Annotated in this window: 30 protein-coding genes and 2 pseudogenes; all 32 read right to left on the bottom strand. The window is 43.6% G+C overall.

Features of this window, described 5'->3' with window-relative positions:
- Positions 1-1,469: pseudogene (locus tag QZ076_RS12585) on the bottom strand (hypothetical protein); the annotation flags it as partial.
- Positions 1,470-1,480: 11 nt separating this feature from the next.
- Positions 1,481-3,745, bottom strand: a complete 2,265-nt coding sequence (locus QZ076_RS12580; protein ID WP_293713660.1) for a hypothetical protein — start codon at positions 3,743-3,745, stop codon at positions 1,481-1,483.
- A 189-nt stretch (positions 3,746-3,934) separates the two neighbouring features.
- Positions 3,935-5,515 (bottom strand): RagB/SusD family nutrient uptake outer membrane protein, encoded by a 1,581-nt coding sequence (locus tag QZ076_RS12575; protein ID WP_293713659.1) that lies wholly within the window; start codon positions 5,513-5,515, stop codon positions 3,935-3,937.
- 18 nt (positions 5,516-5,533) lie between these two features.
- Positions 5,534-8,833 carry a TonB-dependent receptor gene (locus QZ076_RS12570; protein WP_293713658.1) on the bottom strand — a complete coding sequence of 1,100 codons (3,300 nt, stop codon included), beginning with the start codon at positions 8,831-8,833 and terminating at the stop codon, positions 5,534-5,536.
- 178 nt (positions 8,834-9,011) lie between these two features.
- On the bottom strand, positions 9,012-10,022 hold the full coding sequence (locus tag QZ076_RS12565) for a FecR domain-containing protein (RefSeq protein ID WP_293713657.1): 1,011 nt from the start codon (positions 10,020-10,022) through the stop codon (positions 9,012-9,014).
- A gap of 94 nt (positions 10,023-10,116) precedes the next feature.
- Positions 10,117-10,248 (bottom strand): hypothetical protein, encoded by a 132-nt coding sequence (locus QZ076_RS12560; RefSeq protein ID WP_293713656.1) that lies wholly within the window; start codon positions 10,246-10,248, stop codon positions 10,117-10,119.
- Positions 10,249-10,267: 19 nt separating this feature from the next.
- Positions 10,268-11,341 carry a uroporphyrinogen decarboxylase family protein gene (locus QZ076_RS12555; RefSeq protein ID WP_293713655.1) on the bottom strand — a complete coding sequence of 358 codons (1,074 nt, stop codon included), beginning with the start codon at positions 11,339-11,341 and terminating at the stop codon, positions 10,268-10,270.
- 1 nt (position 11,342) lies between these two features.
- Positions 11,343-12,014, bottom strand: coding sequence for a corrinoid protein (locus QZ076_RS12550; RefSeq protein ID WP_293713654.1), 672 nt, complete (start codon positions 12,012-12,014; stop codon positions 11,343-11,345).
- Positions 12,015-12,022: 8 nt separating this feature from the next.
- The gene (locus QZ076_RS12545; RefSeq protein WP_293713653.1) at positions 12,023-13,087 is read right to left on the bottom strand and encodes a uroporphyrinogen decarboxylase family protein; all 1,065 of its coding nucleotides are present in this window, start codon (positions 13,085-13,087) and stop codon (positions 12,023-12,025) included.
- Between the two features lie 9 nt (positions 13,088-13,096).
- A complete protein-coding gene (locus QZ076_RS12540) occupies positions 13,097-15,793 on the bottom strand; it encodes a glycoside hydrolase family 38 C-terminal domain-containing protein (RefSeq protein ID WP_293713652.1) in 2,697 nt (898 codons plus the stop codon).
- A gap of 234 nt (positions 15,794-16,027) precedes the next feature.
- Positions 16,028-17,020: a LacI family DNA-binding transcriptional regulator gene (locus tag QZ076_RS12535; protein ID WP_293713651.1), complete on the bottom strand. Its 993-nt coding sequence runs from the start codon at positions 17,018-17,020 to the stop codon at positions 16,028-16,030.
- Between the two features lie 109 nt (positions 17,021-17,129).
- Entirely contained in the window at positions 17,130-17,678 is a 549-nt protein-coding gene (locus QZ076_RS12530; protein WP_293713650.1) for an RNA polymerase sigma-70 factor, read from the bottom strand.
- A 219-nt stretch (positions 17,679-17,897) separates the two neighbouring features.
- Positions 17,898-20,114, bottom strand: a complete 2,217-nt coding sequence (locus tag QZ076_RS12525) for a glycoside hydrolase family 3 C-terminal domain-containing protein (protein ID WP_293713649.1) — start codon at positions 20,112-20,114, stop codon at positions 17,898-17,900.
- Positions 20,115-20,127: 13 nt separating this feature from the next.
- On the bottom strand, positions 20,128-22,572 hold the full coding sequence (gene galA, locus QZ076_RS12520) for a beta-galactosidase GalA (protein ID WP_293713648.1): 2,445 nt from the start codon (positions 22,570-22,572) through the stop codon (positions 20,128-20,130).
- A gap of 30 nt (positions 22,573-22,602) precedes the next feature.
- Positions 22,603-24,339, bottom strand: a complete 1,737-nt coding sequence (locus tag QZ076_RS12515) for a discoidin domain-containing protein (RefSeq protein ID WP_293713647.1) — start codon at positions 24,337-24,339, stop codon at positions 22,603-22,605.
- Between the two features lie 226 nt (positions 24,340-24,565).
- Positions 24,566-26,848 (bottom strand): hypothetical protein, encoded by a 2,283-nt coding sequence (locus QZ076_RS12510; protein WP_293713646.1) that lies wholly within the window; start codon positions 26,846-26,848, stop codon positions 24,566-24,568.
- A gap of 4 nt (positions 26,849-26,852) precedes the next feature.
- On the bottom strand, positions 26,853-29,102 hold the full coding sequence (locus tag QZ076_RS12505) for a hypothetical protein (RefSeq protein WP_293713645.1): 2,250 nt from the start codon (positions 29,100-29,102) through the stop codon (positions 26,853-26,855).
- A gap of 61 nt (positions 29,103-29,163) precedes the next feature.
- Complete coding sequence (locus tag QZ076_RS12500) at positions 29,164-31,851, bottom strand: glycoside hydrolase family 38 C-terminal domain-containing protein (RefSeq protein WP_293713644.1); 2,688 nt, start codon at positions 31,849-31,851, stop codon at positions 29,164-29,166.
- Between the two features lie 113 nt (positions 31,852-31,964).
- Positions 31,965-34,493 (bottom strand): beta-galactosidase GalB, encoded by a 2,529-nt coding sequence (gene galB, locus QZ076_RS12495; RefSeq protein WP_293713643.1) that lies wholly within the window; start codon positions 34,491-34,493, stop codon positions 31,965-31,967.
- A gap of 37 nt (positions 34,494-34,530) precedes the next feature.
- On the bottom strand, positions 34,531-35,952 hold the full coding sequence (locus tag QZ076_RS12490; protein WP_293713642.1) for a family 43 glycosylhydrolase: 1,422 nt from the start codon (positions 35,950-35,952) through the stop codon (positions 34,531-34,533).
- Between the two features lie 6 nt (positions 35,953-35,958).
- Entirely contained in the window at positions 35,959-37,854 is a 1,896-nt protein-coding gene (locus tag QZ076_RS12485; protein WP_293713641.1) for a right-handed parallel beta-helix repeat-containing protein, read from the bottom strand.
- 99 nt (positions 37,855-37,953) lie between these two features.
- Entirely contained in the window at positions 37,954-40,221 is a 2,268-nt protein-coding gene (locus QZ076_RS12480) for a hypothetical protein (RefSeq protein ID WP_293713640.1), read from the bottom strand.
- A gap of 27 nt (positions 40,222-40,248) precedes the next feature.
- Positions 40,249-42,618, bottom strand: a complete 2,370-nt coding sequence (locus QZ076_RS12475; protein WP_293713639.1) for a GH92 family glycosyl hydrolase — start codon at positions 42,616-42,618, stop codon at positions 40,249-40,251.
- A gap of 400 nt (positions 42,619-43,018) precedes the next feature.
- Positions 43,019-43,679: pseudogene (locus QZ076_RS12470) on the bottom strand (family 43 glycosylhydrolase); the annotation flags it as partial.
- A 79-nt stretch (positions 43,680-43,758) separates the two neighbouring features.
- Positions 43,759-46,008, bottom strand: coding sequence for a glycoside hydrolase family 76 protein (locus tag QZ076_RS12465; protein WP_293713638.1), 2,250 nt, complete (start codon positions 46,006-46,008; stop codon positions 43,759-43,761).
- A gap of 12 nt (positions 46,009-46,020) precedes the next feature.
- Positions 46,021-48,321: a carbohydrate-binding protein gene (locus QZ076_RS12460; protein ID WP_293713637.1), complete on the bottom strand. Its 2,301-nt coding sequence runs from the start codon at positions 48,319-48,321 to the stop codon at positions 46,021-46,023.
- A gap of 210 nt (positions 48,322-48,531) precedes the next feature.
- Positions 48,532-48,795: a DUF4469 domain-containing protein gene (locus QZ076_RS12455; RefSeq protein ID WP_293713636.1), complete on the bottom strand. Its 264-nt coding sequence runs from the start codon at positions 48,793-48,795 to the stop codon at positions 48,532-48,534.
- Between the two features lie 41 nt (positions 48,796-48,836).
- Complete coding sequence (locus tag QZ076_RS12450; RefSeq protein WP_293713635.1) at positions 48,837-49,238, bottom strand: DNA-binding domain-containing protein; 402 nt, start codon at positions 49,236-49,238, stop codon at positions 48,837-48,839.
- A 117-nt stretch (positions 49,239-49,355) separates the two neighbouring features.
- Positions 49,356-51,140, bottom strand: coding sequence for a RagB/SusD family nutrient uptake outer membrane protein (locus QZ076_RS12445; RefSeq protein ID WP_293713634.1), 1,785 nt, complete (start codon positions 51,138-51,140; stop codon positions 49,356-49,358).
- A 14-nt stretch (positions 51,141-51,154) separates the two neighbouring features.
- On the bottom strand, positions 51,155-54,586 hold the full coding sequence (locus QZ076_RS12440) for a TonB-dependent receptor (RefSeq protein WP_293713633.1): 3,432 nt from the start codon (positions 54,584-54,586) through the stop codon (positions 51,155-51,157).
- A gap of 153 nt (positions 54,587-54,739) precedes the next feature.
- Entirely contained in the window at positions 54,740-55,735 is a 996-nt protein-coding gene (locus tag QZ076_RS12435; protein ID WP_293713632.1) for a FecR family protein, read from the bottom strand.
- Positions 55,736-55,816: 81 nt separating this feature from the next.
- Positions 55,817-56,395 (bottom strand): RNA polymerase sigma-70 factor, encoded by a 579-nt coding sequence (locus QZ076_RS12430; RefSeq protein ID WP_293713631.1) that lies wholly within the window; start codon positions 56,393-56,395, stop codon positions 55,817-55,819.
- Positions 56,396-56,483: the final 88 nt, after the last annotated feature.

The following is a 56,483-nucleotide window of genomic DNA, read 5'->3' as shown; positions in this document are numbered from 1 at the left end:
TCTATGGAAGCTGATTTACTTTCATGCATACTCTCATCCGGATTGTCCATTGGGATAGTCCGATAGCCACAGGAAGGAATATCCTTCACAAACATCACCCGATTACCAACCTTCACCAATCCGGAACGAACCCAGGGTAAAGGATTATATACGACATAAGAGGTACTGTTCCGTTTCACATTTTTAGCCAGACAAGCCAGATCGTACGTTGCTATAGCCTGCGTAATTTCAGACGCATCACGGATATAATCGGTCTTATCTTCCCAGGATGCTTCCAAATCTTTATATTCTTCAGCCGGCAACTTACAGAATGCTTCGCCATAAGCACTTATCGCTTTGGACCCTCCCCAGGTATGTTCCCCGTACAAAGCAATTTTTTCATACGCATTTGCTACCTCTTTGGAAACAGACGGCATTTCAACACCCCAGCATTTAAGCTGTGTATTCAATGCCTCTGCTGAAGAAATAAGCGAACGGACTTCACGTGACAAACGAACACCTCCGGGGTCACACATCACTCCATGTACCCAGGTATCCGGCATAGCCGATTTTACAACGGGTAATACAGGATTCTCCTGCATCATTGCATCATAAAAATCATCCATCGTACCCATGTGTACATTGACACCGAGCATCTTTGCCTTTATTTCTTCAAACATGGCTTTTATTTGTTCGCCGGTAGGAGGTCCGGAGTTATCACCCGTAACTAATATGGCGGGCCAGACCTTATAAGGCCAGTCTTTTGCCGGTATCAGGTTTTTCCCGATCATCGGATCGTCAGGGCTTGTCCATGCTTCAGGATACAGGCCGTAACTAGTTCCATAGATAGGAGAATATAGGGTTAGAACACGCGATCCATCAGGACCTTCCCACCAAAACAGCCCTGGAGTTTTAACAAATCCACTGGGCCAGTTACAGCCAATATGTAAAAACTTAACACCTGCATTAGCCAGAACCGTAGCCAAAGCCCCCGTATGCGATGGTTCATCCGTCAGTTTACCGGAACGGGAAAGCGGTAGGTCATACTTACGGCTTAACGCAGAAGAAAAGCCCAATCCTCTCACCATCTCTTCCAATCCACAGATATCAGATGTGATAGTAAACGGCAATGCATGAGAGATGATCTGTCCTGATCTGTACTTTTCCTCCAGCTTCTTTTTCCGTTCAGGATTCTGCCCGTCCCAATCCTCCATCGTCTTCGACAGAACCCATCCGGGAAGTGTCCAGGCAAATTGCTGCTCTTTCGGAAGATCTCCGGAAGCATCCATTGCCTTAAACGCATTATCTATCATATCTGTCTGATAGTAATTAACGATATCTTTTACACGATGTGTAAAACCTATGTCAAAATGAGTTTTACAGATGACTATTATTTCTTTTACATGGGGATTATATTCCTCCGGAGCCTGACCTCTCACAAGAAAAGGAAGTATGCACAAAATAGCTATGCTTATATTTCGTATTTTCATAGGACTTAATTTTATTCGGCCATTGTAAACAAGTACGTCTGACCGGCCTCTGTCTTCATTTTTATAAAATCACCGTCCACGGTTCTCTTACCGGCAACCGGGTCTGTAATCTCGACTTTCTTACCTTTCCACGGATTCTGTAAAGTTAAATCGCGACCTTTCTCACTAACAAGAGTCAAAGAAGTGACTGCTCCGCCTTTCAGTTCACTAGAAACCAAAAAGGCACCTTCTACCCGAATCTGATGGAACGACGCGTCCTTATCGCGAGGCCATACAGGAAAGACACGGACAATATCCTGATGTCCCATACAGAGCATTTCGTTGATCGTATTGGGTACCGTGCTCCAGTTTTCGATACCATGCGGGTTATTTAGCTGAAAGCCATTCGGGTAAGTATGTTTTGAATAAGTGTTCAAACGAGCCAGGATACTATCCGGCTTATAACCGATCCGCACGGCTGCCGGGAAAAAGCTGTTACTTCCATTAGAATCCAGCCAACGTTGCATTTCATCGACTGTGTTATAAGCAACCTCCAGCAACTTGGGATCACTATTCAGACCGATCTGGCCTGCGGGATAAATATGCTGGATTCCCAGAGTGTTTCCGTCCCACCAGTCGCAACCTTTTTCCGTATACCGGAAGACTGTCTTACCGTTTCGCTCCTGCAACGGATAATCGGGAAGATGTTCTTTGATAAACTGCCACTGCGTTCTCTTTTCTTCATCGACTCCCAAAAGAGCGCTCATGTCAGAAACGGTCTGCATCACCATCCGCACCAGTCCCAATGAAAGAATCGGATTCATCGTCCCGACCGTACCTTCATGGATCGCATCATTATAAATGACATAGCGGTCACCTTCACGCGTCAGGTAATTCTCCCAAAAGGTGGCAACCCCTTTTACGAAAGGATACACTTTCCGGGTATAGGCTTCATCCCAGGTATGATAAAACTGCATAGACATATTAACAACCGCATAAGCTGAATTGCTTTTTTGTCCCCAAAACATACCTTCGTCTTCTATATTTCCACTTTTAATCCAGTCATAATAATAGGTATCCATGAACGGAGTCCTGCGGGTCGTCTCAACACCTAATGGTCCCGCACCTACAGGCAGCAAAATGCCCCCCGGAATGCCAGTGACTTTCTCCGAATAATAATTACCCCGTTCTATGGAAGCTAATAAAGGCATATAATAGGGATCTGCCTGCTCGATTCTGTTAGCTGAATAAAGCGCATAATAAGGGGCCATATGGTTATAGTTCAGATGATAGTCTCCATTCCAGTAAGGGCGTTCCTTCGTGATCCAGGTACCAAAAATAGAGGGTGGAAAATCAATATCCCGGCTACAGGCGCCCATACCGTAAAGAGATAGATAATATTGTTTTTCTATTACACTATCCGGTATGCTGACATACGATTTTTCCCAATAATTCCGCCACCATTCCCGATGGCTTTTCTCTATTTCAGCCTGTCGTGCCGGAGTAAAATCTTCTACTTTTTTTATGACGGTAGCCACGCAATCGTCACTCTTGAAATTACTGGAGAAGGCACACACCAAACGAACCGTTTTTCCCGGTTCCAGGGTGAATTTGCCATCCGTAGATCCGCTCACCCGTAACGCCATAGCTCCTTTAGTCGGTATATCGACAGAGTCTACAAAGGCACGGGACAGATACTCGATACCATTCGGTTTCGTCTCATGCTCCCTGACATCGGGGAATATCCGTTCACGAGGCGGATTATAAATCTGTTCTTCTTTCCCCAAGAAAGATATTCCGGCAGAACCTTCCACAGAACCATCCCCTTCCATATTCAAATCCACAATCAGCATATCTTCCGTAGCAGGAACAAAGGCTTTATAGGAAACGGAAATATCTCCTTGGGTAAAACGGGCGGTCGATACGGCATCATATAGCTGTTGTTCCACCAAATAGGAGGCATCTTTCAATTGAGGGATATCCAGTTCTATCTTACCCAGGACAAGTGGAAATGATTCGTCCAAAGCAGACTTCAGTCTCCAGAAATCATTCCTGGCAACATAAAAGACCTGCGACTCCGGCGTTCCCGACAAGGCAACCCCGGTAAAACCATTCCCCAACAAAGGAGCATCGACCGAATGCGGTGCGGGTATCCGCTTCGGAGGTGCCGTAAAACGGATAGTGTGTTTTCCTATGATATTTTCTGCCTGACTTTCCGGCAATCCATCCCCATTGCTACAAGCAGAAAACGACAACATACTGCATGCAGCCAAACAGATTACTAATTTATTATTCATATTGTTTAAAGATTAAGACTCAAATAAGACTGTTTCAAATATAACAGCATTTACCATTCACAAGAATAGCAAATAATTGCCTATTCTGTGGATTATTATTGCGATTTCATGTCTATGAGATTTCCTCACGGATTTTTAAAAGAAGAGTGTGCCTCTCTCCTAAATGATAACAGACACACTCTATTTATTCTATTGATAATCGGGATTTTGTTTCAAAATGCCATTACTCTTATTTATCTCAGTCTGAGGAATAGGCCAATGATAATTACGTTTCTCAAATTTCCGGGCTACAACAGCCTGCTCTGCCGTCATATTCAGACGTTCTTCTGCAATTTTCCATCGTTTCAAGTCATTGAAACGGAAACCTTCGAAGCATAATTCGATGCGGCGTTCCTTACGGATTTTCTCACGCATCTGATCTTTTGTCAGACCGGCCGGAATAGCGGGCATCTTTACATCCGCTCTATCCCTTACCTGGTTTATTGCATTTCGCACAGCATCCGTAGGACCATCTACTTCATTGGCTGCTTCTGCATACATCAACAGCACTTCAGCGTATCGCATCAACGGCCAGTTTGAAGACCAATTGTTACCTCGTGGATTGCGGGCATCATCTTCAGATATGATTTTCCAGAAATAGTAATCTGTGAAAGTAGCCCCGGAAGGTTTATGAGTAAAACCATTTTCAAAAGCACATGTACCGGAAAACATTGTTTTAGCCATACGTGGATCTCTGTTCTCATAGACATTATCCGGATTATATAGAGAATTACTTTCAGAGAAAGATGTACCATCTTTAAAATCATATTCATTCACCAGATTTTTTAGAGGATTAATACCACCACCAGCATCAGCCGTACCAATATAATTAACAAATACACCCCAATCATGAAAACTGGTTGCATTGTTATTAGGACCTAAATAATTTACCGCAAATATATATTCCGGATTATTTTTTTGTTCCCCCTGATCTTCACAGAATAAAGCCCTATATGTCAAAGCAATTTGATAATATCCAGTATTAATAATATCACTGGTAATTTGTTTCACTTCAGACATGATATCCTGTTTAGCCACACCATTATCATCATAAGCTTCAAAAAGCAAAGCTCGTGCTTTTATAACCTGTGCTGCATTTTTCACAAGATGTCCTTTTCCATCATTATAAGAATGATCTGATAGATTCGCTATTGCAAAATCAACATCAGTAATAACCTGATTATATATCTCTGTAGATTCTGCACGTGGTTGATCCTGAGTCTCATAAGTTAATGGTTCAAGAACCAATGGTACAGAACCATAATAACAATATAAATCCAAATAAGAAATAGCTCTCATCAATCTGACTTCTGCTTCCATCTGATTTTGTTCACTTTCAGTAATATCACTACCTACATATTCATCTAGGTTTTTCAAAAAGATGTTGTAACGAACTATATTCTTATATTGAGCATTATAAATTCTATCAATTCCTCCAGATGTCGAGTTGACAGGCCCTTGCGAAATAGTAGTACTTGATAAATAATTTTGATAAGTATACCCATTATCCGTCATGCATTCCATATAAGGAACAGACCATGTGTATAATTCATGGTTTTGCAATGTACCGTAGCAAGCTGTTAAAGCCATATCAAAATCACCTTTACTTTTATAAAAAGTCTCACTAGAGAGTTGATCAGAAGGTTGTTTATTCATAAAATCTTCAGAACAACCTACTAATAACAGGGAACACAACGCTACAATTCCGACTTGTATATTTAGTTTTTTCATTGTTTATTCTTTATTGTGTTAATAGATAATGTTACAACCAAAGGATATTACTTTGTTTTGCGGATAAGCCAGGAAAGTTCCACTTCCTGATCTTTCCGGATCAAGTCCTTCATAGTTGGTAAATGTTAATAAGTTGTCGCCAGAGAAATAAAAACGAATTTTATTCAACCCAACCTTAGACGTCCAATTTTGTGGCAATGTATAACCAACTTGAAGTGTTTTCAATCTTAAATAGGAATTATCCTGCAACAAATAAGTGGAAGGATGATTATAAGAAAGAGGATCTCCCAACATCACATGAGTATTCGAATGGTTTTCAGGAGTCCATGCTTTAGCCAACTGATCTTTGGTAGGAGCAGTTCCTTGCTGGAACGGTTGAATTCCCCAACCTGTTACATACACTTTCGATCCGGCAACCCCCTGGAAGAAAGCATATAAATCGATTCCTTTCCATTCTGCGTTCAGGTTGAATCCATACGTGCAAGAAGGGAATACACCTTTTTCCATAGGAACACGGTCGTCATTATCAATCACCCCGTTGTTATCTATATCTTTATAACGTAACATACCAGGTTGTGTATTTTCACCGAATTGCTTGGGAGCTGCTGCAATTTCTTCTTCTGATTGGAAGATTCCGTCTGCTTGCAATAAATAAAATGTATTCCACGGACGTCCTTCTTCTTTCATGACATTATTTCCATCTTCCCATGTACCGAACTTAACTAGCTTATTTTTAAAGCTTCCCAGTACTAAGCCTGCCCCGTAAGAAAGTCCTTTGAAGATTCCTTCATTAATTCGATCCTGCCATTTGATATCCAAGTCAAAACCGATATTCTGCATCGAACCGCTATTAATAATCGGTGCATCTAAACCAACCAACGCATTAACCTGTGCTTCACGAAGTATATTTTCCGTTAATTTCTTATACACTTCAAATGTTACAGACAATTTGTTGAATGCCATCATATCTACCCCGATATTGGTAGTTGTTGTAGTCTCCCATTTGATATTATAATTATTCAATTTTTTTTGTGCTACTCCCTGAGACAGATTAGCATCATCAAACGGATATGCTCCGGTAAAATCCAACATAGCCTGATAAGGATATATACCAATATTCTGATTACCAAGTTTACCCCATGACCCACGAAGTTTCAGGTTATTCAACCATGATCTAGCCGGCTCCATAAAACTTTCTTCTGAGATACGCCACCCAGCAGAGAAAGAAGGGAATACTCCCCAACGATTTCCGGAAGCCATACGAGAAGTTCCATCATAACGCAAGTTAGCCTCAAACAAATAACGATCATTGAATATATAATTTACGCGACCAAATAATGATTGCATAGCCCAGGATTCGCTTTTACCGCCGTTGGTTTGTCCTGTCGGACTTCCCGCATTGATTTCCGGTGTCTGAGGAGAAGAGAAATTCTGTCTGTATCCAGATAACCAGTTATAACGATTTTCTTCATTGCTATATCCAAACATAGCACCTACTTCATGTTTCTTGAATTTTTTAGAATACTCCAGATAGGTTTGTAAATTGGTATAGAAGGTCTGTTCGTTTTTCTTATCCAAATGAGATGGCTGGTCATATCCCCTTACCGTATCGTCCCTGTAAAGTAACAAACAAATATTCTGGGCAGAGAAAGCTGATTGTTGTATAGTAGAATAATTAGTAGCTCCCTTTACATTCCAGTGTAAGCCATCGATAATCTCAAAATCAGACCATACCTGGGCAGAGAAATTATATTCATCTATTTGTTTTGTCTCTTCTTTCAGCTTATAATACGGATTCCAGTTACACATTTCATGTTCATAAGCACGCCATGTATATCTTCCGCTACCATCAGCCAAAGTAGGCATATAAGTTGGAGCCTGAGATGTCACGCATAAAAAGTAATTTGTTGTGCCACTTATCTCTTCTTTTCTATCTCCCTTGCTGAATATAATATTACCTCCCAGCTTCAATCTTTTACTTACATCGGATACGACATTCAACTGTCCATTATACCGTTTATACTGGAAAGCTTCCATAGTACCTTTTTCATTAAAGTATCCCAATGATAGGTTATAACGTGTTTTATCTCCACCGCTGACGCTGATATTGTGCATTTGTGTTGGTGCTGATTGGATAAAATTACCAATCCAGTCGTAGTTTGGATATAAATTACGATCGGTAGCATTCCGATATTTATCGATTTCCTCCTGAGAATACATGGCTTCCGGCAATGCCACTCCATAATTATTATTTACACGGAAAGTGTTGTAAGCTTCCATATAATCCGCAGAGTTAGTAACAAGATCAAGCATTTTAGTTGGAGTATGGATTCCATAATTAAAATTGTAAGAAACACTTACCTTTCCATCCTTATTACCTCCATCTTTGGTTTTTATCAAGATTACACCATTTGCCGCACGAGAACCATAGATAGAAGCCGAAGCAGCATCTTTTAAGACAGATACCGATTCGATCACGTTCGGATCAAGTTTATTCATATCACCTTCCACTCCATCAATCAAAATAAGAGGCTTCGAACCCGCATCACTGAATGTACCCATTCCTCGTACTTGAATATTTGTACTACTTCCTGGCTGGCCTGTTGATTGAGTAACCTGTACACCAGGCATCAACCCCTGCAACATATTAGCAGCATTCACAACTGGTCGCTTAGTGATTTCTTCACCTTTTACTGAAGCCACAGCTCCTGTCAAATTTACTTTTTTCTGAGTTCCGTATCCCACAATCACCACCTCATCCAGATTTTGTAAGTCTTCTTTCAATACAATATTCAATTGCATTTTATTACCGGATTTTATCTCCTGAGAGACATATCCTATATACGAAACAACAATAACTGCATCACTGGAAGCCTCTAACATAAAATTACCATCAACATCAGTAATGGTACCGGTAGTCATACCTTTTACAGATACATTAGCACCGATAATAGACTCTCCATTCTGATCTTTTACCGTACCACTGATTTTTCTCGATTGGTTACTCTGTGTATTCCCTGGTAATTTCAAAATAATTTGTTTTCCTACGATCTCATAACTGATTTGTTTCGCGGCAAGGGCTTTTTTCAAAATAGCATCCAGACTTTCCTGACGGGCATCTACTGTGATCTTTTGTGACTGGTCAACCGTCTGATCCAACATAAAGGTGTAATCTGTTTTCGTTTCTATCTGTTTAATAAATTGCCTCAGTGACACGTTCTTAACGGATAGATCAATCTTTACACTTTGGGCATAAGCAGAGTTAAATAAAAATAACGTGACTAAAATCGGAAGTAACTTCCATTTCAATTTAAACATACGTAATAGCTTTAAGATTATAAAATTATTATATCTTTGCCAGTTGTATATCGACTATTTATTCTGTCTGTACAGACAGAATAACCTAAGAAGTATATATACTTCAAAAGGCATGGAGATTAGGGGTCTCTGTGCCTTTTACGCATAAGGCAGGATACGTTTAATAAAAAACTCACTCCTATTTATATCTGATCGTCACCTCCTTTCCGTTCAATTTATACTCTATTGGAGTTATTTTATTAATCATCTCCAATAAATCCGTCAATGATTCTGTTTTAACCGTAAACCAATAAACCCTGGACGGATCGATATTCGATAACGTAATATCCACGCCATACCAACGTTCCAGTTTCTTCCAGACTTCTCCCGCCGGTATTCCATCAAATTTCAATAAATTATGATGCCAACTGGATTCGATCTCTGCATCACAGGATTCTACCCGGCAGGATAAATTCATCTTTGATACCGTCGCTATTTGATCCGGTGATAAATACGTCAATACGTTTTGATCGGCAGCCGACAACAGACTGACCTTTCCGCGAAGCAAGGCAACCATGATATTTTCTTCATCGGCATAGGCACTGACATTAAAAGCCGTTCCATGTACTTTGACATCGACTTCTCCTGCCTTTACTATAAAAGGATATTGAGTATCTTTTTTCACATCAAAGAAAGCCTCCCCTTCCAGGTTAACGACACGGTCACGCGTACTATATTGATAATTATATGACAAACGCGATCCGGAGTTCAGCCAGACAAGCGTTCCGTCAGGAAGGACAAGCTGTGTTTTTTGTCCGGGAGGGGCCATTATCACATTTTCAAACTGAGCTGCCTGCCAGGATTCATCCTGATTATTAAATAAAAAAGACAATGAAAATCCAAGAACTAACGCTATAACAGCCGCCACAGTAGAAACACGGATCAATAACGAACGGGAATACATCGGAACCTGCTTGATCTTACGCTGAATACGATTCTGGATATTATTCCAAACAGCCGCTTTATCCGGTACGACAAATGCAGAAGTATCTATGCGTGCTCCTTCCCATTGTCTTCGTAACTTTTCCAATAGAATATGGTGATCGGAATCTTCCTTTAGCCAACGGTCTATTTCCTCCCGCTCAGTTGATGTACATTGTCGGGATAAATATTTAGCCAGTAACTCATATGGTATTTGTTTCTCGTCCATTTTCTACATTTTTGTTTAGTAGACACACAGACACCCCCAAAACCCCCAAAGCCGCCGGAACTATTTTATAAATATTTCCGGCGGCTCTATCCTATTAGCCCCAAGGAAGAACCAGGTATTCACAATTCACTATTTCCCCGAGATAAGGGATACTAACAGGACGATCATCACTTCGTCCATACGAATTCAGTAAAGCCAATTTACCTCCACTTTGCAATTTAATCAAGAACTCCCTATTTTGTCCGCTAGAAATTTAAAACAATAGGATATTTCCCATATTCCTTAATCGTATCTATCAAACACCGTACATTCTCCGTCGGGATCAGATCGTGGATACTATGATCTGTCGAGATGATATATCCTCCGTCGGCAGCAGCTTCCCTGATACATTCCAGTACTTCCTTACGAACATCCTCGGGATTGGACGAGGCCATTGTCACTTTGTTGTTGATATTACCGATAGGTGTCAACTGCCCTTTGTATTTTTCCTTCACTTTTTTCAGTTCCATACCAGCAGCTCTTTCAACCGGATGAAGTCCGTTGATGCCACAGTCGACCAGGTCATCCAGTACATCCCATATTCTTCCGTCATTATGCATGATGACCGGTAGCCCCAACTTTTTAATACCGGCAACCAAACGTCTGAAATAAGGGATAAAGAAGGTACGGAAATCATCCGGAGAAATCAGTAAAGAATTCGTTCCGCCCCAGTCATCTGATATTTGTACACAATCCACTCCACCTTCTTCTGCTGTCAGACTAATAACATCCAGTGTCCATTTCAGTACGGCTTCATTTATTTCATGAACCATTTCCGGATCGGTATACATGGTAATAGCCAGTGTTTCAAAATCCATAATATACCACGACAACATAGTAAACGGTCCTAAAACTCCCAAAACAACAGCCAGATTTTCTGTATTAGCGGCTTTCACATCCTTGAGGATATTGATCCGGTAAGACGTATCAACCGGAGGTAAACTGTACTTCTCCCAGTCTTCACGGCTTTTTACCGGCGTATCGATCTGTGCGATGATCGGCCAACCGTTCTTCTGATAAGTGACGCCCCACTCATCTTTATAAATTTCATTCGGTTCATGAGGTGTTTCTTCGATACCACAAAAACCATTAATAGGTGTCCAGATAGCATCGATACCTAGTTTTGTTGCCAGTTTTGCCTGCGCTTTTCCATCATATAGGACTGTCGTATACCCTAGAAGCTCCTTCAGTAATTTCAAACTGAACAAATGTTCCGTAATAGGAATTCTGTCGGGTACTCCACCCGACAATGCTGTCAAAAAACGCTCTCTTGATGTCATATTAATTTGATGTTAACTGGTTTAAGACTTCCACTAGTCGCTGAGGCTCTTCCGTATAATAGTCAGCCCCTATTTTCCGGGCAAAATCATTACTCACAGGTGCTCCTCCTATAAATGTTTTCACTTGAGGAAACTCAGCCTTTATTGCAGCATTGATTGATTCCATATTCACCATTGTCGTCGTCAACAAGGCAGACATTCCGACAAAAGCGTCCGGATTTTCACGGACTGCTTCTACGAATTTCTCTTCCGGGACATCCACTCCCAGATCAATGATTTCGTATCCGTTACCCTCCACCATCATACAAACAAGGTTTTTGCCGATGTCATGCAAATCACCTTTTACCGTACCAATGATCAGCTTCCCCTTGCGCTTAACAGAGCCATCATTGAAATATTTTTTCAAATGTTGCATACCTCCGCTCATAGCTTTCGCGCTCATCAGAACCTGAGGTACAAAGACTTTGTTTTCCTTAAACTTTACACCGATATTATTCATACCGACAATCAATCCTTTTGTTAAAATGTCGTTTGGAGAATACCCCTGCTCCAAGGCCTTCTGTGTCAATTCATCTGCTCCGTCTTCTCCTTTCATTGTCGGAGGATAAGGAGTTTTGGCATTGATTTTGCCAACTTCAACGCAAAGCGCAATTCTGTCTAATGTGTTTTCCATATTATTCTTTATCTAGTTAATTGTTCTCTTCTTCTTATCTCTTTTACTGCATCGACCATAGCATAAAATCCTTCAATCTGCATGTAATCCGGTATTGAATTACCCGACCCCAGTCCATACCCGTTAGCCTTTTCACGAAACCTTGTTCCTTCTTCCAACACTTTATTAAAAACCATGTCATACGGATTCAGGATCAGATAGTTCATATCAAATCCGCCAAACAAACCTATCTTATCCGCATAATTATCGATCCATTCATCAAAAAGACATATCTGATCCTCATTCGAATGTTTGGCGTCTATTCCATTCTGAAGAATATCCGGCATGATCTCTTTAATATTACCACAACAATGCAACAGGAATTTCTTGTTCTTCCGGTGTACAATATCGATCACCTTCTTATGCTGAGGCAGAACAAACTGACGGATCGTATCCGGTTCAAGCATTGTCGCCATGCGATGTCCTAAATCATCTCCCATACGGTAAAAAACAAAAAGATCGTCATAATCTTCCAGCATTTTAGTCCATAAGGTTTCATACAACTCTCCAATCTTCAGGAACAAATCAGCAAAAAGTTCCGGATCCAGATACTGCATCACGCAGAGGCTCTCATAACCGACCAAGTCCTGAGCTGTTTCAAAAACACCATATCCGCAACCTCCGTAAGCTTTCATTCCAGCCGGCATCATTCTACGGATAGCATCCAACCTCGGACCGTATGTTTCCCAGAAAATACGGGGAATATCATCAAAGGGGTATTTTTCAAAATCATCACGAGTTTGAATCGGTCCCAGCATTCCCCCTAAGATAGCACCATGCCCGGGAAGAATTTCACAGATAGCCGCTTCATAGCTGAATGCGTCATAGGTATTTTCCTTCCAGAAAGAAATATATTTTCTAAAATATTCATCCAGGTCGGAACGACTCTTACGTCCATTCAATGATAATTCTTCCCCGATACATTTAGAAACAAACGGGGCATCGATATTATGCTCGTATAACGGCAAATAGTCTGGTTTCTGATTATACAGTACTTTCAGGATATTTCTGTAATCAGGTTTAAATGTATTCATGCTTTTCTTTTATTTTAAAATGAAACTTGCAGGTGCATAAGCTCCTAATTCAAACTCTATTTTTCCTGCTCTTACCGGTACAGGTTCTCCCTTTATCTCTCCCCGGAGATTGACAGGTACTGCCTTAGTCACTTTCAGACCTGCCGGTAAATAAAGTGTCAAGCTGCCGGATTCGCCAGCTTGTTCCCATACACGTAGCAACAAACCTTCATTTCCGTCCGGATCCTGTCCGAAAGCAGTAACCAATACCCCCTTCTTAGACAATCTGATACCTTCGGATGAGACCGGTAAGTTGCCTCCGTTATTCTCTGTATAAGTAGCCATCAAAGGAACACGGGTTTCTTCCGTAGGTGTTATCAAGGATGCCTCATGACTGTATTTATCGACCGACCATAGATATACTTTAGCTGATAAACCACCTTCTATCCATTCCGTGAAATTTGTTCCCCATTGATTATTAAAAAGGTTGACAAAAACATTCGGCCTCCGGGGGATAAATTCTCCGGAGAAACGGAACAGACCGGGACGATCCAAACTGACAGCCGGAGCATTCGGAGTGTTTAATCCAAATCCTTTCCCCTGATCATCAAGAACAGCCAAACCTGTATTCAGAAAGAAATAATCATGATTGGTATTTTTGATAAAATCTGTCGCCGGATTGACGACACCACCGGTTCTGCCTAATCTGAATGAAGGATTCGATAAATTGAACGGAAAAGCAAGCCAACCACCTTCCGGCTGGGATTCGACCGGTTTATTCCGTATTCCCCAGCATATTTCCAGATAGGGAGAATTGTCTTCCAATGTATAGGTCAATGTATAGTTATCTCCGGAACCGGTCCGGCAGAATGCGGTGGCACTAACCGAATGAGCAGTCTGTGAATATTTGACTTTTATCAATTTACCTTTTATCATCTCATATTTCAAATCAGGATTCTCTGGCCGTCCCATTTCCTGGTCCGCCCAACCATGATGTCCCGGTTTTACATAGCTGGCATTATACCGGTTGATCTCCTCCTGACCGAATTTCTCATGAATATACTCCCCGAATCCGTATTCATTTTTCTTGTCGACCATTTCTTTCTGCTGTCGTTTGTCCCATACAGAAAGTAATGCACCGTTTTCCCTGTTTATTTCTATCTTGAAATATTTGTTTTCCAAAACTGCTTTTGCCTCATCGATACGGGAAGTTCGGGAATCCTCAGAAAGCGGAGTTATTATCAATGTATATGTTTTATAGCCTAAAGAAGGGACCTCTTCCGCATAAAAAGACAGGTGATTATAATCGTTATATGCCGGCATGATCTTTCCTGTCGATTCATCCTTCAAACCATAAACCTGGAAATTCTTTTTATATACTCCCATATGAAAAGCGACGGAACCGGAACGTTTCCAGGGAAGAGGGTTGTATACAACGACTTTACGTCCTTTAATATCTACATTCTGAGCAAGTTTCTTCAAATCTTTCCGTAAAGAAGGAACAATATATTGTTCAGCCCGGTATGCCCGGTTCCCTTTTTCATACCAGGAAGTTTCAACAAAATCGTACTGACCTTGTGCCCTGGCAATAGTAAAATCATCCCCATATTTCCAAAACTCCTGATGCCCGTGACTCATCGCCAGTCCGAATGTATGTTCATCAAACAATAAAGATTGTTCAATCGCCTTTTCGACATAAGGCTCGACCGGTTCAGAGGTTATATTCCATTGCTTCAGTAATGTATTCAACGTTTCCGTATTATAGATGATGCGTTGCATGGATTTATTGATCTTTACCTCTTTAGGCATCGACATATAACCATGAATCCAGGTATCCGGCATATCTCCCCTGACAACAGGCAATGACGGATTTTCCTTCATCAGAGCATCATAGAAATCTTCCAACTGGCCGATCCGTATCCGGGCATTAGGAGCTTTTTCATGAGCTTCTTTCAAAACAGCTGCAACATCTTCGGGTGACGGAGCCCCTGTATTCTCATGTGTATGTATCATTGCCAACCACGTCTTATATTTCCATGTAGCCGGAGGCAACACACCCGAACCATAATATTCCGCCCAATTAAAAGTTAATAATCTCGAACCATCCGGTCCCTCCCACCAGAACAAAGTCGGTATATCCGGTGATACAGACCCCGGATTACAGCCGATATGCAAAATTTTCACACCGGCCTGTGTCAATAACGTAGGAAGTATCCATGAATGGCTGGGAACATCTGTTAGTTTAGCACCACGCACCAATGGCTGACTATACTTCCGGTTTATCTGCGAAGAATAAGACATTCCCCGTACCAATGTCTCCAGATCACTCGATTCAGTTTCAAATGTGAAGGGAAGTGCGTGAACTCTAAAACGTCCATCCTGCAATGCTTTTTCAATTCCTGATTTATAAGTTTCAGAAGTATTTTCCATAATATACTTCATCGGCCATCCGGGAAGAGTCCAGACAAATTGTTCCTCCTTAGGCAATTTTGAGGTTTCCTTTACCGACCGCAATGTTTCATCCATCATAGAGGTTGTGTATTTCTGTAAAATAGACTCAGACCAGTCGGTATAACCAATGTCAAAGTGCATTTTGAAAACAATGATTATATCCTCTACTGCCGCCTCATCGGCTCCTTTATCTACATCTATAGCCGCGATCTGAGCCTTCAATGCACTTACAGATAGAATGAAGGTACATACTAAAAAAATAAACTGTCTTTTCATATTTCATGGTATTATGTTTTCTATCGTTCAACTTAACCAGTTAAGTTAAGTATGAAAAAAATAACAATATTGATATAAAGTTCTACACAACTCGTTATATACCATTTGATATATAACTCCTTACCTCTTTATTCAATTTTGTTATTTATTTTTTTTACAAACGTAGACGTCTTATCAGATATAAACAATGACTTTTTCTCTGATTCCCTTATACTATCTTACGATTAGTGCAAATTACTCATACATGGGTAAAACCAATTGGACGTTTTCTCCTTTATTACCAGAAGTTTCCAATTTGTCAATCAAGGTACGGACTGCTTGACGCCCTATCTCTTTTATAGGTAAAAGTGCTATATGCATATTAGGTGCTAAAAGCTCAAAACTCGGAGTGCTATGCAAGCAAGCCAAGCCTATTTTACCTACATCTATATTCCGTTTATAAAAATAACGCAGCCCCTCCATTCCCAAATAATGTGTTGTAAAATAAAAACCATCGACATCCGGAACTTCTTTAAAAATAGTATCCAATACCCGAACAATATCCGATTCATACTCATTTCGTGAAACTTCGCCATATAAGTAAGGGGAAATAAAACAATCATGTTCCGTCAACGCCCTTTTATATCCTTCATATCTCAAACTCATCGTAAAGAGTGTCGAAGCGGTTGTTATAATAGCTATCTTTTTACGTCCTTCATTAATTAGCTTTTCAACCAGATTATAACTACATCCAATATTATCAATAATAATATAATTCGTATCCAACTCCGGGAAAAAACGGTCGATCAGGACAAACGGATATCCTTCTTTCATCAAGATCTCCAATTCTCCTTTGGCATAATTTGTGGGAGCAATAATCAGCCCATCAATATTCTTCGATCTTAACATTTGGATTATATTATTTTCTCTTACCGGATTAGATTCGGAACTGCAAAAAGTCACGGTATACCCCAACTGTTCGGCTACAAGCTCCACTTCCATAGCTACCTGTGCATAAAATGTATCACCAATAAAAGGAACAACCAATCCAATGGTCCGGGTTTTACCTGTATTCAGGCTTTTCGCCAGAAAACTCGGTTTATATTTAACTAACCGGGCATAATCCTTTATTTTCTTCTGTGTAGCCGTACTGATCTTACGTTCGTCTCCATGGCCTGACAAGACCCATGAGACCGTTGTTTTTGAGAGATTTAGATCTTCTGCAATATCTTTAATTGACTTTCCCATCATTTTTTAATTTAGGTAACTTAACCAGTTAACTGCAAAGTTATTGCTTAATTTGATTTTACACAACAAACCATAGACATCACATTCCCTCTAAAAGGTTGTATTTTTTTTATTTTCCCGTCCATTTTATCAAAAGAAAAAGGAGAGTGGCTGTTTCTTCCGAATGAGACATCAGGTATTCACGGATCTTTTTTAAAGCTATCCCCATCTGGTTTTCAACAGTCTTTACTGAGATTTCTTTTATGGTTGCTATTTCTTTATAGCTAAGTTGCTCTTCACGACTCATTACAAATATTTCCCTGCATTTCTCCGGTAGAGATTCAACGGCAGCCTGCAATAATTGATAAAACAACTCCCGGTCTACACAATCGACAGCCTCGCTTTTCTCCAGTTCGATACGGGCCCATTTCTCCAATATAACAGAATGATTCTCTTTGTCACGCAGATAATTCAACATGCGGTTGCGAGCACTGTTATAAAGAAAGGTTTTGATATATTGGATGTCTTTTCCTTCATAATCTTCCCAAAGGGTAACAAAAACATCCTGTACCACTTCCTCTATTGCCTGATAATCGCGGGTATAATAGTTCAGGAAACGGCATATAATTTCAAAATAGTCATTATATGTGTCTTTGAATGTTTTTTCATTAATAATCATAACCAGATAGCTTTTTCACTGTATATAATAGTATAGAACCAATCAGACTTATGATACGTGATCCCCGTCGACAAAAATAAGTAAATAAACGATTGTATAACCTATATCCGGCTAAAATATATTAAAGCTTGCAGGGTTGATCTCAACAGATATGAAAACGGATCAATTGCCTGCAAGCTTATGTACCGGAGTGTTCTATCTCCCTTCCGGCTATAAATTTTAATATACTACATATTTCTCCCCTTCGATTTTCAGTTCCCCGAAACTACCGGAAGATTTATAAGGCTGTCCCCCGCCGATATACAATTCGACCGAACCTTCTTTTTCCACCTGGTTACCTTTTTCATCCACCAGTGAAAGTTCTTCGGGAGAAAGGGTGAAGGTTACCTGCTGACTCTGGCCTTTATCCAGATGAATTCGTTTGAAACCTTTCAAAGCACGCAGAGGGACACGGGTATTTCCATTCTGAGGATGAGAAACATACAGCTGGACAACTTCGTCACCGGCACGCTTTCCGGTATTCGTTACGGTTGTAGTGACCTGTATGCTTTCACCGGTTTTAACTGCAGAGGCATTCTGCAAAGGAGCATATTCGAATGTCGTATAACTCAGGCCATAACCGAACGGGTAACGGACATCGCCCTTATAGTAACGGTAAGTACGGTTCGCCATCGAATAATCCTCAAAATCGGGCAGGTCGCTATCGTTCATATAGGTAGTGAGCGGCATACGGCCAGCAGGGTTATAATCGCCGAAAAGGACATCGGTAATGGCATCGCCGGCAGCCTGTCCGCCATACCAGGCTTGCAGGATGGCGTCGGCGTTACGACTTTCCCAGTCGAAACTCATCACGGAACCGGACATGTTGACCAGGATCAGCGGACGGCCTGTCTTTTTCAGTTCCTTCATCAGTTCCGTCTGCACGGGAGGTAATTTCATGGTCGTACGGTCGCCACTGGCGAAACCACCGTAACCGGCAGCTCCAGCGTCACCGGCTTCTCCTTCGTAATCGGCACTGATACCGCCGACAAAGATGATCAGATCCGCTTTCTTCGCCTGGGCAGCTACCTGGGCAAAAGATGGAGCACCTTCCAGTTTCTGAACAATACCGACACCAGTCAGCGTATCGATCTGAATATGGTTACCGAAACGTTTCTGCAAACTCTTATACGGAGTGATGATCTCGCTCGGCGTTCCGAAATAGTTTGCCAGCTGCGTACTTCCGTTATTCATATTCGGGCCGATCAGGGCGATACGTTTGATCTTTGAAGCGTTCAACGGCAAGATATTCTTATTGTTTTTCAGTAAGACCATCGATTTCTGCGCCATCTCGTACGCATGCTTTTTATGGGTATCGCTTTCAATCACCTCACGACCGATCGAAGCATAAGGCACTCTGTCGGCCGGATCGTACATACCCAACTTAAACTGGATTTCGAACAGACGGGCCAGAGAAACATTGATCTCCTTCTCGGAGATCAACCCTTTTTCCACTCCCTGTTGCAGTTTTTGGTATAAGTTACCACATTCCAAGTCGGTCCCGTTCAACACAGCATCGACCACAGCTTCCGTATCGTTGCTATGCGTTTTGTGATACTGGGCAAAATCGCTGACCGCCCAACAGTCGGAGGTTACATACCCGTCGAACTTCCACTGGTTGCGCAGGATATCCTGCAACAATTCATTGTGGCCGCAGCAGGGAGTCCCTTCGAAGCGGTTGTAGGCACACATCACGCCATGTACCTTCGCCTTGGTTACCAGCTCGCGGAAAGCCGGCAGGTAGGTATCCCACAAATCGTACATGGAGACGCGGGCGTCGTAGGAATGACGGTTATGCTCCGGGCCGCTGTGAACGGCATAATGTTTGGCACAAGCTACCGCTTTCAGATAATGCGGATCGTTTCCTTCCAGGCCGTGAACGATAGCCGAACCCATCTTTGCTGTCAGGTACGGGTCTTCGCCGTAAGTTTCCTGTCCACGTCCCCAACGAGGATCACGGAAGATATTGATATTGGGAGTCCAGTAAGTCAGTCCCCGGTAAATATCACCGGTCTTGCCTTCCCGCAGGTCTTCGTTAAACAGAGCACGACCTTCCGAAGAAGTGATATCTCCCATCTTTTGAAGGGCTTCCGGGTCGAAAGTGGCCGCCATACCGATCGCCTGTGGAAATACGGTTACTTTCTCCTTCGTACGGGCCACACCGTGCAAGGCTTCGTTCCACCAGTTATAAGCAGGAATACCCAAACGGGGAACAGCCGGAGCGGCATGTTTCATCAACTGGACTTTTTCTTCCAGTGTCAGACGGGAAATGATATCCTGTACCCGGACATCCAAAGGAAGGTCCGGATTACGAAACGGATAGTCGTACGTTTGTGCCGTCAGGCCGCCCCAGGAGAGAGCGACCAGTAACACGATACTTTTCAGTTTGCTTTTCATGTGATTGCCTATTTTATTTGGTTACTTCTACAATAATCTTACTCTCTTTCAACCCTTCCGATACAGCAGTCAATTCGATAGGTTGTCCGGAACGGTCACTAGTGACAAGCACCTGAGCATAGCCGTTAAAAGCATTCCGGTGTACATCGCTGCCGGCAGGGAAGACATCCGGTTCTTGACTACAAGGATTACCATTACCCACTCCCAGGATCTTGCCGTTACGGACATCGAAATGAATTCCGTTTTCAGCAGTAGGTACTACACGTCCTTTGGCATCCAACACTTTTACGGTAATGATAGCAACGTCGTTACCGTCACCCTGGATAGCAGTACCGTTTTCACTGACCAGTTGCAAGGAGGCCGGATTCCCGGTGGTTTCCACCAACTCGGTGTATTTCTTTCCGTTCTTCTTCCCTTTAGCCAACAGCTTACCCGGGGTATATTTAACACGCCAAGCAGGAATATCAAACTTTTCAACCGTCTTTTTACCCAGGCTTTTGCCATTCAGGAACAACTCCACCTCATCCATATTGGTATACAGATGTACATCGACCGAATCCGTACCGATTCCATTCCAATGAGGAAGCACATGCAACACCGGTTCTTCCGTCCACCAAGCCTTGTAATACCAGAATGCATCTTTCGGGAAGCCGCAATAGTCTAATATTCCGAAATGAGAAACTACACCCGGCCAGAAATGCAACTGCGCCTCGCCTCCATAATCGAAACCGGTCCATACGAAAGCACCGGCGACAAACTTGCGTGCATCGACATAACGCATCCATTCTTGTGCACGTGCTCCCCATCCCGGAACATCACGATCGTAAGCTTGATGGAAACCTTTCTTTGCATCAGTCTCATAAATACCACGCGTCATCACCGTACTTGCCTCTTCGGTGAAAATACAGGGCAGATTCGGAAACTTTTCATGTACTGCGTCGATATTGCCTATTTTATAATAATTAGAACCTTGTACATCTACGGCATAGGTAAAACCTTCCCCCCAACTACCGTTCATGGCAGCCGTGCACGGACGAGTAGGATCCAGTTTGCGCTGGACGGCTTTCATGCGCTCAACAATCATACGCCCCTTCTCTGTTCCCTGTATGGCAGGTTCTTCGTTTCCCAAACACCAAATGATAACAGACGGATGATTCCTGTCGCGGCGAATGATTGTCTTCAGCTGGCTCAGACCTTCATTACTGGAACTCAATACACGCAGTTCATCCATGAACAACATACCTAATGTGTCGCAAGCATTCAGCACAGCCGTTGTCGGGGGATTATGGGAGGCACGATATGCATTTACTCCATACTCTTTCAGACGGGCGATTCGCCACGCATTCAGCTGGTCCGGAACGGCAATCCCCACACCGGCATGGTCTTGATGACAGCATACCCCCTGGATCTGTACACGTTCGCCATTGAGGAAGAAACCTTCGTTAGCATCGAAACGGATATCACGGATACCGAAAGAGGTATCGTAGCTATCGACAACTGCCCCATCCAATAAAATATCAGTATGCAACGTATAAAGCGTCGGAGTCTTCAACGACCATAAGTCAACTTGCCGTACATCCATATATGTTTCCACCTCTTTCGTCTCCAACGAGGGTACGGTAAGGGTTGTACCAGACTTGTTTACTTCTTTCCCTTGACAGTCGATTATACTGTTTTGCACAATAAGATCGACCGATTTACCACTTTGGTTCGTCACTTCTATCTGTGCCTTCACACGGGCTTCCTTCTTTTGCAGATCCACTTCGCTGGTGACAAACGTCCCCCATTGCGGGATATGCACGGGAGCCGTGCGGGTCAACCATACATTCCGGTAGATACCAGCACCTTCATACGACCATAATTCGGAATGAGTCGCATCTACACGGACGGAAATCACATTTTCCGCATCATTTTCATAATTCAGGCATTCCGTTACATCGAAGACCAAAGGTACATAACCGCTCTCACCGCGTCCCAAATAGACACCGTTCATCCAGACCTGTGCATCACGGAAGATACCCTCAAACTCCAGCGTATACCGATCCCCTTTTACCAACTCGGGCGTAAACCGTTTCCGATACCAGCCCACACTGTTTTCGGGTGCACGTCCACCCAACTTGCGGTACCCTTTCATCTTGAATTGCTCTTGGCTATATCCCAAAGCCATCCCCCAGTCATGAGGCAAAGAGATCTTCTCCCACTTGCTATCGTCAAACCGTTGCGTATGAGGAATAGCCAAACGTGATTCCTGATCTGCATCCAACATAGTCGACTCCTGCAAAAAGGCAATCTTAGAGAACGACAATGCCTGCCCGTAATTAAAATCCTTTTCAGGATTGGCTGCATGCCCTTTGGCAAAGAGCCAATCCTGGTTCAACAACACTTTCTCCCGTTGTGACTGTGCTCCCATCCAAAGGGCCGGAAGCAATAGCATCACTGTAAAAATCAATCTTTTCATTCTTAGATCTTTTGTTTTCTATGTATATTATTATTGGCAAACTTCTATCTTAGACGTCTGGGTTATACCATTCTCATTATAAGTATCTATTGTAAAATAATAAGTAACACCTTTATTCAGACTGCCAATTTCCAGCACTGTTTCTCCCATCACCTGGAAGTTATTGTAAAGCTTATCTTTTGCAATGCCATAACGGACGATATATCCCTGAGCATGCGGAACCTCGTTCCAGCTCAGGCTAACCTTGCAAGGATCAGTTTCATCCCGTTGTACGGTGAAATCATTTACCGCACGCGGTTTACTGCCCAGGCCATTGCCGAATATCCTCAAATCGCGGACGGAAAGGTTCGACGATACCGTATATTCCTTATTTTGCAATTTAATATAACGGGCCTTAAACGGTGCCTCGAATTCGATATAATCGTGAGGAGCATCCGTTTTTTTAGTACTGTAGTCTACAACCGGCGACCAATCCTCTCCGTTAGCCGAGGCATAAATCTGATAACTCTGGTAAACACCCGGAACAAAACCTCTCTGATTCGCCCCGTATTCATCGAAGTTTACCTGGATAGCCTGGATAGATGCAAGCTGTTGCAAATCGACCTGCAACCATTCCGTCTCATTATTCGTTGCTGCAACCCAGGCCGTGCGGGCATCTTCATCTACGCTGTTCTCTGCCGGATAACCGTCCAGCGAGGAGGAGGTCGTTACCGGTTTCCGGTAAGAAAGCAACATCCAACCGGGTTGGACAGCTCCGGTCGCTTGTTCCTTTCCTCCGGGCAGAAACATCGGATAGTCTCCTAAATACGTATTTGTATATAGATAACCGTCTTTGTCGAAACCGACAGGATAAAAAGAAACTCTCCGTTCAAACATGTGGCGGACGGAAATCGAATTGGTGGCTGCCTTCCAATAATTTTCATTACCGGCAGTAAAGAGACAACCATGTCCGGCACCACCGATAAAGCCGGTCGGTTTATACGATACAGGGTTGTTCTCCGCATAAGTGAACGGACCGGTAGGCGATGTACCTACATAAACTCCGTCGGCATACGATTTCCATTCGGTTCCCGGACCGGCATATTGTAAATAATACTTCCCCTGGCGGGCAGTCATCCAGGCTCCTTCGATATAAGGACGGCGGGGAAGTTCGTTCAGTTCCCCCGTCCGCTCCCATCCATGATTTTCTTTATCGCTGTTAAAACAAGCGACCACCTCCGTTTTGGCCTCCAATGTATTCAGATCCAATACCTGTGCATAGATAGGATCGACAGGAGAACAACCATAATACATATACAGGTTATCCCCTTCCACATAAAAGGCCGGATCCCAGTAAGACCAGATTTCTTTAACCGGTTCCCATTCGCCTTTTTCGGGAGCAGCCGAACGGTACAACATGCCTTTTCCATGGGTGGAACCTACATAATAAAGATAATCTTCGTGTATAAAAAGCCCGGGAGCATAATCCTCGATCGGCAATACGGAGTCGGTGATAAAAACATGTCTCCAGTCGGTAAAATTATCAGAATACCAATAGCCTGACGACTTGGAGGCAAACAAATAATATTTCTCTTTGAACGAGACAACCACCGGATCGGCAGCTTCCCGAATTCCCTCACCTCCATCTATTTTCATAAACCGGTAATTCAGGTTTACCGGGTTACAGAAGGTTTTCGGAGACTTAGCAATCTTTGCTTTAATCGGACGAGTATCCTGACAACCGATCAATAAAGGAACGATCAGAAAGGTTAGCAACAAACGTTTCATACTTCTTGTATAAATTAGATCTTTTATTATGTTTTTCAATTAAACTTACCCGGCAAATATACAGATTATCAAATATATAAACAATAAAAAAACCAATATTTACTGTACCTACAACAATATCTATTTCAAAAGCGAAACAACACTACTGTGCTACATACAATAACACTACTATGTCGTGGTTATCAACACAGTAGTGCTATTATACTTAATACAGTAGTGTACTATCTTACGAATTAGCTGTTCCCCCTTTAAGTGCGAAAGCTTCTACTCTCTTACCATCGACAAGTCGGTATAACGTCCAACTATTGCCGTCTTCACCGGCTTCCAACCGCCAGTCGTAAGACGGGTCACGCAACAGCTTCTTTATAGAGCGGGGAAAGGCATCGGCATGGCGGGCCTCCTCCCAGGTACGGATGGCCTGGAATATCTGCTCTTTTTGCGGACAGCTTTCTACATCTTTCTGATCGATAGCCAGGAAATAAGTAGCTCCGTAACCGACCGAGATGGCCTCTACATGCTCATACTGTTCGACGGTAGAGGTATCTTTGATAGCAAAGTTACCGCCAAAAGAGACCGGATAGTAATTGGAGTAAGTAACATCGCGCAGGTCTTTTCCCTGACTGGTCGTGCTTCCCCATTCCCGAGTATCGATGTCATAAAGGTTACGGCCACCTCCGACATTCCAGACACTCTGGTAATGCCAGGAACCTTCCGAAAGGGTAGCTCCCGAGAAACGGATATAGGGCACACCCAACTCTTCAGCCCGTTCAAACATCTTCCGGAAGAAACGCTTGGCCGAGTAATATCCATGACCGTTGTTGAACAGAAATTCCTGTCCGTCGAAGTCGTAAAGGGTTACGCCGCACAGGTGGGATACATCGGCATAATATTCGGCAATCTTATCCTGAAGGGCAAGATTCGGAATGATACCTTCGTAACCGTAATTGATGGTTACCTGCAATTTATAGACGGGATCATTCGCCTTATGTGAGGTAGCCTTGGTTCCCCAATAGCCCCGGGTCACATTTTTCAGGGTATAGGGAGCCGTTTCGGATACACCGAGGTAGTGGATCAGTTCGCCGCCGATCTTTACCATATTCAGGTTTTCACAATGTCCCTCCCAACTGGCTATTTCTTCCAGATACGCAGGATCGTCGACAATAATAACGGTATCTTCAGAAGAAAGGTCTTTCATCAAGACACGTTTCTGCTGATAGCACAGGCTGTCGCTAGGAACAGGACTGGCATCTTTCGTGCCAGGAGCCAGCGAGTTCGTGATATTGACACGCCCCAGCATGATCCCTTTTTCTGCTGCCATATCGGCAAATTCGCGGTGGGATTTGTTACCCGCTTGAAAGCGGAAAGGTTTCTTTTCATGGTTTCTTCCGTCCAGATACCCTTCGTTAGCCCTGTCGGGACGCAGGAAACCCTGGTCGTAGGCATGAATAGCCGGGAAACCCAGTTTAGCCGTATAAGAAATGATACTGTCGTACTGATTTCCACTAGTCATTACATCGGGAGAATAAGCGGCGGGATCTTTGATCCATTTCCCTTTCACGGTCGGGTACGGCAAGCCTTCCGACAAGACGATATTTTGTATCACATCCAGTAGAGCCGTGCTGTCGGGACTTCCCCACAAGGCAATGGAAGAACCTATAAAATCGATGCCGGGGATAGGTTCCACATCGATATGGTTCGGGATATTGGCGGGCATATTGGGTATCAGCGAATAATGAACCTGCCGCTTCCCGCTACGATCGCGCGACTGATAATTCAGGAAGATACGCCCCAGGCTATCCACCATCGCCGCATTTCCGTACATAATCCGATAATAAGGTTCCTTATTCGCATAGAAGGCAACATCGCTGATACCATTCCCTCCCAGGGTAAACACCTGTCCTTCATGCAGGCTGTCAGGTAAGGGGTATCGCTCTTTATCGGGCGTGTGAATGATATACTGGAAAGGGGCGGCATCGCCTTCGATATCGGGTGTACCGCCCAATGTATTGTCGTCGAGGGCGAGCACGCCGATACTGTAATTCACCACATCGCTGGTATCGCGGGCGACACCGATAATTTCACCTAATAGGTTAGTGATGTTTGTATAATAGCTTCCCCATTGGATCGCATCGATACCGTTCCGCGGTTCCAGGCTATTCAATGTCAGTTTAAAATATTTACTATTGGGCTGTAATGCGACTTCCGCCACAGAGCCGTTCGGATACGTCAACGTAAAACACTGTTTTACTTCGTCAAAAACGGCATTTTGCGGTGTGTAATACACCCTTTTCTCCGAATCGTACAATGACATCAATGGAGAAGGCTTATCCTCCGGACTGAACTCGCGGGCAGGAGAAACCGTCGTATTCTTCATATTGGTTATATACCCCTTGGCATTTATACCGATACTGAAATAGTCGGTATTAAAATCCCAAGTCTTCTCGGTCGTGCAACTAAAAAGAAGCAACGAAACGGCGCATAATGAAAGGACTTTTTTATATTCTATCATAAAGTTATTTATTTGTTTTTAGTTTATAGGTTACGGACTTACCCGCCTTTACCGTCACTTTATCTTTCCATCCGAGGAAGGCATTGTCGCCCAACGGACGAGCTGCCTCTTCCGCATTCTCGGCAAAAAAGGTAACGGTAGCGTCGTAAGCGGTCGGGTTCATTATTTGCAAGACTAATTGTTTCTTGTCCTGCTTGATTACTTTTGCTTCTACATGATCAAAGACATAGAGGGAGCCGAGATCCGTCCGAACATAAATACCCGGAATCTCCAATGCCATCATGGCACCGTTTGTTTCATTCCAGCCGGTCTTACCCCCGTCTCCGCGAGAGCCACGGCTATCGGCATCACAATAAGTCAGACGTTCTGTAATCTTTCCATTGGGTTGTATGCCTTCTGCATGGGCATGAATCACGTCACGGAGTAATTCTGCATAAGAAACATCGCCAGTAGAACGGTATAGTTTGAACAAGGCATCTCCGGACTGCGTACAAAAACCCGGAGCTCCGTGCTTATTCTGCGTACTTGCCCAAACGGCACCAGTCAGATTGGCCCCCAGTTTTGCCAGCGGAGTATCTTCCGGCAGACGGTAAGGGAAAGAGACGGTCCAGGTGGCACATAGATTGGCAAGGTCGGCTGATTGTTTCAGATATTGTTCTTTCCCCGTCACTTCATAAAGTGTCATTAAAGAAGTAAGCAAAGCAACCGCCGTTTCAGAGTCTGCATTTTGAAGGATATCACCACAACCACCGGAAGTAAAGCCGACTAAAGCAAAATTATCGTAATAATCCGCAGCAGCTTCGCAGGCAACTTCCAGGTAAGAGGGATTCTTATAATATTCGGAAGCCAGAGCCAGTCCGGCTACTGCCATTGCTCCGCTCGTCGTATTGTATACAGCTACGTCGCCTGTTTCCACATTCAGATAATTACCCCATGTTCCCTCTTTTTTCCAGGTATTGACAAAGGCATCTGCCAACAGACGCACATTCGTTTCCCAACCGGCATCGATAACAGAAGCTTTCCCCTGTTCCTTCAATAACATAAATTGTTTGACCATCCAGTAAAGCACATCGCCGTTTTTACGGGTCAGGCCGATTCCCGGATTGTTGACAGCCGCATCACGGTATAAGACTTTTCCGTCCGATCCGAGAACATCATAATAGTAACCGCTTTTCCCTTTTGCACGCGGCAGTCCGAAGTCGAACGTATTTTTCACTTTCCGCAAATGATCCTCATCGCATAAAACCAGCATCGGATAGGTATTCATCAGACCGCCAATCCAACCGTAAGAGATCCAGTCGGCATTCTCCGGACAATAATATTCCCACTGGTCACCGACATGATAACGGTCATCGATATTCCGTACCATCCGTGTCAGCACCTCACTCATCGGGATAAGATTACGGGGAGCTTCCCCGGCAGTATGCAGTTTGCGATCTTTCATAAAGCGCGCCAGTAATTCCGGAACATCTTCACAGGGAAAAGCGATCTCGGTAACCCGTATAACGATTTTGTCTCCTTTCTTCACCTGTACTCCCCGGTCAGGACTTTTACTGAAACCAATAAACTCCGGTTTACGCTCCCGTACACCCGGAGCACTGATGACAAAAGAGGCGATACTGCGATCCGGTGTTTCTTCAACGATCAGAGCATGATCCAATAGTTGCTTATTCCATTCGATACCCTGGTCAGTCAATAAAATCGTCCCGGACTTCTTCCCCCGTTCCAGCATCGTCATAGCAGGAGTTGCCGCATTACTGACATTGACCTCCAAACGGGAGGAAGCTCCGAACTCAGGAGAAAGCTGCGGAATCGGATTGGAAGTCAGCACCAGATCCTTCCGGTTATAATCTGTCTTATCAAGCCCCGTAGCATACGAGCGGTTGACAATACGTTGCCTGTTACCGTTATAAACGGAAGAAGGGATCATCACATAGTTATCGCTTGTCCAACTATACCGGTCGAATGCTACTGCCACACCGGCATCTTTCATATCCTGTCTGGCTGTAAAAGAAAAAGTATATAGTTTGCCACCATTAGCCATTGTCTGTTCGGTTCGTACCTCCCAGGCAGAGGACGAATTGATCTCTTCACAATGCTTTAACTCGGCTTCATTGTAAGAACACTCCAGCAAACGGATATGTTTAGTTACATCCTTCACTGCCGGTAACCAGCTTCCTTTCTCTGAAAGCTGCGGAATTTTCTTATCAGCATGAACCTTCCTCCCGGAAGGTTCTGCCAACAAATTCTGCATAAAAGCAGAGCATACAAAAAAACTAATACATATAAAAACACACTTATTGAATTTCATTTGCTTATTTCTCCAGAATTAATGATAAAGGCTGGTAAGCCTTCAAGTTAATAGTTATTTTATTTTGCTTCACAGGAAAAGCTTTTCCCTGACGCTCTCCACGCAAATTACAATACTGGGCCGTACGATAACCACAGTCAGGTAATGTGATCACACATTCACCCGCATCCCCAGCCTGTTCCCAGACACGCAGAACGTCTCCGTCTCCGTCCGTATTGGCTCCGAAAGCTGTAACCAGAATTCCTTTCTTCGACAACTGTATTCCTTCTGCCGACACAGGCAGTTCGCCACCTTTTCCTTCCCGGTAAACAGCTATAAGAGGCACACGTGTTTCTTCTGTCGGAGTAATCAATGAAGGCTCATTTTTATATTCATCGACCGACCATAAATAGACCTTCGCCGACAAGGCACCTTCCACCCACTCTGTAAAGTTTGTTCCCCACTGGGTATTGAATAGATTGACAAACACATTCGGTCTTTGAGGAATAAAGTCACCGGTAAAACGATATAGCCCCAGGCGATCCAGGCTGACTGCCGGAGCATTCGGAGTATTCAATCCGAATCCTATCCCTTTCGGGTCGACAACAGCCATCCCTGTATTCAGAAAATAATAATCATGATTAGAACGCTTTATAAAATCCGTAGCCGGATTAACGACAGCCCCCGTACGTCCTAAATGAAAAGTCGGCTGAGAGACATTGAAAGGAAATGCCAGCCATCCGCCTTCCGGCTGCATATCGGCCCGCTTACCCTGCATACCCCAACAGATTTCCAGATAAGGAGAATCTTCATAAAGCGTATAGGTCAAGGTATAATCTTCACCACGACCGGTACGGCAGAAGGCTGTGGCTTCCACCGAGTGTGCAGTTTGATTATAAACAATCCGTAAAGCTTTACCTTTTACCATTTCATACTTTAAAGCCGGATCGACCGGACGGCCCATCTCCTGATCTGCCCAACCGTGATGACCCGGTTTAACGTATGTCTTGTTATATCGTTCGATCTCTTCATTACCAAACTTCTCATGAATAAACTCACCAAAGCTGTATTCATTGCGGGTATCGACCATCTCCTGCTGCCGTTTCTTATCCCAAACAGACAACAGAGCACCGTTTTCCGATGAAATAACGACTTTGAAATAGGGATTCTCAATCACATTTTCCGCCTGATCGACACGAATGGCATGAGCCTTTTCCGAAACAGGCTCGGTTATCACCGAATATGTTTTATATCCCAAAGTTGGTACATCATGAGCAGTAAATGAAAGATAGTTCCCCTCATTGTAAGCAGGAATAACCTTACCGGTCTGTTCGTCTTTCAATCCATAAACAGTAAATTTCTTCTGATACACATCCATAAACAAAGAAACGACACCCGAACGTTTCCAAGGTAACGGGTTATATACCACCACCTTCTGCCCATCTCCTTCTACGGCATTGGCCAGATTACGCATGTCTTTACGCAAAGAGGGGATAAGATATTGTTTCGACCGATGTACACGGTTAGCCTTTTCATTCCATGATTCTTCAATAAAATCATAAGCACCTTTCGCACGATCTATTACAAACGGATCGCCATATTTCCAGAAAGCCTGGTGACCATGGCTGATTGCCAGTCCGAAAGTATGTTCGTCAAATAATACCGACTGCTCGATAGCCTTGTCGACATACGGTTTCACAGGCTCCGCTTTCACGTTCCAGCCTTTCAGCAATGTGTTCAAGGTCTCTTCATTATAGATCAGACGCTGCATCGATTTATTGATCTTCACCTCTTTGGGCATTGACATATAACCATGAATCCAGGTGTCGGGCATATCTCCGCGTACCACAGGAATAGATGGATTTTCCTTCATCAATGTATCATAGAAATCTTCCAGTTGTCCTATCCTGACCCTGGCCCCCGGCACTTTCTTACGGGCTTCTTCCAATACGGTCGCAACCTCTTCCGGCTTTGGAGCTCCGGTATTTTCATGTGTATGGATCATGGCTAACCATGTTTTATGCTTCCACCCTTCAGGCGGCAAAACACCTGATCCATAATATTCAGCCCAGTTAAATGTCAGTAGCCGGGAGCCGTCAGGACCTTCCCACCAGAATAATGTCGGAAGTTCCGGAGAAACTGACCCCGGATTACATCCGATATGTAAAATCTTTACTCCAGCCTGTATCAGCAGCGTCGGTAAAATCCAGGAATGACTGGGAACGTCAGTCAGTTTAGCACCTCTTGTCAGCGGATGTCCATACGTCCGGTTGATCTGAGAAGAATAGGACATTCCGCGAACCAACGTTTCCAGGTCGCTCGACTCCGTTTCGTAAGTAAAAGGAAGAGCATGTACCCTGAAACGTCCATCTTTCAGGGCTGTCTCAATACCCGACTTCCGGTCTGCCGTCGTATTTTCCAAGATATATTTCATAGGCCATCCGGGGAGTGTCCACACAAACTGTTGTTCCGATGGTAACTTACTCGTTACATCCACCGAATGCAAGGTTTCATCCATCATGGAAGTAGCATATTTCTGCAATATAGATTCCGACCAGTCCGTATATCCAATATCAAAATGCATTTTAAATACAATTATGATATCTTCTACCGATGTCTTTTCAGAACCTTTATCAACATCTATCGCAGCTATTTGTGCGTTCGACCGGGATATAAATAATACCAGTACGATAAAAAGTAAAATTCGTTTCATATATAAGTGTAAGTATAAGTATAATGTGATGCAAAAATAGGAGGAATGGTATACAATCGATTTATACTATCCTTTTATTAAGTTATACAATCTTAGTATTGTACCAAATACAATTAGTACTTAGTAGCTGAACCTATTTTTATGTCGACTGTTGCCTTCTCCACCCCCTCTGATGTTATAGTCAAACGAAGCGGACGGACTCCATTCCGTTTCGCTTTGATTATTACTAAAAACAGGCCGTTAAAGGCAGGACGAGCCGGTTCTGAAAAAGTGATCAGGCAGGTCGGATCCCCATTATCGGTTGCCACAATCTCTCCGTCTCCCTCCAATGTGCAGGTAATCATATTTTCGGCAGTCGGTACGGCATTTCCATCTTTGTCTTCAAACGAAACTTTTACGAAAACCAAATCCTCACCATCCGCCTTGATTACGGTCTTATCCGGTTCGGCTTTGAAGCGAACTGCATCACCGGTTGTCTTCACCGAAGCCTCTGCCCATTTGCGATTTTGCTTATAGGCAACAGCTATCAATTCGCCCGGCTGATAGACCACACTGTCCCAACGGAAACGATATTCATAAGGTTGTTTCACTTTCTTCCCTAACGATTCACCATTTAAGAACAACTCCACCTCATCACCAGAGCTGTAAACAAATACAGGTGTTACCTGCCCAATCCTGTCCGGAAAATTCCAGTGCGGAAGAATATGTACCATCGGCGTATCCGGCATCCAGCGGGATTTATACAAATAATAGCGGTCTTTCGGGAACCCCGCTAAGTCGACAATCCCGAAATAACTGCTGCGGGAGGTCGGGCGGTTACGTTCTATCTTTTCCAGTTCTTCACGCTGTGCAGCCAGTTCTTCTTCACTCATAGCTGCCGAATGATTCAATAAAACACTGGCATCACTGTTGAAAGGAGTCGGTTCGCCCAGATAATCAAAGCCGGTCCATACAAATTCCCCGCAAATACCAGGATACTTGTCCAATGCGGCAAACTCCCAATCCGGTAGTCCGCCCCAACCCGGTTGCACCAAATCGTAGGAAGAGACATGGAAACGACGCGGGAAATATTCCCCTCTCGAACTCATGGTCGAACTCGATTCACTAGAGTAACCGGATAAGTGCTCATGTCCCTCCTTATTTAGGAATTCTCCATAAAAATCAGGTCCACCATACACACCAGCCGCATAATTCATGCCATGTACATCGACTTGCAACTCCGTACCGTTCAAGGCCGACTTACTCGGATAAGAAGCCCCGAACGTAGCCGGGCGGGTACGATCGAAGCGATGTACCACCTCCGTCAAATGACGAGCGATTCCTCTCTCCGGTTCATATTGTTCGTGCACCTCATTACCCGTACTCCACATGATAACGGAAGGGTGGTTACGATCGCGGCACACCAACATCTCGATGTCTTTTTCATGCCACTCGTCATACAAAACGCTATAATCATTTTCTTTCTTCCCAATTGTCCAACAATCAAAAAGTTCATCCATCACAACAAACCCCATCTTATCGGCAAGCATCAGCAATTCCGGTGCAGGCGGGTTATGGGATGTACGAAGCGCATTACAACCGAAACTTTTCAAAATACGCAATTGGCGTTCCAAAGCCACCACATTCATCGCCGCTCCTAAAGCACCCAGGTCATGGTGGTTGCATGTTCCATTGATCTGCACCCGTTTACCGTTCAACAAGAAACCATTGTCGTGTGTAAATTCGATCGTGCGGATACCAAACGGTGCGTCGTAAACATCTACCTGCTTGCGTTTATTATACACCGTAACCCGGACCAAATAACGATTCGTCTCTTCGATACTCCATAACTTGGGTGATGCTATGCAAAGCTCCACACTGTCTATCCCGGTCTTTCCGGAAAGCAATGTCAACGGGCGTTTATCGGATTCGGCAACTAATTTGCCTGGGCGGTCCGCCTCATCCAATTCATAAATATGTACTTTATATGCACCCTTCACATCATCAGGGAGTGTGTTCCGTACCTCTACAGCCACTTTAGCGATAGCTTGTTCGGGGGTGATTCGAGGTGTTGTCACAAAAACACCCCAATGGGCAACATGTACCGATTCCGTTTTGACCAACCGCACATGCCGATAGATTCCTGCTCCCGGATACCAACGCGATCCGAACTTCTCAGTGTTCAACCTCACAGCCACCACATTCTCTTTTCCGTAAAGAAGATGAGGAGTCAGATCAACCCGGAAAGAACTGTAACCGAAAGGACGTTCACCGACTTTCTTTCCGTTCAGCCAAACCTCGGCATTTGCCATGGCTCCATCGAAGTCCAGATAAAACTGTTTCTGCTTATCTTTCACCGACACTTCGAAATGTTTACGATACCAACCGATCCCTTGCCAGGGGAGCTTACCGGTATATCCATCCAAATCTTTACGAAACGGACCTTCAATCGCCCAATCATGAGGAACATCCAACAATCGCCAACCCGAATCATCAAACGAACTGGCTTCGGGAGAAGCCGGTTCCGGACAACGAGAGCCATCAGCCTGTAAGCCAAACCGGGCAAACCGCCAGTCCCTGTCAAAATTCAATTCTTGCCGCTGTCCCCATGCAAACAGCCCGATACAGATAATCCATATACTAATTAAAACAAACTTTCTCATAACGATTTTACCATGCTATCTCTTATTCGATATTCAATTATCTTTTCTCAAAAACAAACCATTCCAGATTCAATAAATTTTCCTCGGAGGTCTCTGCTCCAACCGCCTTAAAGACCAATATCAGTGCATGTTTTCCTGTGACCGGTTTGATTTTCGTTTCATGAATAGCATACGCCGTTTCACCCTGCATCGGAGCTATCTCGCAGGTCCCGAGCAACTCACCGTCCGGACTATCCAGGCGAATTTCGATCTTAGCCGCTTTGTTTTTATCCCAGGTCTTACAAATGAAATGGTTGACATCCGAACCGGTAAAGTCATAATATTTCCAATACGCATGATCACCATCGCGAATAGCAGCCAGGTATTCGACCGGAATATCATTCGCCGGACGACGTACGGATACCATAACATTACCAGACATCAGACAAGCTCTGGCAGCATCCATCCGGTATAAAGGAGAAATAGGTCCGCCAATCCCCTGCGTAGTCATTTCTACTTTTGGGATCGTTCCGTCCGGATTAAAAGTAATAGGCTCCAGGCAAGCCTTTCGCATAGTTGCACTAGCATGAGTGGGGCGATGATAAGCAATGTACCACTGACCGTTGATTTCGGTAATACAACCATGGTTATTCACCAAATTCCGGCCACTGCCCCAATTATCGATAATAACCCCTCTATACGTATAAGGGCCTAACGGCGATGTTGATGTCGCATAATCCAACGTTGCACAATTGGATTCTCCATGCTGCGAATGGCTTCCATACACAAAATAGTAGATACCATTCCTTTTCCGGACAGAACTGCCCTCGTTAAAGAAATGAGTTTCATACGTCAGCAAGTTATCGTGCACGGCACCTTCAATTGAGAGCATATCTTTACTCAATTTCGCTCCTTTGGCATATCCTTGTCCCCAATAGAGATAGGCCTGCCCATCATCATCGATGAATACGGAGGGATCGATACCTTTTGCACCTTCCATCACTTTCCCATTTTTAAACGGACCGTAAGGAGAAGAAGATACAGCGACACCTTCATCGTCACCACCTCCTGCCAAACAATAGTAGAGATAATATTTCCCGTCATGATAGATACAATCCGGAGCGTATAAGATCCTGTCGGTATAATCCACTTGTTTACCCGGTCCGTCAGTAGCAAAAGAAAATTGTTCCACATTCCAGTTCACCAGATCAGAGGAAGAAAGCACGTTATAGGAACGCGAACACCATGCATTGCCTGGTTCATCACGCGATCCGTAGACATAGATACGTCCATCGGGCATCTGTCTCACTTCCGGATCGGCTATAAATACTCCCGGAGGTGCGATAGGATTCAGCATCCGGTTCGTTGAGACAGGAATGGCATGGCCATCCGATGTTTGTTTCGTATTAAACTGGCAACTGGCAAGCAGTCCTGCCATAAGCAGGCTGCCCGCCAAGAATAAAAAATGTGTATGTGACATTGATTCTTATTTTAAGCTTGGCCATACTTTTACACGTTTACCGGAAAGTGTTTTCTCGATCGGTCCTACAACCGGAGAGGCGGAACGTTCGTTCCCGAAATAGTCTTTATCCACATTATAAGGAGAGCCGTCGGGGTTCTCAAACGGGAGACCGGAAAGCTGGGTAATGCCTAAGCGATCGGAAAACACTGTTTTTCCTTTGAAAAAACATAATTCTTGCAAGTCGATATCACTGATTAAGTAGACTTCACCATCCGCCGTCTCTTCCACGCGAAGCTTCGGGTCTACCGCTTTCTCAACCCAATCCTCTTTCTTATTCGTCATAGGCAAAGCACCATTCAAGAACAAATTGTGTTCTGCATAGATAGGACGCTTGGAAGCATCGAATACGACCATTCCATATTTCAACTTTTCGTTATTCCCGCCGATAAAGATATTGTTATAGTAACGGTGGTCGCCCTCCGTGATCGTACAGATTCCTTTCACCTCGGTAGAATGGTTCAACTGGTACGGCGTGTAACGTGAGTCATCCAAACGATTGATGTCACCCATGAAGATGTTATGTGCATAAGCGCCCCCATCGGTATTTTCCTGTATCGCCCGGGAAGACAAAGAGATGTTATTATCAATCTTGTAAGGTCCATGTGACACCTCAAAGAACAAATCTTGCGCCAGATTATCATACAACAAATTGGAAGAGACACGTGCGCCCTGTGCCATCCAGTCCAGCCAAATGCCATAATGTCCTGTTTTATGGATTCGATTGTGATGGATATATGTATCTATTGCGCCATGCAATTTGATCCCCGCCATCTCGGCACCGCCAAATTGTTGTTTCACCAAAATATTATAAATATGGTTTCCATAGATCTCGCTAAACGCCGCACCCATGCTACCGCAAATGCCTGTCTGCTCGCAATCAGAGATGATGTTGTTGCGCACGATATGCGAACCGACATTCTCTTTGCTCCATCCACGGCGCAAGGTATTGAATATAACCTCTATATAATGCGCCGTACCATCCAACCGCTTATCGTTGCAATCCAAGTTATGTCCGCTGGCACACTCTTTGCCCAACGTGATACCGTTGGCGCGTGAGTTTTTGATGACGTTATCCTCGATGATCCAACCTTTACTCCAATGCGGAGCGACCATACCGACCTGTTCAGCCGTTGGGGCAGCCCATTGCGTAGCAGCCTGGCTGATATGGAAGCCACGAATTGTGATGTAATTCAGTCCTTCACGAGTCGGATAGAAGCAGGTAGGGCGAACTGAAACCTCTACTGTCTCCTTATTCGGATCGAGGTTGCCAAAGTGTGCATAAATGGTTGTATTGTTAGCGTCCACCTCTGCAAACCAAACATTTGTACACCCTTGCGGATCACGAATCGTGCGGATCGTATCCGGTGTAAACACCTTATCCAAACTGAATTCTTCATAAAGTGAAACATCATTCAGATAAACATCTCCCGTATGATGAATCCGCTCGGACCAAAGCCAGTCGCCATATAAGCGGTCGTTAAACGGATTATAATTACCAAAGAACGTGTTAGGCAATACCACCTTCCATACACCTTTTGCTTTCTTCTCTTTTTTCCAACCGGTGACCAGCTCGGAACCTTTAATCTCCGCTTTTTCACCGTCAGCCACCCGATAAAGGATACGTTTCCCTTCCCGTTCACCGCCACTCAGCGGATTGACCCATTCACGATAAGTTCCGTTATGCACTGTTACCGTATCGCCCGGCAATGCCTGTTGGGCAGCCCGATTAATTGTTTTGAACGGTGAAGATACGGCTCCGTCGTTGGCGTCACTCCCTTTCACCGACACATGATATTCCCTGGCAGACAACAAAGTTCCACATAAACAGAATATCGGGATTAAGCATAGTACTTTTTTCATGGTTTGAATATTCTAAACTGTTACACTGATTTAATCACGCAAATATAAAAGCAGCTACTCCCATTTAAAATAGCAAATAGCTGCCTATTCTGTGGATTATTATTGCCTGCTGTTGTCACACAAATCGAACGAACGAATTTGTTGTCCTTTCTCCATCTGATACAACATCCAACCGCTGTTATCTTCCTTTTCCTCCAAACGCCAACTCAATGCGGGGTTTTGCAACATTTTACGGATATATGTCGGGAAAGCGTCTGCCCTACGAGCCTCCTCCCAGGTACGAACCACATTGAATATTGCATATTTTTGAGGGCAACTTTCCACATCCTTCTGGCCGATCCTAAACGCGTATGTGCAACCATAACCGATAGCTGTAGCCTCGATATGCTCAAAATCTTCTACAGTAGACTTCTCCGTTATCGGAAAATTACCACCAAAGGAAGAGGGGAAGAAGTTAGCATACGTTACATCACGCAAGTCTTTACCTTGGCTGGTAGTGCTACCCCAGACACGTTTCTTCACATCATAAATATTCAAGCCGCCACCTACGTTCCAAATGCTTTGGTAGTGCCAAGAACCTTCGGAAAGGGTTGCTCCCGTAAAACGAATATCCGGCAAACCATATTCCTTCGCCTGGGCAAACATATTGCGGAAGAAACGTTTCACACCATAGCCGCCAAAGCCGGTATGGAAATAAAACTCCTGTCCGTCGTAATCAAACATGCCCAAACCGCTGTTCTTGCAAATATCGGCATAATAGCGTGCCAACTCATCCTGCAATTCCAAGTTAGGAATCAATCCGGTATACGCTCCGCCTACCGCCGGTTGAAGTTTATCTACCGCATCGCCCTTTGCATGGGCAACAGGTTGAGTACCCCAATAACCACGTGTCACATTCATCAAACGATACGGTTTCTCTTTCGTTACACCGAGATAGTGGATCAACTCCTTGCCGATCTTAACCATGTTCAACTCCTTAGAATGCCCTTCCCAGCAAGCTATTTCTTCCAAATGGATAGGATCATCGATATAAATCAGCGTGTCTGTTTCATTCAAGTCTGCCGTCAAGAAACGACGATGCAGGATACAGATACTATCCGAAGGAACCGGGCTACAATCCTTCGTACCGGGTGCCATAGAGTTGGAGATGGAAGTACGTCCCAAAATCAACCCATCCTTGGCCAAAAGATCGGCATACTCACGGGTTGACAAATCCTTGTCCGTAAAATGGTAACGTTTCTTCTCATGGTTCGGGCCGTCAATGAAACCACCATTTCCCCTATCAGCATGCAGGAAAGGCTGATCATACGTATGAATCACTTTCAATCCCATCTGTTTGGCATACGAAGCCACACTATCCATCAATCCACCATATGTACATATATCCGGCATGAAGTTAGTAGGATCTTTTACCCACTTCCCTTGGAAGGTAGGATAAGGAAGCCCTTCATTCAATACGATATCCTGAATGACTTCCATCAAAGACGTACTGTCGGAGCTCCCCCACAAAGCGATGGACGAGCCGATGAAGTCCACTCCGGGAACATCTTGGCGCATCATGTGGTTAGGTTCGTTATTTTGGAAGATAGGATTACCCTCCGGAGAATAGATCATCTTACCTTTTCTGCGGTCACGCGAATGATACCGGATATTGATTCGTCCGTTGCAATCGACAAAAGCCGTTGTTCCATATAAAATACGAAAATACGGTTCTTTCCGGTTATAAAAAGCCACATCGTTAATACCGTCTCCCCCCATCGTAAACTGCTGCCCTTCATGCAAAGTTAACGGTAGCGGATGATTCACCGGGTCAGGCGTATGGGCTATATAGCCCGAAGGACCTGTTTCGGAAGTATAACGCGATTCTCCCCCAATCGTATTATCGTCCAATGCCAATGCTCCGATAGCATAGCCTACTGCCACCGACGTGTCACGCGCCACACCGATCATTTCGCCTAATAAATTGGTTATATTTGTATAATAATTCCCCCATTGGATACCATCTATACCATTACGAGGTTCCAGGCTTTCCAGCTTCAATTTGAAATATTTTGTCTTCTCATCCAAACTGACCGTAGCCACAGAGCCGTTCTCGTATTCCAACCGATACTTGCCATTGCTATAACTTGCCTTTTGCGGATAATAATACCGCTTCAAGTCTTCATCATAAATAGACAACAAAGGCGACGGCTGGTCTGCCGGGCTGAAATTACGGCTTTCGCGTGTTAAATTCCACATGCCGGTTATATACCCCCGGTTATCTATATCGATACCGAAACGATCTGTTTTGAACGAACGAGTTCCTTCCGTTCCACAAGCTGACAACAATAAGGTAATTGCAGCCAATGAGATTAAATTCTTCTTCATTATCATTGATCAAATTAATTTGTATTTTTATTCACATATTTCATTAAACGATTTCATCCTCCCCTGCATTTCAAAAAGAAGCTCGCCACCTTGCAAAACCTCGTCAAACGTAATATATGTCCGGTCCAGAAGCTGATCGTTCAAGAATACCTTATCTACGTAGATATTCTTTTCCGATAAATTGTTAGCCTTGATAACAAATTCTTTTCCCGAGGAGAATTTGATTGTTGCCTTCTGAAACAGAGGGGAACCTAATTCATATTGTCCGGAAGCCGGATCCATCGGATAGAAGCCCAACGAACTAAAGACATACCAGGCACTCATCTGTCCGGTATCTTCATTGCCGCAAATACCCGCCGGAGTGTTATCATAGAGGGTAGTCAATACCTGGTTGACATACTTCTGCGTCTTGTCTGGACGGTCTACCCGGTTATACATATAAACGGTATGATGCCCCGGCTCATTGCCATGTGCATATTGTCCGATCAGTCCGGTAATATCACCGGAGACATTCTCTCCACGCAATTCGGAAGACATACCGAAAAGTGTATCCAACCGAGCCTCCAATACCTCCTTGCCTCCCAACAACCCGGCCAGTCCTTCCACATCGTGAGGGACAAAAAAAGTCCATTGCCAACCATTGCCCTCACAATAATCATCCCTGCGATGAGAAGAGGCCAACGGATCGAAAGGCGTACGCCAGCTACCATCCTTCAGCCGTCCCCGCGCCAGCAAGGTGGTCGGGTCAATCACATTCCGATAGTTGAGCGCGCGGTTCGCAAAGTAAGCGGCTTCCTTTTGTGCGCCAGTTGCTTCGGCAAAACGGGACAGTGCATAATCATCGAACGCATACTCCAGCGTACGTGCTACCGACTCCATCTCCATGTCGCAGGGAACATATCCATACTTCTTATAATTTTCCAATCCGACAAAATAGCCCATGGAATAGCCGCACGTATCTTTCATAGCCGATGCCACCATAGCCTCCAGCGCCAGCCGAGTATCGAAACCGCGGATGCCATTCAGATAGGCGTTCGCTATCACCGGCAACGAATGAATACCTGTCATCTGATAGTTCTCAATGCCCCACAACGTCCATATCGGCAACTGTCCGGCATATTTGTAATGCTCCAGCAACGTCTTCATATAATCATTCGCCACTTTCGGGTTCAACATCGCCAATAAAGGACAAGCCGCCCGGAACGTATCCCAAAAACCGACCACGCCTCCGTAATAATCAAAACCATCGGTTTGATGCACCTGCCAATCCGGTCCTCTGAAACGATTGTCCACATCCGACAACAGAAACGGATATAGCATGGCATTGTGTAAAGAGGTATAAAAAAGTTCTTTCTTTTTCGGATCATCCGTTTCTATTTCTATCTGCCCCAACGTACGGCTCCAGGATTCGGTAGCAGACCGTCTTATCTCTTGAAATGTCCTGCCTGATGTCTCCGATCGCAAATTCGTGGCTGCCCCCTCCATACTCACAGAAGAAAGTGCCGTCCGGACTTCCAGCTCGCCATGTTCGTTTTCAAAGGATAATACCGCCTTTACATTACGTCCCTCGGCAGAAGAAACTTCCTCTATACGTTGGTCATCGACATACAAGATACATGCTTTGATAGGAGATGAAAACGTTGAATAGAAATAGACCTGCTGCTTCGGCGTCCAGCCATTCGAAAAGCGATAGCCGCGAATCGTATAAGGGTCGACCCATTCGAACGCAGAGGCATACACCGTATCCACATCGTGCTCTGCCTGTATTGTACAAGCACTTTCCGAACCATACTTTAAATCGACAATTACCGGCATTTCCCCTTGGGATGCATACTTGTAGCGTTGTATCCCACACCGGCGGGAAGCAGTCAACTCCACCGTCAATTGCTTGTCATACAAATTGACCGAATAATAGCCCGGCTCCGCCTTTTCCTCCTGATGAGACAAAGCCGCCTGGTATTGTTTTAAGTGTAATTCATCCTCACCCGTAGGATGATTCAATGGCAACGGTATAAACAAGATATCCAGAAAGTCGGCACACCCTCCTCCGCTTTTATGCAGATGGCTGAATCCCAAAACAGTCGGATCGTCATAATGATAGCCGGCACCATAAGGGCGCGTATCCGCACCGATCTGCATCATGCCGAACGGCACAGAAGCGACAGGAGACACCCTGCCCTCCCAAGCCGTACCAATCCATTTATTCACATAGCGGTTATTCGAATCCGGGGCATCCTTGCATCCTGTGGTCAACGGTGCTAATTTCTCGGGTGACACTGCATAGGTTGCATTCCCCGACTTTCCGAAATTATAATGTACAACAGGTTTTACTTTGGCATCCCCGAACAGAGATAGAGCTATCAACGCTGTCGTCATTGTCATCCTTTTCCAATTCATAGACTTTTATATTTTTCAGATTAGACTTAAATCAACTACTACTTGCTTATATAAAAGACACTTCTTGTACCTAGAACATTTAGACCAAAGAGTTAAAAAAGTACAAACCAAATCAAGAAAAGAAGCTTCGAACAAAAAAATCCCTCTAAAGCAAGATTAACGAGTTCTACAAACATTCAACCTTAACAAAAGAAATTAGAAAGCAAAACAACGATCTTCATCCGTACGTACATAGATACCAGGCAGCTCCATAGCCATCATGCAAACGGGTACCTCTAAGTTCCACATCAAAATACCCCAAACGTTCGTAAATGAAACCATTTGGAGTGATCCCTTCTACATATCCATCCACTCCTTCCGCTTTCGTTGTGAAGTTGAACAAGGCAAAACGGTTACCGGTCCAAGGTAATCCCAACTGTTTACCATTAAACTCGTCAGTTGTGGCCGGAGCCATCAACCGCTGTTGTTTCTTACCCACATCCGGTTTCCGGTAAGTAATCACATCCTTACCGTCGACACCCAACATAGGCCATCCGTCTATCCACTTTACCGGAAGCAAATGAGGCACACGACCAATTGGACCACGGTCTTGCATAATAATGAACCACCAGTCACCATTCTTCAGTTGCACCATTCCTCCCTGGTGTAGTCCGTTGGGCGGATAAGAAGTCGCGTCCTCCACGATCACCTTATGTTCGTATGGTCCGTAAATATTTTTCGAACGGAGACAGACCAGCCAACCTTCCGTACCTCCTGCCGGGCAGGTGATATAATACATACCGTTTATCTTATACATATGAGAACCCTCCATTCCAAAATTCGGTCCCCAGGTCCTACTATCTTTAAAACCTTTCTCCCATATCTGCACAGGTTTTCCTTTGACAGATTTTACATCCTCATTCAGTTCGGTAATAGCTTGTCGACACGAAATAAAATTTATCATCAACCCGAATAACATCCGGATCCGGCCAGTCTCCCCACATGATCGGGTTCGTAAAAGTCTCGTTGCCGTTATCGGAATTCCACACTTGTTGTGCATCTACAACATAACAACCCATCATTAATAAAACGATGGATAAACATAACTTCGAACTCATATACTTTATTATTAATGATCTATCTTTATATCAACCGTCACCTTCACTTCTTTATCCGATACTCTATTGTCTTACCAGCCTTTACCTTTATCTTCTTCCAATTCACAAAAGCGACACTAGATAAAGGTTTTACCACCTCAGCCTCGCTCTCGCTCAAGACAGATATTTCCGCATCAAAAGGTGTCGTATTTGTGATTGACAAAAGCATCTCACGCTCGTTTCCTTTGATAAGTTTAACATCCACATGGTCGAACGCATAAAACATATTCTTATCCGTACGTATATAGATACCGGGCAGTTCCATAGCCATCATGCAACCATTCAATTCCGTCCAACCATTGCCGCCATCACCATTTAAGCGAGTACCTCTGAGTTCTACATCACAATACCCCAAACGTTCGCAAATGAAACCATTCGGAGTGATCCCTTCTACATATCCATGCCACACATCATGCAGCAATTCTGCATAACGAACATCTTCCGTTTCACGGAATACACGGAATAAAGCATCTGCCGAAGAGGTACAGAAACCCGGTGCACTATGCTTATTCTGCGTACTAGCCCATACAGCACCGGTCAGACGGCCATCCACTTGAGCCAACTCCGTATTTTCCGGCAAAACATAATCAAAGGAAATCACCCAAGTCGCACACAGATTGGCAGCATCCTGCGCCCTCTTTAACCAAACCGATTTACGAGTCAATTCATACAACAAATTACATGAAGTCAGAAAAGCGATAGAAGTTTCCGAATCAGCATTCTGAAGGATATCCCCACAACCTCCGGATGTAAAACCGACTAATGAATACTTTTTATAATAAGCATCCCCGATCTGTTCAGCAATATTCAAATATTCCTGCTTGCCATAATACTCGGAAGCCAAAGCCAACCCGGCAACCGCCATTACACCGCTTGTCGAATTGCAAACCTCAACCTCCCCGGTTTCCACATTTATATAATTTCCCAGTTCACCATGTTTGTTCCAGGTATTCACAAAAGCATCAGCCAACCGCATGATACTTTTCTCCCATTCCGGGTTGATCTCATCAGCTTTGTTCTGAACTTTCAGCAACATAAACTGTTTCAACATCCAATACAACATATCGGCATTTTTACGTACGAGCGAAATCTCCGGCTTACTCCTTAATCCACCTAAAACCTTTCCATCCGAGTTTAGCAAATCATGAAAATAGCCGGCTTTTCCCTGTCCCCGCAAACCAAAATCAAACGTATTTTTAACCTTTTGCAAATGCTCCGGATCGCCCAAAGCCAACATGGGATAAGTATTCATCATTCCCCCAATCCATCCGAAAGAGATCCAATCGGCATTTTCCGGACGATAAAACTCCCAACCGTCACATTTCATATAACGTCGGTCGATATTAGAAGTCATCAAACGCATCACTTCGCTGGCAGGCTTCAAATTACGGGGGCTATTCTCTCCTGTTTGCAGCTTACGTACCTGATGAAAACGGTCCAACACGACCGGTACAGCCGGTGCATCGAAAGCAAACAGGCGGATACGTACTTTCACTTCTTCTCCTTTCCGGAAAGCGAGACCACGGTCACGGCTTTCACTGAAACCGATAAACTCAAGCCGTTTTTCGCGTACTCCTGGAGCACTAACCACCAATGAAGACACGGAGCGATCCGGAGTTTCCTCCACAATCAAAGCATGGTCATAAATTGCCCCATCCTTCTCTATTCCCTGATCCGTCAGTAAAATATATCCTTTCTGTTGAGCACGTTCCAGCCAAGCAATTGCCGGAGTAGCAGCATTATTTACAAGCACTTCCAAACGGGAGGGTGCGCCAAACTCCGGAGACAATTGAGGTATCGGATTCGAAGTCAATGCCAGATCCGGCCTTTTGTAATCCGTCTCGTCCAATCCGGTGGCATACTGGCGGTTGACGATCCGTTGCCTGTTGCCGTTATAAACAACAGAAGGAATCATCACATAATTGTCACTGCTCCAGTTGTAGCGATCAAAAGCGACAGCCACACCTGCCGATTGCAGGGCACGTTTCGCCTTGAAAGTGTATTCATAAACATATTCCGTCCCATACGGGGATGTATGCCCGTCGGGATCCCCCGTCAAACGAACTTCCCAATCCGAAGACGCAGGTGTGATTTCTTCACATCGCTCCAATCGGGCTTTATCATACATACACTCCAATAAACGGATAGCATTCCTGGTATTTTGTTTATCCGGCAACCACGATTTCCGGTTTTCCGCTCCTGCATGAACCAAAGTCATAGCACTTATGGCTATTAAAAAAATCTTACTTTTCATTGTTATTCCATGTTATTTTTGTTTAGGCCATACTTTCCACTCCTGTACGCCGCTTTTTTTAACTTCAATCGGTCCCGGATAGGGATGCCTGGTATTTCTTTTGTTTCCTAAATAGTCTTTATCAATAACCAAGGGACTATCATCTGTATTAGTAAAAGCTTGCTGAGGTATAATAGCCTTCTCCAACAGCTCAGTCGTCACCTGTGAGCATAAAGGTGTTTCAAGCCATTCTTCGGGCACATCCATCGAAAGATACCAACCATCGGCACGTTGTTCCAGCTTTACATCGGAGTTGAAACCGGAAGCGTCCATAAACGACTTATCCCGCTGGTTCGGTTGAGCACCGAAAGTAAATAGATTGCCGGTGTATCGGATAGGAAGCAGACATTCATCCCAATTGACCAAAGATGCCTTTTGCCCAAAATGGTTGTTAAACCATTGCAAATCGCCTCCCATGTTACGATAATTCCCAATCGAAACCGTTCCATGCGGTTCATAGATGAAAGAATAGCGTCCACCGGCACAACGATCCAACCCGGCAAACACCTTGCCCGTCACTAAATTGTGAACACCAGCTATTCCTTGCGACAAATTCAGCGAATAGCCGGATAGTAGGATATTGTTTGCCAACAATACCGGTCCGTGACATACCTCTATGAAAATATCCTCCTGCACGTTGTTATCGTGAAACAAATTACCCGTCACCTGCATACCTTGCGACCCCCAATCAAGCCACAAACCACGGATAGCGTTATAGATATGATTGTCCTTTATGACCGCATCCACGGCAAAGTGCAATTTGATCCCAGCCATCTCGTCTCCCTCGAAAGTTTCGTTTACACAAATATCATGAATCTCATTCCCCTCAATCACGCTGAATGCGCCGCCGCTACAACCAACGATACCCGCCTGTCCACAATCGTAAATATGATTGTTCCGAATGATATGGAATCCGGCTTCTTCCTTATTCCAGGAAGCATTCTTAAAATAATCCAACAGCTGCTGCTCGGTTTGTCCTCCGTTCGCTTCCGGATAGATGCGAGGCGGCAAGAAGAGATAGTGATGCGAATGGCCGAATGTCGGTCTACCCAACGAAACACCGGTACAACGGGAGTTACGGATTGTGTTATTCTCTATAACCCATCCTTTTGCCCAGCGCGGTCCGATCAGGCCGGGTTGTTCGGCAGAAGGAGGAGCCCAGTTGGTTGCCGCATTCTCCAAGATGAAGCCTCTTACCGTAATATAATGGATCCCCGTCTTGTTCGGATAAAAAACTTGCGGACGTACGGCAATCTCCACCTCCGAACGATTGGGATTCACTCCAGCCGGGAACTGTGCCCAAATAGTCGTCTTCCCGTCTTCCGGCATTTCCGGAGCACGAACGACCAAGCATAAATTGTGTTTACCTTCCAATGCACGTTTCATCAGGAGACGGAACTCTGCGAATGTCTCCCAATCTCCCGTATTAGTCACCTGTGCCATTCCCAAACATTCACCTGCCGGCGAATCCAAATGCAATTCCACCAGTCCACCTTTCGCCAAAGTGGCAGCCTGAAAAAGCAATGTATCCGTACCCTTTCCGAAATCCACCTGATCGAAAAACATCTCCGACCCGTCTTTCAAATAACCGAAAGGCCATCGATTGACAATCGCGATACAAATCGCGGCATCTCCGCCTTTCACTGAAGCATGCATAGAGGTTGTACGTTTACCGCCCAGAGGTTGTACCCATTCAAAATTCATTAATACCGGACCGCCATTGCCGTCTGCTTCGGTGTACCAATACGGCTGTTTGCCATCAAGCGGCTTTAGTACCTCATCCAACGAAAACGCTTCGCGGATACGTTTACCTTCACAAACCACCATCCCGGTATGGTTGGGACGGCCTTTTCCACGGTACCAACTGCCATAAATCTGTTCGTCAAACGGATTGCTCCCGCCAAAGAAAGAATTGGGCAAAGTAAGTTTCCAAGTGTTATTTTGTACCTTTTTCCAACCTTTGACCCGTTCAGAACCTGTAATGACCACCCGTTCGCCCTCAGCTGCCTGATAAATGATTCGTTTCTCGTCTGACTCGCCTCCCCTGGGAGGAGCTACCCGTTCACGATACACACCTTCGTGCACAGTAACTACATCGCCCGGCAGCGCCCGGTCAGCAGCGGCTTGGATGGTCCGCAACGGGGCTGACACACTTCCCGGGTTCGTATCCTTGCCTTTTACGGATACATGGTATTCCCGGGCTGAAAGCATGTTCTCACAGTAAAATAAAAATGCAAATAAAATTGCTGCCTGTGAGATTAATTTCTTCTTCATTATCATTGTTTTAATTTACAAATCATATTATATGATACTACTTGCTGTTTTAGAGTATCAAAAAAACAAGACATCGATTTCCACCAAATGTTACCTCAAAAAAATAGCATACCCCGACACCGAAGCATACTTTACTTAAGCATCGGGGCATGCTGAACTTAAGCACCGAAGCAAGCTTCGCCTCGGCACCGGTTACTGCTGCATTCAAGTCTATTCAATGACAGGTCTGTCATCGTCATCGTCCCCTTCATCCGGTCGCGCACCGACATAGAGCGTCACTGGATAGTCGATGAGGCGTGCCTGCTTCAAGCGCATGGACGAACTGCTGAAACAGGTTTCTATCTGGAGAATATAGGCTCCATCTTCTAAAGACGAGGCGGCAAACATGATCCGTTTGGGGTCGTTGATAGCCAATAGGGAAACATTGTCCACCTCTTGGCGTGTCTCGGCATTGAGGAAACGGACTGCTCCCATGCCGGTTCCCTCTGCATTGATTCAACGGATCTTATTGCCGGTCACATCCAGGATACCGCCCGAAGTGATTGTTCCATCTGTTTTTTCGGTCGCCACATCGCACACCAATCCGATGCGAACGCCTCCCATCGAACGGACAAGTTTGGAGAATTTGAAGTACCCAGGAAAACACCAAGTATCGTAGGCACATAGGTCGCCGTGGCGGTCGACACGATATGGCCGTCACACACTTTCTTGATAATTTTATCACTCATCAATTGGTTACAAAGCCGGAAGGTCTCCGGACGGATATCGGTTCGTTCAACGGTAATTTCACCAATCAGGTCGTCTTCCGCCAGCGAACGACGGGTTTTCATACGGGCAACATAGTCTTCAAGCACGTCGGAAGTCATCAGATATTCTCCCAGGTCAAATTCCCACTCATACACTTTTTTTGTTGCCACGATAATTAGATTTAAATGAATATTAGTTTCTTTCGTGTCCTTTCCTCCCCCCTCCAGGAGATCCGGATAGGGGGGGGCAGGGATCACGATAACAGGTTTTATGAGATGAAATCAACTCTATTTCAAAGGGTCAAAAGTGCCACCCCATTCGTTGTTCTGCTCCAATTTGGAGTTACGGTCCATGTCGTCTTTCTTGATCGGATAGAACCAATGGTTATTATCCAAGTTGAAACGATACAAAGATTTGTCTCCATCTACACATTCGATATAGTCGAAACGGAACTGTTTGTTCACTTCCGGATCAAACATATCTTTCGTCCAATCGAAGTTACCCTTTTCAACAATGCTGTAATCGTTGATGACCAACCACAAGGATGAACGATATTTCATGTTGTTCAGGATATCGAAACGCTTCCAACGACGTAAATCGTTCCAACGCTTGTCTTCATAAGCAAACTCGATATAGCGCTCAGTCACATAGGCTTCACGAATTTCATCCTGAGAAGTTGCTGTAATACCATATTTACCTGTTGTATTTTCTATACCGGCACGTTTACGGACATCATACAACACCTGCAATGCTTCATCACTCTTTCCAACTTCATTAGCGCATTCCCCATAATTCATCAACACTTCTGTAAAACGTATTTCCACCCAATCGATTTGAGCTTCATAGACTGTACCGGCATTGATGTTATAGTCGAGACCTTTACGTTGATAGAAGTTTGAACTGGCACCGGCTGCTTTTCCTATCTCATCCATAACCAAATGAGCATAAGCGCCATCGGTTAAGATATGCCAGCCGTTCCAATATTTATTGTTGCCGACAAGTATGTCGTTACAAGGATACTCCGTACCCGGACAGAATATTGTAGCATGAAAACGCGGATCACGGTTGTTGTAGAACTCGTTTACGAACTTTTGGTTGTACTCCTTATCCGTGGCCAAACGATTTACATCCAGCTCCAACGGAGTACCATCTACTTTCGGGAAAGCCATCAACAACGGCAGGATAGCCTGGTTCTGTTCAGCCATATCCCTTGTAAGAGGTAACGGACGAATATTCTTCTGATCCAGATAATGATCCGGACCATAGAACTGGTTCACCATGATCACCTCACAATTTTGCTCATCATACCAAATATCTGCATATTTACCTTGATACAACCCTTTACCTACACTTTGCAAGAAATCGACAGCCTCCTTGTTTGCTTTATAAGCCTGCTCCCAACGAGCCTGATCGTGGTTCGGATTGAACAACGGGCTGGCGTATGCCAATAGAATACGACCTTTCAATGCCATAGCACATCCCTTGTCGATGCGTCCATAGTCACTATCCCCCCAAGTGCCAGGCAGTAAAGAAATAGCTTCATCCAGATCCTTCACTATCTGGGCCATACATTCACTGGTGGAGTTACGAGAAACCAAAAGGGAATTGATATCAGATACATCCTGTACATCCAAAATTAAAGGTATACCACCCAATGCAAAGACTTTCCCCCAATAATCCCATGCACGCCAAAACAAAGCTTGACCACGCATTTGATTATTTTCTTCCACAGACAAGACAGCAGGGTCAACCGTCTCTAAGTTAGTCAAAAAGAAATTAATCCTATCAATAAATCGATAATCCAGTTTTTGCCCACTAATGTCTACAGAATATTCACCACGCACATACTGGTTCATTTCCGTTGGACCATTCATACCTTCATCTGAATTATTTGCCGAAATCGGCCAACCGGGCATCATGTTTCCATAAATATTCGACAGGAACGCACTGATCATTTGAGGATCTTTCCACACTCCATCCGGAGTAATGGAATTTGTATTTTCGTAATCCAGGCTGCATCCATACATTAAAAATGCACTAAGCAAACCGGCTAATAATTTGATTCGTTTCATTGTTTACTTCAGATTTAAAATTTCACATCAACACCAAAATTGAATGACCGCATAATCGGATAAGCATTACCATTTTCCAATTCCGGATCATAATATTTGAAGCTACTCCATACAAAAAGATTTGAACCCGTCACGAAAAGCCGAACATTATCAAACAACTTATTATAGAATTGATTTTTCGGCAAATCATAGCTCAATGTAATGTATTTCAAACGCATAAAATTGGTCTTCTTCAGCCAGAACTGACAATCGTCATCTTTGTATGTTCTCGGTTCATTTGCACTCTTCTGCTTCGGAAGCATAGCATTCGGATTTTCTGGTGTCCAACTATTATCATACCATTCAGCCCAAACACGATTCCATTCTACATTACCCGCCAGATCACGGAATGAACGATCTTTACCTAATTCACCGGAGAACATCATATCCAAACTCAAACCTTTCCAACTACCACCCAAGTTCAAACCATACTGAACAGGGAAGTTCTTGTTACGCAATACAACACGGTCCCAGCTATCAACAACGCCATCAGGTTTACCATCAGGACCAGAGTGGTCTTTATAAACCAGCATACCTAATTCCGGCTTCATACCTTTAAATGAATAATTCGGATGTTCTGCATTGAAAATATCCAACTCTTCCTGTGTACGGATGATACGGTCGAAATCATATCCGATCCAACGAGTTGTGGATGTACCAATAGGAATGTCAATCCATTGAGCATTCTCTGCATAATCTTTGTATTTGATTTCGTTCCAACCATAGGACAGTGTCAAATTACCAAAGTAATTGAATTCACAACTATTCCCCCTATATCCCAACTGAAGGTCGATACCTTGTGCATTCATCTTACCGTAGTTTTCGGCAGGCATGTCACGACTAAAGGTAGTCGGCAATGTCGCTTGACGGTTATCCAAAATATCATAAGATTTACGGAACCAATAATCAGCGCTCAAATTCCAATGATCCAGAAAGCTCATATCCAAACCAATATTATAGTTTAAAGCCTTTTCCCAAGTTAGATTCGGATTGACCACATTACCATAATTCAAACCAACATGTTTAGAAGGATTCTTACCAAAATAAGCACCTTTGATATCATTGTTATCATTCAGCTTTGTTGCTGTATAAGACTCCTGCCATTGCCATCCACCGACAGAATCGTCACCGGTCAGACCGACAGAACCACGTATCTTCATAAATTGAATCCACTTTTTGTTGAAGAAGTTTTCTTCCGACAATACCCAACCTAAAGAACCAGCAGGGAAGAATCCCCAACGCTGAGAAGGAGCGAAGTTCATAGAACCATCTTCACGGAAAGAGAAACCTAACAAATATTTATTGGCATACGAATAACTGAACTGTCCGACATAAGACATACGTCCGTTCTTAGAAGAAGGGTCTCCTCCTCCTGAGGTGAATTCACGCGAACTACCAGCTGCCCAAAATTGATCTGTCCGATAAGTTGGAAAGGTTTCCCTAAGACCATAAACACTATCATTGAAACCTTCAGACCATTCTGTCAACAATACAGCAGCCACATTATGGACATCGTTAAATGTATTAGCGTAATTCAAATAGAAATTCAATTGCTGTGTGTCTCCCCATTCAGAGTCTTTACGTAAATAGTCTCTGCCATATTGGCTAGACCGTTTAACACCAACAATATCCTCATCTCGTGTAGACATAATACGCCCGTTAGCACCACTATGTTTGGTAATATACATATCATAGTTAGTATAATATCCGTTTACCGTATTATGTGTCCAGGTTTTATTGTATTGGATACTTGCACTCAATCCCTTCAGGAAAGGCATTTTATATGTACCCTTTACTGTAAATGTCGGATTCAAGCGTTTGTCATTACGATATCCGTCATATCCCAATACACGGGCACCCACATTGGCGATCCAACCATAATCTATCAATTTTCCGCTGTCGGTAAATACTGGCTGCTCCGGTTGCCAAATACGTAATTTACCATACGTATCGTATGCCCAATCAGTACCATCACTGGCTATACGACCGATCTTGTCATTGGTTAATGAAAATCCGGTATACAACTCAAAATCATCGGTCACATCAGCCGTCACATTCATACGTATATTATATTTATCGTATGTAAGCGGAGCCAGGAACCCTTCTTGCTTCATATAAGAAGCTGCACCAAAGTAATGAATTCGGTCATTACCTCCCGAGATATTGATATTGTGTGTCTGTGTGGTCGGATTCTGATATACTTCATCTAACTGATTATACCCATAGCCATTGTTGATCGTTCGCATATGATCAATTTCCTCCTGAGTCCATTTACTGGTAGACTCTGGATTGACACGGTTATATATCTCAGCTGTTTGTACACCATCTGTCAGATCATAACTTTTTGTCCGAGTATCAACTGAGAAACCGTATGAATAGTTGATAGTCGGTTTACCGATCTTACCTTTTTTGGTTGTTACGATAACAACACCACCGGAAGAACGTGATCCGTAAATAGCAGCCGAAGCAGCATCTTTCAATACAGAAATGTCCTCAATTTCATTTGCACTCATCGCATTGAAAGAGGTAGCATCTCTAACGACACCATCAATAACATAAGTTACCGGCTGCGGATTATACTTTTCCTCCTTCCAAGAAGAAACGGTACGGATCTGTAATTTAGGATTTGTACCCGGAAGTCCATTTTTAGAGGAAATATTGACACCTGCCATTTTTCCTGCCAACAAATTCGCGGCTGAGGCAGTAGGAATGGTCGTCAGGTTTTCTTCCATCTTCATATTAGATACAGCTCCTGTCAACGATGTTTTTTTCTGTGTCAAATAACCGACAACAACCACTTCATCCAATAACTCTGTATCATTTGCCATCGTTATCTTGAGTGAATTTTTCCCTTTTACCGGAATCTCCATATTTTTAAAACCGACAAAAGAGATAAGTAAAGTTGCATTATCATCTACATTTAAAGAAAACTTCCCATCAATATCAGAAATCGTTCCATTATCTTTGGTTCCTTTCTCTAAAATATTAGCACCAATTACCGGTTCGCCATTCGGATCAACGATCATACCGGAAATTATTTTTTTGTTCTGGTCTACAGCCGAAGTAATAGTAGATGTTACTTTCGGTTTGTAGATAGATATCGTCTTGTTTTCAATATCATACTTAACTTCCATTCCTTCAAAAACATCGGCCAGGACTCGGTTTAAAGTTTCATCGGTCACATTTACCGTAACCTTTTGTTTGATATTAATATCATTATTACGTACCAGGATTGAATAGCCTGTTTGTCGTTCTATGTCATCAAGAACTTTACTAATAGGGGCATTTTTGTGATGCACAGTAACTTTTACACTTTGTAATGCGGTATTAGCATATACAGAAGTAGATATTACGCCCATCGCTAAAAATAAACCCAATTGTTTGATTGAGAAATACTTTCTTTTCATACTTTTGTAACGATTTCGTTAGTTAACAACTAATTAATTCAAAAAAACATCTAATGAATCGGAGAAAAGTGCCAACCATCTCCGATTCTTTTTTTAACTGGTATTTTCCATAAATTTTCTTTTAAAGTTAAACATCATATTCTAATTGAAGTTTTATCTATCCTTTAGCATTACCACGCTTCCACTTTGTTCGAAACGATATTTCTTATCCACGTCGATAAAATTAAACACTTCTTGAAGCGACATTGTCAGATTGATACTTCCTGTAAAGTACTCATTCGCCACCTTATTACTTTCTATGTGGATCTTTATATTATATTTCCGTTCTATATCTTTCAATATATCCAGGAAAGAAGCATTCACAAAACTCAATTTTCCGGTCGTCCATAAGGATGATTTATAGGAATCGGTTGTTTCCCTGTATAAATCTCCGGTATTACGATCATATATTGCTTTTTCATCCGGTTTCAAACGTACCTGTTTATTATTAGCAAAAACATCTACTCCTCCATTGATCAGTGATACTTCCGTTGCCTGATCTTCCGGATAGGAGCGGATATTGAAGACTGTCCCTGTAACTTTCACCTGCATGCCGCCAGCGTATACCTTAAAGACTTTTTTAGCATCCTTCGCTACTTCAAAATATCCCTCACCCACTAAATAGACATTCCTCTCCTTCTTCCCATAAGACAAAGGATACTTCAGAACAGAACCTGAATTCAAAACAGCAGTCGAACCGTCCGGTAAGAGGATCTTTGTCTGTGAACCTAACGGTACTGTTGTTTCATTATATAGCTGCTCGGCTGACTCATCTAATTTATTGTATGTAAAAATAGAACCGATGGAAACAGATACCATTAATAAAAGAACTGCTGCAACGTTTCGTGCATAAATAAACCAACGGCGCCGTAAAGTAGTTCCGGACATTATATGCAACCTTTCTTTCAAACGGGCATATCTGGTTTCTCGCTGAGATTCAAAGGCAGGAACATGAAGAAGTGCGTGCAACTTTACCATCTCGTTGTACCGCTCTCTATATAAATCAGATTCTTCAACTAATATGAACAAAGAAACTTTCTCCTTGTCCGTTATGGAACCTGAAATATAGTTACTCATTAGCTCCTCAAATAATATATCTTTATCTTGCATATACTGCTAAATTTTCCGGTTGTTTAGAATTAATACACATCTCAACCAGAAAACATTTAGATAAAATCATTTTTTTTGAATTTAATATAAGAAAAGAAAGAGAAGATGTTTTAATACCGGCTTCAAACGATCTGTCGCGTTCTTTAACTGAACACGCACCGTACTGACTGTCACCCCCATATCATTAGCGATAACATCGACTTCCTTTCCTGCATAAAAATACTCCTCAAAGACTTGCCTGCATTTCAATGGTAATTGATTTACTGCCGAACGTATCTCTTCTTCTGTCTGGCGCATTTCCACATATTGTAGCGGAACCGGTGTCGATTGGATATAATTTTCCTGAAAAGCCAACATTTGGTCTTTATGTTCATCCAAAACAGTTTGTTGCGTTCTTTGCATTCGTATGTAATTGAGACACCCATTCTGGACAGAGCGGACCAGATAATAATGTATGGGATACGATAAGGTATCTCTCTTGTTCCATATATTGACAAAAACATCATCTACAATTTCAGCACTACAGTTTTTGTCTAACAGATAACATAAAGCAACCGCATTCAAATAGCTATAATACGCACTATACAACTCGGAAAAGGCCTTTTCCGAACCATTTCTGATCTGCTCTATTATCTCTTTATTTATATGGTTTATATTCATAAATATCCAGCCGCTTTTATCTAATAAAACAATAGTTCTGGAAGAACTCAGTCCTTTTTATTTTGTAATGTAAATAAGAATCAGCACT

The sequence above is a fragment of the uncultured Parabacteroides sp. genome, from assembly GCF_905196875.1.
GTDB lineage: Bacteria > Bacteroidota > Bacteroidia > Bacteroidales > Tannerellaceae > Parabacteroides.
The sequence above is the reverse complement of the archived record's forward strand: the minus strand, read 5'-3'. Positions and strand labels throughout refer to the sequence as shown.

What these genes read in the sequence shown, in the direction of transcription:
- QZ076_RS12580 (WP_293713660.1), bottom strand. Translation starts at nt 3,745, where the DNA reads ATGAATAATAAATTAGTAATCTGTTTGGCTGCATGCAGTATGTTGTCG.
- QZ076_RS12575 (WP_293713659.1), bottom strand. Translation starts at nt 5,515, where the DNA reads ATGAAAAAACTAAATATACAAGTCGGAATTGTAGCGTTGTGTTCCCTG.
- QZ076_RS12570 (WP_293713658.1), bottom strand. Translation starts at nt 8,833, where the DNA reads ATGTTTAAATTGAAATGGAAGTTACTTCCGATTTTAGTCACGTTATTT.
- QZ076_RS12565 (WP_293713657.1), bottom strand. Translation starts at nt 10,022, where the DNA reads ATGGACGAGAAACAAATACCATATGAGTTACTGGCTAAATATTTATCC.
- QZ076_RS12555 (WP_293713655.1), bottom strand. Translation starts at nt 11,341, where the DNA reads ATGACATCAAGAGAGCGTTTTTTGACAGCATTGTCGGGTGGAGTACCC.
- QZ076_RS12550 (WP_293713654.1), bottom strand. Translation starts at nt 12,014, where the DNA reads ATGGAAAACACATTAGACAGAATTGCGCTTTGCGTTGAAGTTGGCAAA.
- QZ076_RS12545 (WP_293713653.1), bottom strand. Translation starts at nt 13,087, where the DNA reads ATGAATACATTTAAACCTGATTACAGAAATATCCTGAAAGTACTGTAT.
- QZ076_RS12540 (WP_293713652.1), bottom strand. Translation starts at nt 15,793, where the DNA reads ATGAAAAGACAGTTTATTTTTTTAGTATGTACCTTCATTCTATCTGTA.
- QZ076_RS12535 (WP_293713651.1), bottom strand. Translation starts at nt 17,020, where the DNA reads ATGGGAAAGTCAATTAAAGATATTGCAGAAGATCTAAATCTCTCAAAA.
- QZ076_RS12530 (WP_293713650.1), bottom strand. Translation starts at nt 17,678, where the DNA reads ATGATTATTAATGAAAAAACATTCAAAGACACATATAATGACTATTTT.
- QZ076_RS12525 (WP_293713649.1), bottom strand. Translation starts at nt 20,114, where the DNA reads ATGAAAAGCAAACTGAAAAGTATCGTGTTACTGGTCGCTCTCTCCTGG.
- galA (WP_293713648.1), bottom strand. Translation starts at nt 22,572, where the DNA reads ATGAAAAGATTGATTTTTACAGTGATGCTATTGCTTCCGGCCCTTTGG.
- QZ076_RS12515 (WP_293713647.1), bottom strand. Translation starts at nt 24,339, where the DNA reads ATGAAACGTTTGTTGCTAACCTTTCTGATCGTTCCTTTATTGATCGGT.
- QZ076_RS12510 (WP_293713646.1), bottom strand. Translation starts at nt 26,848, where the DNA reads ATGATAGAATATAAAAAAGTCCTTTCATTATGCGCCGTTTCGTTGCTT.
- QZ076_RS12505 (WP_293713645.1), bottom strand. Translation starts at nt 29,102, where the DNA reads ATGCAGAATTTGTTGGCAGAACCTTCCGGGAGGAAGGTTCATGCTGAT.
- QZ076_RS12500 (WP_293713644.1), bottom strand. Translation starts at nt 31,851, where the DNA reads ATGAAACGAATTTTACTTTTTATCGTACTGGTATTATTTATATCCCGG.
- galB (WP_293713643.1), bottom strand. Translation starts at nt 34,493, where the DNA reads ATGAGAAAGTTTGTTTTAATTAGTATATGGATTATCTGTATCGGGCTG.
- QZ076_RS12490 (WP_293713642.1), bottom strand. Translation starts at nt 35,952, where the DNA reads ATGTCACATACACATTTTTTATTCTTGGCGGGCAGCCTGCTTATGGCA.
- QZ076_RS12485 (WP_293713641.1), bottom strand. Translation starts at nt 37,854, where the DNA reads ATGAAAAAAGTACTATGCTTAATCCCGATATTCTGTTTATGTGGAACT.
- QZ076_RS12480 (WP_293713640.1), bottom strand. Translation starts at nt 40,221, where the DNA reads ATGAAGAAGAATTTAATCTCATTGGCTGCAATTACCTTATTGTTGTCA.
- QZ076_RS12475 (WP_293713639.1), bottom strand. Translation starts at nt 42,618, where the DNA reads ATGAATTGGAAAAGGATGACAATGACGACAGCGTTGATAGCTCTATCT.
- QZ076_RS12465 (WP_293713638.1), bottom strand. Translation starts at nt 46,008, where the DNA reads ATGAAAAGTAAGATTTTTTTAATAGCCATAAGTGCTATGACTTTGGTT.
- QZ076_RS12460 (WP_293713637.1), bottom strand. Translation starts at nt 48,321, where the DNA reads ATGAAGAAGAAATTAATCTCACAGGCAGCAATTTTATTTGCATTTTTA.
- QZ076_RS12455 (WP_293713636.1), bottom strand. Translation starts at nt 48,795, where the DNA reads ATGGGAGCAGTCCGTTTCCTCAATGCCGAGACACGCCAAGAGGTGGAC.
- QZ076_RS12445 (WP_293713634.1), bottom strand. Translation starts at nt 51,140, where the DNA reads ATGAAACGAATCAAATTATTAGCCGGTTTGCTTAGTGCATTTTTAATG.
- QZ076_RS12440 (WP_293713633.1), bottom strand. Translation starts at nt 54,586, where the DNA reads ATGAAAAGAAAGTATTTCTCAATCAAACAATTGGGTTTATTTTTAGCG.
- QZ076_RS12435 (WP_293713632.1), bottom strand. Translation starts at nt 55,735, where the DNA reads ATGCAAGATAAAGATATATTATTTGAGGAGCTAATGAGTAACTATATT.
- QZ076_RS12430 (WP_293713631.1), bottom strand. Translation starts at nt 56,395, where the DNA reads ATGAATATAAACCATATAAATAAAGAGATAATAGAGCAGATCAGAAAT.